The 57,671-nt window shown below is 37.0% G+C and carries 38 protein-coding genes (2 of these 38 cut by a window edge); 8 read left to right on the top strand and 30 right to left on the bottom strand.

Going from position 1 to position 57,671, the window contains the following annotated elements; genetic code table 11:
* The 4 genes from ACRD62_RS08540 to lacZ form a co-directional block, all read left to right on the top strand.
* On the top strand, positions 1-470 hold the 3' portion of the coding sequence (locus ACRD62_RS08540) for a glycoside hydrolase family 43 protein (protein ID WP_430819720.1). 1,687 nt of this gene lie to the left of the window's left edge; only the last 470 of its 2,157 coding nucleotides appear in the window; its start codon lies off the left edge, out of view; it ends in the stop codon at positions 468-470.
* Positions 471-505: 35 nt separating this feature from the next.
* Positions 506-2,539 carry a DUF2264 domain-containing protein gene (locus ACRD62_RS08535; RefSeq protein ID WP_430819719.1) on the top strand — a complete coding sequence of 678 codons (2,034 nt, stop codon included), beginning with the start codon at positions 506-508 and terminating at the stop codon, positions 2,537-2,539.
* A 23-nt stretch (positions 2,540-2,562) separates the two neighbouring features.
* Complete coding sequence (locus tag ACRD62_RS08530) at positions 2,563-4,497, top strand: alpha-L-arabinofuranosidase C-terminal domain-containing protein (protein ID WP_430819718.1); 1,935 nt, start codon at positions 2,563-2,565, stop codon at positions 4,495-4,497.
* A 167-nt stretch (positions 4,498-4,664) separates the two neighbouring features.
* Entirely contained in the window at positions 4,665-7,784 is a 3,120-nt protein-coding gene (gene lacZ / locus ACRD62_RS08525) for a beta-galactosidase, LacZ type (protein WP_430819717.1), read from the top strand.
* A 58-nt stretch (positions 7,785-7,842) separates the two neighbouring features.
* On the opposite strand, the gene ACRD62_RS08520 is transcribed toward lacZ, so the two are convergent.
* The 19 genes from ACRD62_RS08520 to ACRD62_RS08430 form a co-directional block, all read right to left on the bottom strand.
* Positions 7,843-11,955, bottom strand: a complete 4,113-nt coding sequence (locus ACRD62_RS08520; RefSeq protein WP_430819716.1) for a hybrid sensor histidine kinase/response regulator transcription factor — start codon at positions 11,953-11,955, stop codon at positions 7,843-7,845.
* A gap of 58 nt (positions 11,956-12,013) precedes the next feature.
* A complete protein-coding gene (locus ACRD62_RS08515) occupies positions 12,014-14,191 on the bottom strand; it encodes a glycoside hydrolase family 3 C-terminal domain-containing protein (RefSeq protein WP_430819715.1) in 2,178 nt (725 codons plus the stop codon).
* A 209-nt stretch (positions 14,192-14,400) separates the two neighbouring features.
* On the bottom strand, positions 14,401-17,238 hold the full coding sequence (locus tag ACRD62_RS08510) for a glycoside hydrolase family 31 protein (protein ID WP_430819714.1): 2,838 nt from the start codon (positions 17,236-17,238) through the stop codon (positions 14,401-14,403).
* 35 nt (positions 17,239-17,273) lie between these two features.
* Positions 17,274-18,950 (bottom strand): cellulase family glycosylhydrolase, encoded by a 1,677-nt coding sequence (locus tag ACRD62_RS08505; protein WP_430819713.1) that lies wholly within the window; start codon positions 18,948-18,950, stop codon positions 17,274-17,276.
* Positions 18,951-19,348: 398 nt separating this feature from the next.
* On the bottom strand, positions 19,349-20,977 hold the full coding sequence (locus tag ACRD62_RS08500; RefSeq protein WP_430819712.1) for a glycoside hydrolase family 9 protein: 1,629 nt from the start codon (positions 20,975-20,977) through the stop codon (positions 19,349-19,351).
* Between the two features lie 59 nt (positions 20,978-21,036).
* Positions 21,037-22,251: a glycoside hydrolase family 27 protein gene (locus ACRD62_RS08495; RefSeq protein WP_430819711.1), complete on the bottom strand. Its 1,215-nt coding sequence runs from the start codon at positions 22,249-22,251 to the stop codon at positions 21,037-21,039.
* Positions 22,252-22,308: 57 nt separating this feature from the next.
* On the bottom strand, positions 22,309-23,475 hold the full coding sequence (locus ACRD62_RS08490; RefSeq protein WP_430819710.1) for a sialate O-acetylesterase: 1,167 nt from the start codon (positions 23,473-23,475) through the stop codon (positions 22,309-22,311).
* A gap of 37 nt (positions 23,476-23,512) precedes the next feature.
* Positions 23,513-24,715, bottom strand: a complete 1,203-nt coding sequence (locus ACRD62_RS08485) for an AGE family epimerase/isomerase (RefSeq protein ID WP_430819709.1) — start codon at positions 24,713-24,715, stop codon at positions 23,513-23,515.
* Between the two features lie 39 nt (positions 24,716-24,754).
* On the bottom strand, positions 24,755-26,134 hold the full coding sequence (locus ACRD62_RS08480) for a sialate O-acetylesterase (RefSeq protein WP_430819708.1): 1,380 nt from the start codon (positions 26,132-26,134) through the stop codon (positions 24,755-24,757).
* A 69-nt stretch (positions 26,135-26,203) separates the two neighbouring features.
* On the bottom strand, positions 26,204-27,586 hold the full coding sequence (locus ACRD62_RS08475; protein WP_430819707.1) for a glycosyl hydrolase: 1,383 nt from the start codon (positions 27,584-27,586) through the stop codon (positions 26,204-26,206).
* Between the two features lie 227 nt (positions 27,587-27,813).
* On the bottom strand, positions 27,814-29,922 hold the full coding sequence (locus ACRD62_RS08470) for a glycan-binding surface protein (RefSeq protein WP_430819706.1): 2,109 nt from the start codon (positions 29,920-29,922) through the stop codon (positions 27,814-27,816).
* Positions 29,923-29,935: 13 nt separating this feature from the next.
* Positions 29,936-31,081 carry a glycan-binding surface protein gene (locus ACRD62_RS08465; RefSeq protein ID WP_430819704.1) on the bottom strand — a complete coding sequence of 382 codons (1,146 nt, stop codon included), beginning with the start codon at positions 31,079-31,081 and terminating at the stop codon, positions 29,936-29,938.
* A 25-nt stretch (positions 31,082-31,106) separates the two neighbouring features.
* A complete protein-coding gene (locus tag ACRD62_RS08460; protein WP_430819703.1) occupies positions 31,107-32,816 on the bottom strand; it encodes a RagB/SusD family nutrient uptake outer membrane protein in 1,710 nt (569 codons plus the stop codon).
* A gap of 12 nt (positions 32,817-32,828) precedes the next feature.
* The gene (locus ACRD62_RS08455; protein ID WP_430819702.1) at positions 32,829-35,987 is read right to left on the bottom strand and encodes a SusC/RagA family TonB-linked outer membrane protein; all 3,159 of its coding nucleotides are present in this window, start codon (positions 35,985-35,987) and stop codon (positions 32,829-32,831) included.
* Between the two features lie 568 nt (positions 35,988-36,555).
* The gene (locus ACRD62_RS08450) at positions 36,556-37,533 is read right to left on the bottom strand and encodes a cellulase family glycosylhydrolase (protein WP_430819701.1); all 978 of its coding nucleotides are present in this window, start codon (positions 37,531-37,533) and stop codon (positions 36,556-36,558) included.
* Positions 37,534-37,594: 61 nt separating this feature from the next.
* On the bottom strand, positions 37,595-40,186 hold the full coding sequence (locus tag ACRD62_RS08445) for a beta-mannosidase (protein WP_430819700.1): 2,592 nt from the start codon (positions 40,184-40,186) through the stop codon (positions 37,595-37,597).
* A gap of 30 nt (positions 40,187-40,216) precedes the next feature.
* A complete protein-coding gene (locus ACRD62_RS08440; RefSeq protein WP_430819699.1) occupies positions 40,217-41,593 on the bottom strand; it encodes an MFS transporter in 1,377 nt (458 codons plus the stop codon).
* A gap of 73 nt (positions 41,594-41,666) precedes the next feature.
* Positions 41,667-42,860, bottom strand: coding sequence for a glycoside hydrolase family 130 protein (locus ACRD62_RS08435; RefSeq protein WP_430819698.1), 1,194 nt, complete (start codon positions 42,858-42,860; stop codon positions 41,667-41,669).
* Between the two features lie 39 nt (positions 42,861-42,899).
* The gene (locus ACRD62_RS08430) at positions 42,900-44,003 is read right to left on the bottom strand and encodes a glycoside hydrolase family 26 protein (RefSeq protein ID WP_430819697.1); all 1,104 of its coding nucleotides are present in this window, start codon (positions 44,001-44,003) and stop codon (positions 42,900-42,902) included.
* A gap of 278 nt (positions 44,004-44,281) precedes the next feature.
* Between ACRD62_RS08430 and ACRD62_RS08425 the strand changes: the two genes are divergently transcribed.
* A complete protein-coding gene (locus ACRD62_RS08425) occupies positions 44,282-45,160 on the top strand; it encodes a helix-turn-helix domain-containing protein (RefSeq protein WP_321408551.1) in 879 nt (292 codons plus the stop codon).
* Between the two features lie 89 nt (positions 45,161-45,249).
* Here the strand turns inward: ACRD62_RS08425 and ACRD62_RS08420 are convergent, their stop codons facing one another.
* The 11 genes from ACRD62_RS08420 to ACRD62_RS08370 all read right to left on the bottom strand — a co-directional run bounded on the left by ACRD62_RS08420 (position 45,250) and on the right by ACRD62_RS08370 (position 56,489).
* Positions 45,250-45,900 (bottom strand): hypothetical protein, encoded by a 651-nt coding sequence (locus ACRD62_RS08420; protein WP_430819696.1) that lies wholly within the window; start codon positions 45,898-45,900, stop codon positions 45,250-45,252.
* 15 nt (positions 45,901-45,915) lie between these two features.
* Complete coding sequence (locus tag ACRD62_RS08415) at positions 45,916-47,376, bottom strand: T9SS type A sorting domain-containing protein (RefSeq protein WP_430819695.1); 1,461 nt, start codon at positions 47,374-47,376, stop codon at positions 45,916-45,918.
* 72 nt (positions 47,377-47,448) lie between these two features.
* Positions 47,449-47,955, bottom strand: a complete 507-nt coding sequence (locus ACRD62_RS08410) for a hypothetical protein (RefSeq protein WP_430819694.1) — start codon at positions 47,953-47,955, stop codon at positions 47,449-47,451.
* Between the two features lie 4 nt (positions 47,956-47,959).
* Positions 47,960-48,916 carry a DUF3137 domain-containing protein gene (locus ACRD62_RS08405; protein ID WP_430819693.1) on the bottom strand — a complete coding sequence of 319 codons (957 nt, stop codon included), beginning with the start codon at positions 48,914-48,916 and terminating at the stop codon, positions 47,960-47,962.
* Positions 48,917-48,926: 10 nt separating this feature from the next.
* Entirely contained in the window at positions 48,927-49,487 is a 561-nt protein-coding gene (locus ACRD62_RS08400; RefSeq protein WP_430819691.1) for a LemA family protein, read from the bottom strand.
* 17 nt (positions 49,488-49,504) lie between these two features.
* The gene (locus ACRD62_RS08395; RefSeq protein WP_430819690.1) at positions 49,505-49,744 is read right to left on the bottom strand and encodes a hypothetical protein; all 240 of its coding nucleotides are present in this window, start codon (positions 49,742-49,744) and stop codon (positions 49,505-49,507) included.
* Between the two features lie 16 nt (positions 49,745-49,760).
* Positions 49,761-51,011: an OmpA family protein gene (locus ACRD62_RS08390; RefSeq protein WP_430819689.1), complete on the bottom strand. Its 1,251-nt coding sequence runs from the start codon at positions 51,009-51,011 to the stop codon at positions 49,761-49,763.
* A 98-nt stretch (positions 51,012-51,109) separates the two neighbouring features.
* On the bottom strand, positions 51,110-51,667 hold the full coding sequence (locus ACRD62_RS08385) for a hypothetical protein (protein WP_430819688.1): 558 nt from the start codon (positions 51,665-51,667) through the stop codon (positions 51,110-51,112).
* Positions 51,668-51,812: 145 nt separating this feature from the next.
* Entirely contained in the window at positions 51,813-52,565 is a 753-nt protein-coding gene (locus ACRD62_RS08380) for a LytR/AlgR family response regulator transcription factor (RefSeq protein ID WP_430819687.1), read from the bottom strand.
* A 4-nt stretch (positions 52,566-52,569) separates the two neighbouring features.
* Positions 52,570-54,537 (bottom strand): tetratricopeptide repeat-containing sensor histidine kinase, encoded by a 1,968-nt coding sequence (locus ACRD62_RS08375; protein WP_430819686.1) that lies wholly within the window; start codon positions 54,535-54,537, stop codon positions 52,570-52,572.
* Positions 54,538-54,842: 305 nt separating this feature from the next.
* The gene (locus ACRD62_RS08370; RefSeq protein ID WP_430819685.1) at positions 54,843-56,489 is read right to left on the bottom strand and encodes an arylsulfatase; all 1,647 of its coding nucleotides are present in this window, start codon (positions 56,487-56,489) and stop codon (positions 54,843-54,845) included.
* Positions 56,490-56,839: 350 nt separating this feature from the next.
* Between ACRD62_RS08370 and ACRD62_RS08365 the strand changes: the two genes are divergently transcribed.
* The 3 genes in view from ACRD62_RS08365 to ACRD62_RS08355 are tightly spaced (at most 3 nt apart) and all read left to right on the top strand, a layout consistent with a single transcriptional unit that may run on beyond the window.
* Positions 56,840-57,247: a DUF134 domain-containing protein gene (locus ACRD62_RS08365; protein ID WP_430819684.1), complete on the top strand. Its 408-nt coding sequence runs from the start codon at positions 56,840-56,842 to the stop codon at positions 57,245-57,247.
* Positions 57,248-57,250: 3 nt separating this feature from the next.
* On the top strand, positions 57,251-57,568 hold the full coding sequence (locus tag ACRD62_RS08360; protein ID WP_430819683.1) for a NifB/NifX family molybdenum-iron cluster-binding protein: 318 nt from the start codon (positions 57,251-57,253) through the stop codon (positions 57,566-57,568).
* A gap of 1 nt (position 57,569) precedes the next feature.
* Positions 57,570-57,671: the 5' portion of a DUF5320 domain-containing protein gene (locus ACRD62_RS08355; RefSeq protein WP_430819682.1), read on the top strand. Its footprint extends 87 nt past the window's final position; the window shows 102 of its 189 coding nt (coding positions 1-102); it begins with the start codon at positions 57,570-57,572; its stop codon lies off the right edge, out of view.

Below are 57,671 nucleotides of genomic sequence, written 5' to 3'. Positions count from 1 at the left end.
ATGGATATCTGGCAGGAGCCGAACTGAATGATGATATGTTATCAATCAAAGAAAATACGCTAACAATTATGACTCCAGACCGGACCTTCCGCGAAGGTGCTTATGTAAGTTACCGTAATGGAACGTATTATTTTATGTGGAGCGAAGATGATACAAGAAGTCCAAATTACAGGGTGCGCTATGCAACTTCTAAATCACCTTTGGGCAAGCTTACTATACCAGAAGATAATATTGTGATTGAGAAAAATCCTGAACTTGGAATTTATGGAACAGGTCATAACTCCGTATTACAGATTCCGGATACAGACAATTGGTTTCTTGTGTATCACCGCTTTACCCGTCCAAAAGGAATTAACATGGGTCGTTCTGCTGGTTTTCATCGCGAAACATGTATCGATCAACTTTCTTTTGATGAGGATGGAAAAATAATACCCGTTAAACCTACTGTTGAAGGAATTCAACCAATATAATCGCAACCTTATTATTGGTAAAACAATTTTAAAATATGATTACAAAAAAAAAAGCTTTAACCACTTTATTAATTGTTCTAAGCATCACAATTACAGGTAATGCTCAAAACATTCAATCAAAAGCAGATAAAAAAAACACCTTTGAGTTAGAAAACGCAAATTTTAATATAAGCCCATATACGGGCATGACAAGGCAGCATTGGTTCGATGCTGCTTTGTATTTGTTGGAAGGAGCATTTAGTTACATTGAAGAGTTCGAAGATCCCATGAAATTCCCGAAACAACCCGGGAAAAGTTATCCTCATGATGAAGGTCGGGTACCAACCGAAAAACTGGAAGGACTTTGTCGAACACTTTTTATAGCTGCTCCACTGCTAAGGGAAAATCCTGACCTTACCATAAATAACATCAATGTTGGTGAATACTACCGTTATCAGATCAAACAACTGATCAACCCTGATAGTCCATCATACATTGTTCACCGCTCAAAGAATGGTGGTCCGAGTCAAAACCTGGTTGAATATGGAGCTTTGGCAATTTCTCTATTCATAGTTCCTGAAGTTATTTGGGAGCCATTCAGTCAGGAAGATAAAGATGCCCTAGCAGCTTCAATGTTGAGTTACGGCGATGGACCAACAGTTGATTCAAACTGGAAATTCTTCAACATTTTTGTTTTGAGCTTTTTTAAAGATCAAGGGTATGATGTAAACGAAGAATTATTGGAAAAATACCTTGCCCGCTCATTAACTCATTACCGCAGCGACGGCTGGTATAACGACAGTCCTGCATACGACTACTACAGCATGTGGGCATTTCAGTTGTATGGTGTTCTGTGGTCCGAGGTATTTGGTAACAAATATTATCCCGAATATGCTGAGAAGTTTCTTACTAATTTCAAGGATTTATATAATACTTACCCCTACATGTTTGCCAAAGATGGTTCAATGATGATGTATGGGCGATCTATCTCTTATCGTATGGGATCGATTGCACCTTTCCCATTTATGGGCAAATATGGCAACGACAACGTTAATCTGGGATGGCTGAGAATGATTTCGTCACGTACTATTTTGCAGTTCATTCAGCATCCAGAATTTATGAAAGACAATGTGCCAACACTTGGTTTCTATGGTGCCTTTGAACCGGCTGTGCAGGTTTACAGTTGCAGAGGAAGTGTTTATTGGATGGGTAAAGCCTTTCTTTCATTGCTTTTACCTGCTGATGATCCATTTTGGACAGCCAAAGAAAATCAGGGACCTTGGGAGACCTACAGTAATGACAAAGTCTATAATTACTATGCATCTTCTCCTGAGCTTCTCATAACTGATTATCCTGAATCAGGAGCATCTGAAATAAGAGCATGGTGTCATGAAAAAGTAAAAGATGATTGGCAAAAATTTCGTTCCACCGAAAATTATAACCGATTATCGTATAACAGCATATTCCCCTGGCAAGCCGATGGAGAGAATGGTGAAGTGGCAATGAACTATGCTTTTTTAAATCAAAAAAACGAATGGGAAGTATTCCGCCTTTATACATTCAAAAAATTTGAAGATGACATCTACTATCGTGATGCTGTTTTGGAAACAGATGAACAAATAAAAATGAATCTGGCTGAAATAACCCTGCCAAACGGCATTTTAAGGGTTGATAGAAATATAACAGCCAAAGATGTTGAGATGCGACTAGGACATTATGCACTTCCTCAGTTTGACAAAGAAATTACAACAACTGTTAAGAAAGCCGGAAAATACAAAGCCACCATTATTGATAACGGTAAATATCAATTGGCAATGATACCTGTTTTAGGATGGAATAATGTTGAAGTACTTAAAACAGAAGGTTTACATCCTGAAAGCTCCAGAAGTGTTGTTATGAATGCAACCTACAAACATAAGGCTGATGATAATGAGGAATTACAAATCACCTTGATGTTGTGGAAAGAATCCGGTAAAAAATGGAAGACGAAAGAACTGAACCCGATCAAATCAATGGAATTTAATGACAATAACAAAAGTATTATCTTAAAACTCCATAATGGAAATGTAAAAACTATTCAGTTTGACTAACAAATAAAACATCCAACTTAAAAATGAAACAATCCATAAGTTTAATCTTAGCATTTGTATTTACCCTTTCTTTATCTGCACAGATTAAGATGACGGTTAATGCAAAACAGGTGGGAGCCGAAATTCAACCTGACATGTACGGTGTTTTCTTCGAGGACATCAATTTTGGAGCCGATGGCGGAATCTATGCCGAATTAATAAAAAACCGATCATTCGAGTTCGAACATCCTTTTGTTGGATGGACACCCTTTGGTGATGTGGTTATAAAATCGACTGATCCTTGTTTCGACAAAAACCCTAATTATGTGCGTATATCAGGGAAAGGTTTGAGAACTTTCTCTGGTCTTGAAAACACAGGTTTCAAAGGGATCGGAATAAAAAAAGATGCTGAATACAGGCTTTCATTCTATGCCCGGGCTGAAGAAGGTAAGACGATTAAGTTAAAACTGGAGATTGTTAATTCAAACAATGATCCGATCGCTGTAAAAAACATAGATATCTCAGGAGCTGAGTGGTCAAATCATACAACGACTTTGACAGCTAATTCAACAGATGCACATTGTAAATTTCGATTAATGGTCGAGAATTGGGGCTACATCGAAATGGATCACATTTCCCTATTCCCGGTTGATACCTGGAAAGGCCGGGAGAATGGTTTACGGAAAGATCTTGTTCAGGCTTTATATGATTTAACTCCGGGTGTTTTCCGCTTTCCGGGTGGATGTATCGTTGAAGGTAACACTGTTGAAAGTCGCTATCAGTGGAAAAACAGTGTTGGTCCGGTTGAAAACCGTCCGTTGAATATTAACCGTTGGAATTATACTTTCAAACACAAATTCTTTCCAGATTATTACCAAACATACGGTTTGGGTTTTTACGAATATTTCCTTCTTAGTGAAGATTTAGGTGCAGAACCTCTACCTGTGCTCAATTGTGGTTTGGCGTGCCAGTACGAAAGCAAGGAGTTGGTGGCTTTGGAAGATCTGGAACCATATATTCAGGATGCATTGGATTTAATTGAATTTGCCAATGGCAATACTTCTACCAAATGGGGTAAACTAAGAGCTGAAATGGGCCATCCGGCACCTTTTAATTTAAAATATTTAGCCATTGGAAATGAGCAGTGGGGTGAAATATATGTAGAGCGTTTACAACGTTTTATTGATGTCCTTGGTAAAAAACACCCTGAAATTGAACTCATAGGATCATCCGGACCTCAGCCTGATGGCAAGGACTTTGAATACCTGTGGCCCAAAATGAAAAAGCTTAATGTTGCATTGGTAGATGAGCATTATTATCGCAGTCCTGAATGGTTTTTGAAGAATGCCGGACGTTACGATTCATATGACAGAAACGGACCAAAGGTTTTTGCAGGTGAATATGCAGCACATCCGCAAAACAGGGCAAATAACTTTGAAGGAGCTATTGCCGAAGCTGCTTTTATGACCGGTTTGGAAAGAAATGCTGATGTTGTAAAACTGGCAACCTATGCCCCATTATTTGCACATATTGAAGCATGGCAATGGCGCCCCGATATGATTTGGTTTGATAATCTTGAATGTGTTCGCACTCCCAACTACTTTGTGCAGCAAATGTATGGAACTCATTCAGGAACAAATATTCTATCAATTAGTGCTGACAACCTTGATTTAAAAGGACAGGATGGTATTTATGCCAGTTCTGCGATTGATAAAAACAAAACGGAAGTAATAGTAAAGGTTGTTAACACAAACGCAGAATCAAAAGAACTAACTCTTTCTGTTGAAGGTTTAAAAAAAGGATTAAAATCAAATCTTGCACAAATAACAATGTTACAATCCAACGATCTGCAAGTAGAGAATACACTGGATAATCCTTTAAATATTATTCCTCAAAATTTCACAGAAACAGTTACTGGAAACACCATGAAATTAAAACTGGCAAAAAATTCATTCTATGTAATCCGGTTTAAATATTAATTAGCACAATATGGTCAAATAAAGGTGTGAATTAACCAACCTTGAAAAATTGACATCTTTATTTGAATAACTAACATTATGCCGCTATGAGCTTTTATAATTTTATTGTATTAGTTATAAAGTAATGAATCAACTAATTCTTTAATCATATTAATATCAATATTTTAATGAAGAAAATAGTATTATTATCACTCCTGAGCCTGGCGCTTTGTAACCCGACATCTGCTCAGGACATTGATTGGGAAAATCCGGCTGTCTTTGGTATTAACAAAGAGGCCCCAAGAGCAACCGCTTTTCCATATCCTGATCTGAATCAGGCTCTCAAAGGAAACCCTCAAGAATCTCCATTCTATTTATCACTTAATGGTCAATGGAAATTCAACTGGGTTTATAAACCTGACGAGAGACCTGTTGATTTCTACAAAACGGATTATGATGTAAGCAAATGGGATGATATTAAGGTTCCGGGCAACTGGGAATTACAAGGTTATGGTACACCTATTTACACCAACATTAAATACCCATTCCCCAAAAACCCACCTTTTATCGATCATAAACACAATCCGGTAGGTTCGTACAGAAGAACATTTGACTTGCCTGCTGACTGGAATGGACGTGAAGTTTATTTGCACTTTGCTGCAGGTACTTCTGCTATGTACATTTGGGTAAATGGTCAAAAAGTTGGTTATAGTCAGGTAACAAAAAGTCCGGCTGAATTTAATATTACGCCTTACCTTCAAAAGGGCAATAATATGATTGCCATTGAAGTGTATCGCTGGTCAGATGGATCATACATCGAAGATCAGGACTTCTGGCGATTATCGGGCTTTGACCGGGGCATTTGTTTATACACCACTCAGCAAACCCGTATTCAGGATATTTTTGCGAAAGGCGGATTAGATAAAAACTACACCAATGGTTTATTGGATGTAACGATTGATATTAAGAATCTGGCTAAGAAAGGATCAAAAAATAAAGTATGCGTTACCTTATTTGATGCTAATAAGAACTCCGTTTACACAGAAACAAAAGACCTTACAGTTACAGTTGATAAATTAACAACTAACACTGTTGAGTTTAGCAAAACTATTGCCAAACCATTACAATGGAGTGCCGAAAGTCCTAACCTTTATAAACTGGTGGTTGAGTTAAAAAACTCTAAAGGTCAGACTATCGAAGCGACTTCGTCTAATATTGGTTTCCGTACTGTTGAAATTAAAGACAGTCAGTTGATGGTTAATGGCAAATATGTATTGGTTAAAGGAGTTAACCTGCATGAACACCATCAAACGAAGGGACATCATATCGACAGAGCAACCATGTTGAAGGATATTGAAGTGATGAAACAACATAACATCAATGCAGTCCGCACCAGTCATTATCCTCACAGCACCGAGTGGATTGAACTTTGTGATGAGTATGGCTTGTATCTGGTTGATGAATGTAACATCGAAACACATGACATGGGTGCTACATTCCAAAACTGGTTTGATAAATCAAAACACCCGGCCTATTTACCCGAGTGGCATGCTGCACATATGGATCGCATTCACCGTTTGGTTGAACGCGATAAAAACCATCCATCTGTAATTATCTGGAGCATGGGTAATGAGTGTGGTAACGGACAGGTATTTTTTGATGCTTATGAATGGATGAAAAAACGTGATAACACCCGTCCTGTGCAGTTTGAACAAGCTGGTCAGGAAAAGAACACTGATATCGTTTGTCCGATGTACCCTGGAATGGGTTCGATGCATGAATATGCCAATAAAGAAAATCCGGGACGTCCTTTTATCATGTGCGAATATTCGCATGCCATGGGTAACAGTAATGGTAACTTCAAAGAATATTGGGATCTGATTCGCTCAAAACCACACATGCAAGGTGGATTCATCTGGGACTGGGTTGATCAGGGCATACTTACCAAGGATGACAAAGGTGAAGAATTCTGGGCTTATGGTGGCGATCTTGGCGGTGAAAAATACACCCATGATGAAAACTTCTGTTTGAATGGAGTAGTAAATCCCGACAGAACACCTCACCCTGGATTATTTGAGGTAAAAAAAGTATATCAGAATATCTTGTTTGAGAATGTTGATGTTAATCATGGAAGAATTAAAATCACTAACGAATTCTCATTTACATCATTAAAAGATTATTTGTTTACCTGGGAGTTGATTCGTAATGGTAAAGTAATAGAATCCGGAAATTTCAAAGCTGATGTACCTGCATTGGATTTTAATATAATTGACTTTGAATTACCCGAAATCAATTACGAAGATGGTGCAGAGTACTATCTTAACATTTATGCTATTACTACAAAAGATGCTCCTTTTATTCCGGCAGGTCATGAAGCTGCTGCCGAACAGTTTAAGTTATCCAAAAACGAATATGTACCACAGGCAAAAGCATGTGAAGGAAAAGTTCAGGTGACTGAAAACTCTTCCAACTTCGTAATTAACACAGGTAAAGTTCAAACTATTATCAGTAAATCAACAGGATTATTAAGCAGTTACACCATTGATGGTAAAGAATTGATTAATAATGCGCTTACTCCAAACTTCTGGAGAGCACCAGTTGATAATGACTTTGGAAATCAAATGCAAAATCATTCTGAAGTTTGGAAAGATGCTGGCTCAAAAGCCAAACTGGTATCCATTAAAAAGCAGAAAGGAAATGATGCTGTAATAACTGCTCAATTGGCATTAAATGGAATCGAAGCAATGTATACACTAACATATAAGCTTGATGCTTCAGGTTCGGTTAAAGTTGATGTAGCTTACAAAACAGATGCTGAAAAAATTGCTGAAATGCCACGTTTTGGTATGATGATGAATTTACCTAAAGAGTTTGATAATTTCTGTTATTACGGTCGCGGACCATGGGAGAATTATTCTGATAGAAACACATCCTCATTTGTTGGATTGTATCATTCAAAAGTTGAAGATCAGTATTTTGCCTATATACGTCCACAGGAAAATGGAAATAAAACAGACGTTCGCTGGTTAAAACTAACCAATAATGATGGTATTGGAATAAAAGTAACAGGCATGGTTCCATTAAGTGCCAGTGCCTTACCATTCAGTCCATCTGATATTGATCCGGGAAAATCTAAAATGCAACGTCATACAGTTGATGTACCGGCATTCTCAAGTGTTTATCTTTCTCTTGATCTGGTTCAGCGTGGTGTTGGTGGTGATAACAGTTGGGGGGCCCTACCTCATAACCAATATAGATTGCTTGATAAAGAATACAACTATTCTTATATAATATCTCCGGTATGGTAGATAACTAAGTAAAGAAAAGATGAGGCGATTGAGAATTAAAAATCAATCGCCTTTATTTTTACTTATTGTTCTTCTCTTTAATATATGCAGTTGGTAACATACCATATTCTTCTTTGAAGTATTTACTAAAGTATCTGGGACTGTTAAATCCAACTTCATAGGCAATTTCAGCAACTGTTAACTGACTTTTCTCTAATAATTGCGCCCCTCTTTTCAGCCTGATGATACGAATAAATTCAACCGGACTTTTACCCGTTATTGCCATCAGTTTTTTATAAAGATATACACGGCTCATACCTAATTCTCTACTGAGATCTTCCACTGAAAATCTAGCTTCCGAAATATTCTTTTCTACACAAGAAATTGCTTTTTTAATCAGCTTTTCATCCAGGGAAGTAATTTCAACTACTGATGGTGAAATATCTATATTCTTTTGAAAATGGTCTTGTACTTTTAGTTGCTTCTCAACCAGATTTTGAATGCGTAACAATAAAAGATCCATATTAAAAGGCTTCGTGATATAATCATCAGCTCCAATTTCAAGACCTTTTATTTTATCTTCATCAGCTGTTCGGGCTGTTAATAAAATTAAAGGAATGTGGGATGTACGTGCATCATTCTTCAATTTCTTGCACATTTCCAAACCATCCATTCGAGGCATCATCACATCACTAATGATCAAATCAGGCACCAATTTAAATACCAACTCGTATCCTTCAACACCATCAGCTGCTTCATGTACCTCATAGGTATCCATAAGCGTATCACGCATAAATGATCTGAAATCGAAATTATCTTCAATCAATAACACAACAGGTTTACCCTTAACCCTTTTATCTTTTGATGGTTTTTCAATCGTTTCTTTCGATTGAGTTTCAACTTTAACTTCTTTCTCTTCGGTAATCTGTTCTTCTGGAACTGGAATATTTACAATGAATTCGGCTCCTTTATTGGGTATCGATTCTACCTTTATTGAACCATTATGCAATTCAATCATCTCCTTCACAAGATTCAATCCGATACCACTGCCCGAATAACCTAAAGCACTACTATTGCTGGATTGATAGAAACGTTCAAAGATCTTTTCATGATCAGATTTTTCAATTCCAACACCTGTATCTTTTACCCTAATCTGAATTTCTCCCTGTTTGTTTTCGTTAGCATTTATGCGGTCAATCGTTACCAATACTTCCCCACCTTTAGGAGTGAATTTTAAGGCATTGGAAATTAAATTCATCATCACCTTATTCAGTTTTTCATGATCAAAACGAAAGAAAAACTGGTTAATATTGGAATTAAATGAGAATTGAACACCAGCCTTTTGGAATGAATCAGTGAAGTTATTACACACACCACTTAAGAAATTAACGATGTCACCATAAGAAGGATTGAATCTCAACCCGTGCAGATCCAGCTTTCTAAAGTCAAGTAACTGATTCACCAAATTCAAAAGCTCGTTCGTGTTTCTCTGAATGGTTTCCAACAGGTTACGTTCAGATGGAGCCTTATCCATTTTCAGCAGCTTCTCCAATGGTGTTAAAATCAGAGTAAGAGGAGTTCGGAATTCGTGACTCACATTGGTAAGAAATCTTAGCTTCATTTCATCCATTTCATGATGCTTCTGAGCAAGAATCCGATCATTCTCCATCTGCAGCTTCATACGTTCTTTCTTAAGCATCGAGTACCTGATGTAAATCAAAATACCAGAAATGAAAATGAAATAGATTACGAAGGCCAGATTAGAAGCATAAAATGGTGGTAATACTGTCAATTTTATGGTTGAAGGAGTTTCATTCCAGAAACCATCGTTATTACAGGCCATTACTTTAAACTCATAATCTCCTCCGTTTAAATTGGTATAAGTCACTTTTGAATTAGCGCTGGAAGTTTCATTCCAATCCTGATCAAAACCTTCGAGCATGTATTTAAACTTAACCTTTTTAGGATTAAAATAACTCAAACCAGCAAATTCGATGGAGAACACATTCATCGAATGCTTCAATGTTATGTGCTCAGTCTCTGTTATCGATTTAGTAAGCAAAACCTTACCATTGATTTTCTCCCCCACCTTAACAGGCTTATTAAACACCTGCAATTCAGTAAAAACAACATTAGGAAGTATTTTATTATACTTCATATTTTTGGGTTTAAATAGATTAAACCCATTAGGACCTCCAAAAATCAATTCATCGTCTGATGTTCTTAAACTTGCATTTACATTGAATTCCTGCCCTTGTAAACCATCATCTTCGGTGTAATTGGTAATCATGAATTCATACTCACTGGCAGAAGCAATTGCTTTAGGTATAATCTGAGAAACACCTGATGATTTACTAACCCAGATAGCCTGAAATTCATCTTCAAGAATACAATTAATAATTCCAGTCGGTAATCCATCTTCCCGGTCAAACGTTTTTATATAGTCGTTATAGGGATCAAACATGGTAAGCCCTTCACGAGTAGCAATCCATATCCAACCACGACTATCTTCAAATACATCGTTTACATTGTTATTACTAATTGATATTGGTGAATCCTTTATTGCGTTGGGATGGTAACGATATCTTTTTTCTTTCATATCGTAAAACACTACACCCAAGGCAGTACCAAAAACCAGATTACCAGTATTCATTTTGCATATCTGACTAACAAATGTTGAAGGTAGCTGCACATTTCCAAGGTTAGTTACCTCTTCTAAACGATTTGTTTTTTTATCAAAAATATTAACACCACCACCCAAAGTTGCAATCCACAATCGTTGCTGATCATCTTCAACGATATCCCAAATATTATTGCTGGTTAAAGAGTTATGAGACCCTTTTTTAACTTTATAAGTCTTAAAATTTTTGCCATCAAAAGAGTTTAAACCACCCGTGTAAGTTCCAATCCACAATATCCCATCAGTGTCGATAAACAATCCAACAACAACATTATTACTTATTGAGTTTGAATTGCCCGGATCATGGATATAACTCTTGTATGTATTATTCTTACGGTCGAAATAAACTAAACCACCACCATTGGTTCCAATCCACAAATTGCCCTGGGCATCTTCAGCAAAACAGTTCACATCGTTGTATGGCAACCCATTATCCTGATGACTCGAGCTATGATAATGAGTAAACTTAAATATACTTTCGTGATAATAACAGATTCCGTTTTTAAAAGTACCGACCCAAATAAGGTTATTGCTATCTATAAAAATATCTGTTATCGTATTTTGAGATATACTTGTTGGATTGTCTTTTTGATATGACAATGTTTGTATATCATGCGAATATTTATTGAGAATATCGATTCCTCCATGATCAGTTCCAACCCAGATCAAACCTTTATCATCCTGAACAATTCTTCTTATAATATTACTGGATAATTTCATGGTTGGATGATCCATGGTAAAATGATCCCAATTCTGATTTTTAGAATTAAAATAGTTGATTCCTAGATTATTGCCATACACATAAAAATCTCCGTCCTTATCAACGAATAAATTTGGCGCATTTTCTTCTTCGGCATATTGCTCCAATAAAGCATCATGCGAACGGATTAACCGGTGACTCTTATCATCATACGTTTCAATCAATCCATTTACGTATAACAGATAATATTTTCCATCTTTGTGTATCAATTGCTGTTGAAAGCCATTTTTATTATCCGTTTGAAAAGGATCGACTAGCTGATGAGCAACCGTGTCAAGCAAAAAATATTTTCCTCTTGAAGCAGAACGATACCAAATCTCTTTATTCTGATCGATATAAACACGTTCAATTTGTTCAAGTATTCCTTTGGGTTGCAGATATTCTCTTACATCATTCCGGAAATGGTTGGTAAGTGGATTGTAAACTGACATTTCCCAGCGTGTCTCAATCCAAAGCATCCCTTCTTTATCTTCCTGAATGCTTGTAATATAATTATCCCGAATCGTAGTCGAATCGTTTCGGTCGTGAGAAAAATTAACAAAATGGTTTCCATCAAAACGACTCAGACCGGAAGTTGTCCCAATCCAGATGAAACCTTTAGAATCTTCAAATAAACACGTAACCTGATTATTTACCAGCCCATCACGGGCGCTTAGTCTAAGAAAGGAATATTGAGTTGATGCAACCGCCGATGAAAAATTAAAGACAAGCAGTAGAAGAGATAAAATCAGAATACGTGAGATCAATTTCATTCAATATATTTTTAAAAAGGACTATACCAATCAGTTTGATTAGCATAGTCCTGCACTCTTATTCAACAGAAATCTTAATTTTCTTTTTAATTTGATCAGATGCCGTTCCAACATAGACAATATACTGACCTTTTTCAAGCTCCCAACCTCCTTTTTCAGTGCAATAATAAGCTAAATCATCAATATCTATTGAGATATTAACGGTTTGTTTGTCATTAGCCACAACCTGAACTTTATCAAAACCTTTCAATTCTTTAATTGCTCTGTCTACTTTGGATTTTACCTTACCAACATAAACCTGTACAACTTCAGCTCCGTCAAGGCTACCTACATTTGCTACATCACAGCTAACTTTCATTGTCTGCCCTGCAGAGTAAGTACTTTTATCTGTTTTGATATTATTCAATTCAAAATTACTATATGATAAACCATGCCCGAAAGCAAATAATGGTTTAATCTTTTTTGTATCGTGCCAACGGTATCCAACCAAAATACCTTCTTTGTAATATTGATCAATACTATCACCCGGATACGATAATTCGCCATAGTAATGAGCCGGATTATCATTTAGCTTAGCAGGGAAAGAAAATGGCAATTTACCTGAAGGATTTACATCTCCACTTAACACATCTGCAATGGCATAACCGGCATCACTACCCAGATACCATGTCTGAATCATAGCCTTCACATCCTTTAGCCAGGGCATTGCAACCGCGTTACCACTTACCATCACCATTCCAACATTTGGATTAACAGCAATAATATCCTTTAACAATGCATTCTGATTAAAAGGCAATTCGAAAGTTAAACGATCACCACCTTCGCAATCCTGATGATGATTTTTATTCAAGCCTCCTACAAACAAGACAATATCAGCTTTTTTGGCTGTTTCAATGGCTGCTGCATATAAACTATCCTGATTAATGTGAGGAGGAATAACACGTCCGTAAGCCGAAGGACCAGATGAATATCCCATTGAATGAAGAATGGTTGCCTTAGTAAAACGCAGCTTGATTCCTTCTAATGGCGAAATTTCGTATTGCGCTTTCAACTCAGATGAGCCACCACCGATTGTCATCATTTTGGTGGCATTCTCTCCGATAACAGCAATCGTCATTTCTTTTTCAGGATTAATCGGGAAGAAGTTATTCTCATTCTTCATTAAAACAATCCCCTCAGTTGCCACCTTGCGTGCAACCTCATGGTGTTCTTTGTTATTGATTCGTCCTAATCCCCGTTCCATATTCATATTCGTTCGGAACATTAAACGAAGAATTCGACGTACTTTATCATCCACAACAGATTCTTCAATCTCACCACTCTTCAACATTTCGTAAAATGGATTGGCCAAAAAGTAATTATCATAGGCAAAATTGGCCGAAAAAGTCAAACCATTGGTCCATGTTCCCATTTCAATGTCCAACCCATTGTAGGCCGCTTCTTTTGTGTCATGAGCACTTCCCCAGTCAGTTACTAAAACACCATCAAATCCCCAATCGCCTTTAAGTATCTTATTCACCAAAATTTCATGATGACTGGCATGTTGACCATTGTATTTGTTATAAGCACCCATAACCGACCAAACATGACCTTTGGTTACTGCTGCTTTAAAAGCTGGTAAATAAATTTCGTGCAATGTTCTGTCATCCACATTTACGTTTATGTGCCCTCTCCATTCTTCCTGATTATTGAGAGCATAATGCTTAACACATGCAGCCACACCGTTCTCCTGCACCCCTTGAACATATGGTACAACCATTATGGAAGCCAGATAAGGATCTTCACCCATGTACTCGAAGTTACGGCCATTTAATGGTGTACGATAGATATTTACACCGGGACCTAACAATATGTCTTTTCTACGGTAACGTGCTTCCTCTCCTACAGCTACACCATATTGATGAGCCAGATCAGGATTAAAAGTTGAAGCCAGACATGTTAATGCCGGGAAAGCTGTAATCGAATCATTTGTCCAGCCAGCATATCCCCAATTATCCCAATTGATCTCACCACGAACTCCATGTGGTCCATCAGACATCCAGATTTCAGGAATTCCCAATCGAGGTACACCTGGAGAACTAAACTTTGATTGTGCATGACACATATCGACTTTCTCTTTTAAAGTCAACTGTTTAATAATATCATCAATCTTCTTCTCAACATCCTGTTGGCTCTGCTGCGCTGAGATAATCTGAGTTACCAGCACCAACATCACCATTAAAAAAGTCTTTTTCATTTAGTTGTAATTAGCAATATTCTTAAGGTTTATTTCTTTGGAATTGATCATTAGGTTTCAATTCGTATTGTATCTCCAAAATTCTTTGATCTGCAATTTAGCAATTCTGTTTTGCGAATAATAATCTGAAGCTGTCAAGATTTACTTTTAAAAAATTAAAAATCCCGACAACCATCCGATTGCCGGGACTTATATTTTCCCGGGTTCAATTATTGTATCTGAACCTTGACTTCTTCTCCATTATAGTCGACTACCTGTCCTTTAGTAATTTGAGCAGCATCAATGCCCATTGCATTCTCTTTGGATACAAATACAACATTGAACTGACGATCTTTTAACATACCCTCAAATTCTCCTTTTTGAGATCCGATAGTAAGTGTATTATCTGCCTCACTATATGTAAAAGGAGTCTGTGTATATTTTCCTTTTTCGTAATCATAAGTTGTTCCTTCATCTTCGTATAAGGTAAAAGATCCATCAGCACCCGTATAAACAACCAAAGTAATTAGATCTGCAACTTTTTGTGTTGTATACTCAATCTCCGGTCCCAATGGAAGTATAGAACCAGCTTTTACATACATTGGCATTTTCTCATATGGAGCATCAGCAGTGAATTTAACACCTGCTTCCAACCATTTACCGGTATACAAATCGTACCAACCAGCTGTTTTTGGCAAATAAACTTCGCGTGTACGAGCTTTGTATTCATAAACCGGACAAACCATTAGGGATGGACCGAACATATACTGATCTCCAATATTGTAAACATTTTTATCAGCAGTGAAATCCATTGCTAAACCACGCATCATGGTATAATCATCAAAATGAGTCATACCGGCCAAAGTATAGATATATGGCATTAAGCGATAGCGTAATTTATTGTAATAAACCATTGATTTGTAAGCCGGATGTTTCTCCGGAGCAATATTCCATACCTCGCGGAACGGATACTGTCCATGAACACGAAAAAGAGGTACAAAAGCACCAAACTGATACCAGCGGGCATTTAATTCTCTCCACTCTTCCCTGTCTTCACTGCCTTCTTTGGCAACTTCGTAACGTTTTTCAACACAGAAACCACCGATATCCATTGTCCAATAAGGAAGACCAGACAGAGCAAAGTTGATACCTGCAGAAATCTGAGCTTTCATATCTTCCCATACAGTTCCGATGTCTCCACTCCAGGTTACAGCACCATATCGTTGTAATCCGGCAAACCCGGACCGTGTAAGAATAAACACACGTTTATCATTATCAACTTCGCGTTGACCTTCGTAAATACCTTTTGCATTCATCAAAGCATACGCATTGAAATATTCAGTTGAAGGCCCCAATGCTGTAGGATTCATTAAATCTTTGCGATACTCGATACTTGCATTAGATAAAATATCCGGTTCTGAAGCATCCATCCACCATGCATCAAAACCTTTGGTATATAATTTTTCGTGTATCTGATCCCAGAACAACTTACGTGCGCCTTCAGCATATGCATCGTAGAATGAACCGATATAACCCTGTCCAATCCAGTCGCGCACACTATCCTCAACAGCACGGGTATACATCCATCCTTTTTCATCGAATTGTTTGTAATGATCTGTGATATGATAGAATTTAGGCCATACAGAAATCATTACATGAGCATTTTGTTCATGAATCTGATCATTCATAGCCTGAGCATCAGGGAAACGGGCCAAATCAAAATCATGACTTCCCCATTCTTTCTCAGGCCAGTACGACCAGTCAACTACAATATTATCTAAAGGAATCTTACGTTCTCTGAACTCAGCCAATACATCCAGCAACTCATCCTGTGTTTTATAGCGCTCGCGACTCTGCCAGAATCCCATAGACCATTTTGGCATCACCTGTGCCTTACCTGTTATGGTTCTATACTGACTGATTACCTCATCCATTGAAGAACCAGTCATCATAAAGTAGCGGATTTCCTGCCCCATTTCCGAGAAGAAAGAAAGATCATTCTTAGCTTCTTCACTACGAGGAGATAACGTTTTCAGGCCAATGTAAGATACACCTCCATCGGGTAACCACTCTAACTTGATGTGTTTTTTCACCCCTTTTTCCATGGCTACGTGAAACTTTGCAACTGATGGATTCCAGGCTGTACGCCATTTATCGAATTGTAACTCACCATCAACCCAAAGTTTGGTATAACCGGCATAGTAGCACAGAAAATCATAAACCCCGTTTTCATCACCTTCGAAATAACCTTCCCACGTAATTTTTGCATGGGCAAAATTAAAACCTTCCGGAAACTTGTTGATGGTTGTCAGATTCTCGTAATCAATTGTTTCTTCTGTTCTTACCAGGAATTCGTGACTTTTGTTTAGATCATCAATATAGGTTGCCGTTAAACCACCTTCTTTACCATCTTTATTATATAATTTCAGGCTATTAATATTACTATATGGTCTCGAATCTCCAAAGCGTGTAAGTGAGTAATTATCCCACAGAACCCCATAATTTTTCGTAGAAACAACAAAAGGAATAGACACTTTGGTGTTATACTGAAACAGTTCTTCATTTTTCCCTTTATAGTTCATCTCATCAGCCTGATGCTGACCTAAACCATACAAAGCCTCGTCTTCAGGAGAGTCGAAGACCTGAGAAAGTTCAAAGCCATCTGTTCCATCAACATTAATATTATTAAATACACGTTGGTCAGCTTTCTCTTTTATGATTAACTCTTCATTAGCATCATAAAAAGAAACTTCGCCAGTTGATAAGGATACCTTAGCTGTAGCTTCACTTGTTTTGATTACTACTATTTGATTTTCCTCGGAAACAGTAAACTTTGGAGATTCCTTCATTGGAACCTTAACCAGACTTTTTTCTTCTGATAATTCAGAAGCAGCAGTAGTTCTCACTTCAAAAGTCTGATCGCTTACTGGTTGTACACGAACCACTTTGGCTCCATTTGCGGTTGGGTTTGACGGATAAACCGTGACACCACCCGAATCTTCTTTCCAATTCTGACCACAAGCCATCATAACGACAGCAAGTAGGATCATAACAAATTGTTTATTCATTTTATATGTTATTTTATTCAACTAATAATTTACAACTAATTATTTGCACCATCAATAATTGCCTGAATAGCATCTGATTTAATCTGTGCACCTGTGCTTCGGTTAAAGAGGCCAAAATCGCCGGCTCCATTGTCCCAGATAAAAGGAATGAATCCATTTGCCTTGGCTTCACTTGTAACTGTTTTAAGGAAATAATTACGTGACTCATTATGCAATTGCAATGCGGTACCACTTAATGATGAACGATATATTGCCCCGTACTCCCCAAGTATAATTGGGTAACCCAAATCATAATATGCAGCTTTCATCTTGCCAAATTGCTCCTGTAAATAATCTTCCTGCCCCCAACTGGTTACATCCGTATATCCCTGTCCCCATTGGGTGTTATAACCGGCGTCAGTTTTCAGAGTGAATTCATAAGGATCGTAGTAATGCACCTCAACAAATAAGCGATTGTTGACCACATCCGTAGGTAACTCAAAATACTTTAAGCCCCAACCAATGTTTGTATTATATGTTTGAACAATCAGGTTTCGATAGTAATTCTTACCACCCGTTGATCGAACAGCATTAACAAAAGTCTGGTTAAAAGATTGTTGTACTTCTATATTTTCGGATGATGGTTCACTGTAATCCTCGTGTACCTCATTAGTACCTGCAAACAACAAGTGTTCATCATAATCTCTGAAATAAACTCCTATTTGTTGCCACAAAGCATATAACTGCTTATTGATTTCTTCCTGTTTTGAATATACAGGATGTTCTTCCAGCCATCCACCATCCCAGTGAGTATTAATGATGGCATACATCTCGTTATCAACACAGTAATCCACTACTTCTTTAACACGGGCTAACCAGGCATTATCTATTTCATAAGTTTCATCATCAATAATGTATCCGTTCCATGCACATGGGATACGAACCGCATTAAAACCGGCAGCTTTTACTCCGTCTATTAAATCTTTATTTACCATTGGATTACCCCAGTTCGTCTCTCCACCTGGCACTTCTAATGAATTACCAACATTCCAGCCTGCAATAATTTTGGCAGCTAAGTCAATAGCTGTACTTTCAACACCAGTTTCATCTGCTTCAATAGCAGGATCAATCCCTTCTTGTGTAACAGTTGCCGTTTCACTTATATCTTCTAAAGTAAAAGTGATGGTACCTTTACGAATTAATATTTCAGAATTCTCTTCAATAATAAAGGTCCTTGAATCTTCTATTTCACTTTTCAATTCCTTAAGTGAAATCCAATCACTATCAATATTAATTGCTACATCACCAGAACGTTTAAAAGAGATCGTTAATTCCTGAGCCTCCGGATTAAGAGTATATTCATCAGTTTCAAGAACCAAAACGATATTCTTATCCTGTTGAACTAAAATTGTTTCTGTCAGATCCCTGGCTGTAATTGTTATAGTGGCTGTTCGATCTTCTGTTTCTGTGTTTTCTGCTGCTGTTACCTTGATCGTTTTAATTCCAGCTTCAGCCGATTCAGGTGTAACGACACACCAGGAAGCTGAACTTTCTATAGTAAATTCAACATTTGAAGAAACAGTTAAAGATTTCGTCTGCTCTTCATTTGTGAAATTTAATTCTGTTGCTGAAACTACTAACTCTGGTGTTAATTCTGATGAGTTATCGGAACATGCCACCAAGGTTAACAAAACATAAAACAAGACCAGCATATTACTTTTTAGTTCTTTCATCTTCGTGTTGAATCATGCCACCCGTTAAAGGATTGGGTAATTATTATTAATATATCTTTCAATTCAGTTTACAAATAAAGCCTTCACCCATTAGCAGGATTTTATATTCCAGATTTCTGAGCCATACATTGCTTAACATGCAGTAAGCTTGAAACCTAACCAAAGCAAAAGTAGATCAAGACTTTATTTGGTTTCTAAATTTTTGTTAATGATAGATGTTTAAATGATAACACATGTGGCTATTTTGTTTCTGTTGTATACATCATTAGTTAACAAGATCGGACAGCAATCAATTTCAACTAATTGATTATATAACACTTAGCCTGAATAACACTAAGAATATTCTGATTGCTGTTTTTCTGGTTAGAGACAGGATATTCAGCTAGAAAGGATTGATTTTAATAAACCGAAGACAACAGATAAACTAAACCGGCCTGCCAGTTAATAGCAATTTCATTATGGCTATAACTTTCTTCTTTATCAACCCAGTCAATAGCTGTATGTCCTCCACCAACAATATATCCCGGCCACGGAGCATCAACAGAATCGGCTGCACTCCTGCGCGAATGCGGATACATAGGCGGATTTATTCCCAAACCGGTAATGTAAGATCTGCCATAATAATTACACCCAAACAAGTGACTGACAATGCTAACCGATGCCTCTGCATACTTTTTATCTGGCTGAAGTAAATTAGCAACTCCCAGATTAATTGAATGACGGGCTACAGTCCCGTTGCAACCCCAGAAATACTTATCAAACGATCTGCCATACACATCTTGTTGTGTGTTCTTCACTATTGTATCAGCAACCGACAAAACAGATGCTTTAGCTTTTAAATATAAATCCTGATTTTGAGTTTCAGTTGGATGCAATACATAACCAAAAACACCAAGATTACCTACATTTCCCCAATCCCAATTTAATTCAACTAAATTATCCAGCACACTTAAACGTTGTTCAAGATCATTGAGGTAAAGTTGATCACCTGTTGCCAGCCACATTTCAGCAGCAGCCCATAAACGATCGTCCTCATCATTGGTCTGGTACCCACCGGTTGAAAAATCGCCTTGCTCAAACTTAACATGCTCAGGGTTTTTCAATAAACATTGGTAACTTACTTTAGCCGCTGCCAAACAGCTATCGGCATACAATTCATCAAAAGGACGTAAATTTCGGGAGGCCATCGCCATCATTGCTACAAAATCAGCTGTAGCAGCAGAACTCCAGGTTGTAAAATATCTTTTTTCATTATCCGTTTCCGGCATAATAAAACCGGAAAAGAATTTGCGGGTTAGCTTATGAGACACACGACCTGAGCCATCATTGTATTGCATTTTAAACAACCAATCAATCTCATATTTAATTTCCTTCAGAAAATCAGGGAATTTTGCATTGACACTATTTTCAGGCAAGTGCAGATTCAGAGCAGATAACTTATCGTTGAAATGCTCCCATGCCAGAAACAGAGAACCAACCGTTACACCTGCATTCACGGTATACTTTCCATAGTCTCCTGCATCGTGCCATCCGCCAACACCATCCTTCTTTTGCTCATTATCTTCTTCATAAGCAGTATAACCATCATCGGTGTGACATTCTGCATGTGTATAAGTTTGTCCGTCATACTCTCCTTCAACTGCCTCACCACAACGCCACAAATAAAAAGCACGCATCGAAGTATACAGCGGTTTCTTAAAAACATCGTTGCTAATTGTAAATACAGGAGAAGCTACATCACCTACTTTAATATAATAGTTACCAGGCTGATTAAGGTCTGAAAAATTAATCCTGGCGACTTTCTCATTTATATCATTCTGAAATATCGTTAGACTGATCTCATCTTTAAAAACTGTTTTTTGAGTCTGATGATCAATAATTGAAAAGGTGGTTTCTGATGGTTGTGTTATACTGGCATATTTTGCATCATCAGGCTTATAACCCAGTGAATTAACTTTAATACTTGTTTTTGTAGTACAAGATGAAATGACTAATATAAAAAGGAGATTGAGGAAGGAGATTTTCATAGCTTTGGGATTTAAGAAAGCAGCATAAGCCAGTTGCCTGACCTATACTGCTGTTTATTCTATTTTTTCTTTGGTGTTAGTCTGATCATTAACACATCATGCCCTGGTATTGTGGCTTTCAGATTCTTTTTAGTTGTAACTAAATCTTTATGATTATAAAGATCTCTGATGGTGTATTCGTTTTGTTCTACTGACAGACTTCTTCCGGATAAATCATCTTTAACCGGATGCCATGACCAATCATGATCGATTTCAACAGGTTCCTCGCTCATATTAACAATGGCAAAAGCCCACTCTCCATCGGCCATTGGCTTAGCCCACATTTCAATTTTACCTTCATCAGAATGACAATAGGCCTGAATACCCAACTTATCCTGACTAACTGCAATTACTTCCTCATTTGTTAATATTTCGATGGTTTCTTCTGATGCCGAACGTAAATCATTACCCATAATTAATGGCGAGGATAACATTACCCACATGGCAAAGTGAACACGATCCTGACCAACAGGCATTCCATTACCCACTTCCATCATATCAAAATCGTTCCAGTGACCTGGTCCTGAATATTTACGTATATCCTTGCGTAATTTGATGATTGGCCAAACACCTAATGACGACCATGTACCATGTCCTACCTTACAATCCCAGCAGTTAATGATATCGCCGGTAACACGCCACATGTGCCCCATTTCTTCACCCCATTTCCAAGGATCGTTATCACCCCATTCACAGATACTGAAAAGAATAGGACGACCAGTTGCATGCAAGGCATCACGCATGGTTTGATATGCACCTTTGGCATTCAGATTTTCGGTATTACACCAATCGTACTTTAAAAAATCAACTCCCCACTCGGCATATAATTTTGCATCCTGATACTCAAAACCCCGGCTACCCGGATATCCGGCACAAGTTTTATTTCCGGCACAATTATAAATACCAAATTTCAATCCTTTACTGTGCACATAATCCACAACCGCCTTCATTCCGTTGGGAAATTTTTTAGGATCGGGTACCAGATTATAGTTCTCATCACGTTCCATTGCCATCCAACCATCATCCAACACCAAATACTCATAACCTGCATCCTTCAAACCCGTCTCTACAAAAGCATCAGCAATATCTTTCACTAGTTTTTCATTGATATCGGTTCCGAAAGTATTCCAACTATTCCAACCCATCGGAGGAGTTAAGGCAAGGTTTTCAGCTTTTTGAGCACTTACATGTAAAGCAAGTAAAGCCGCAACCAACAATAAAATTCCCTTTTTCATAAAACACTATTTATATAACTATTTATTCATTTTCCGTTTGACCATAAAACTGAATACTTATTCAGTTACTATATCTTCATATCCTAATAATGATAACATTTTAACAGCATATCTTTTACCTAATTCTCTATAACCTGCTGAATCAAAATGAGCTTCATCCTGCCCAGTACAACCGTCTGAAGAAATTACATGAGCATTGGCAATATGCGATGGTAAGGTGTTTATTATTGGATTCATCGAACTACAACAATTGCTTTCACCAGAAAAAACTTCACCTGCCAACAGAGGTGTTTCATCAGGACAAAGAGTTAAATCCCACATCATGTCTTCATAAATTTTCCTGACGTAATTTGGCCATTCTGCATCACCTGTATTGGTTTCTCCCTGATGCAACAGTATTCCTTTAATTACACCATCTTGTTGAGCCACTTTAGCAAGATCAATCAGATACTGATATGGATTTCCATCATAGGCTGCTACCTTATCTGTAAACCAACTCTCGTTATAGGTAGCTGTATAATCCTGATAAATATCCTTATCAAATAATCTGATATCACACCCACCAATTGCCACATTGATAACTCCAACTTTTATTGAATCAGGAAGATTCGCGATCAGCGTTCGCCCAAAATAATCAGCTGGAGTTAAACCCGATGCACATTGACATAATGGTGGCACTGCATCACGCCATTTACCCTTTGAACCTAAATCAGAGCAATCCAAAGCCTGTAATACCTGAAATCGCTCAATAACAGTCTTATCCTGAGATTCGATGGCACCTTGTCCTTCCATATTTGACTGACCAAAGCACAGGTAAATATGAAAATTAGGGTCTTTATGACGAACCGTTTCTTCTTTTGTTGTAAACATCAGTTCTATTTCTTCATCTAATTTTACCCCATCCATATTAACAAGAGCACCTTTGGGAATCAAAATTTTATATTGAGTGCCCGGTGTCATATTAATGGACAAATTCAACTTTGTATATAAAGCTTCAACTGTTGCTGAAACATCATTGACAGTAATGCCATGATTTTCTGTCAAATAAACGACCTCATTGAAAGTTAACTCTATATTTGAGGATATATCCACATCCGTTTCATTATTCGCTGGGATGCTTGATCGAAATTCAGGTGCTGGTTTTTCCTCCGTTTCAGCTTTAGTACATGAATTACTGAAAGTAAAATGAGAAATAATCATTAGTGATAACAGGAATCTTTTCATTGTATTCAAATCATTTAGGTTAACTATAAAAAGACAATTAGTTATTTATGGTTTTTAGTCTGTTAATCACTTCCAGCAAAGCTCTTGAATTATGGTATGGACATTTCCAGAATCCAATTTTACAATCTTCCAGTACCGGTTGCCCATTTGCTTTTACTTTACCAAACCACTCACCATTTTCTTTGTCTTTTACATACGATTTGATAAAATCCCACACTTTCTGAATAGCTTCCAGATAAGCCATATCGCCTGTATTTTGATATACATCCATTAAACCAACCATGGCTTCGGCTTGCGGCCACCAATGTTTATCAGTATCCAGATGACCATCTTCTTTTTCATAGAAAACACTTCCATCGCTATCCATACCCTCCTTAATGGTAACATCCACCATGCGTTTTCCAATTTCCTTCATTTGGCTTAACAGTTCTTCATCATGTATTTCATGAGCCGCCTCAGTCAATAACCATGCACCTTCAATATCATGACCATAAGACACAATCTCAGATTTTACTGTCCAGTCCATATCGAAGAATAACTGAAAATGTGCAGTCTCCTGATTAATGATATGATCTCTGAAAACTTCAAGTAAATGCTGAATACGTTTTTTAAGATCAGCATCCGGCCACATTCGATATAAATTGGTATAAGGTTCAATTATGTGGAGATGCGTATTCATCGACTTTGGTTCGTTGGCATCTTTTAAACTTAAACGCATATCCTCCAATGGTGTCCAATCATCATCCAAAGCTTCAATGTAACCTCCCAACTCATCATCCTTGAAATATTTCTCAATAAGTTGATATAATTCAATGGAACTTTCCAGAGCTTCTTTCTTGCCCGATGCTTTATAGTATTCTGATAATCCATAAATACCAAATCCCTGAGCATATGCCTGCTTACGTTTATTGGATACCTCACCTTTTGAATCAACGGCCCAGTATAAACCACCATTTTTCTTATCCCAGAAATAAGTCATAAGATAGTCATAAGCCCTGTCAGCTAATTCCAGATACTTCTTATCTCCATAAAAATTACAGGCTGCAGAAAAGGTCCATAACAATCGGGCATTTAATACTGCACCTTTATCTGCATCTTCTTTTTTATCTCCGGCACGGTCTGTTTCCCCGATAAATCCTCCTCTTACAGTGTCCAATGAGTGATCCGCCCAAAACTTTAATATCTCTTTCAACTCCTGATCCATCTCCTGGATCATATTTTTCATTTCTTCTGTTTTCATTCTTAAAAGTGTTCTATGCTTTTGACCTTCTACAAATACTTATGGCATATCGGTATTAAAACAGGATGCAGGTAAATTATCACTGTTAAACAAGCCAGGTGTAGCTGCATTAGTCCATGCAAATCGCACAGCAACCGGTTCTTTCACCTTACTACCTAAAACCACAGTATTTTTTCTGATTTTTGCCTTTGTCTTATGCCATTCTCCATTTTGGTCCTTCACTTCAAATAACGATAGTGCATCACCCTTAACATTTAATCCATCGGCATGATCAAACAAAACAGTTACTTTGGTTCCTTTAACCTGATAAGATGAATATTGCGGCCCATAAATTGGCAAATCAGTTTTACCATAGGTTTGATTTAAAGCCAGATTAGCAAAACGCAGCCCCACATCTTTCTTATTCCGTGGATGAATATCAATGGTATCTCCAATATCACTGGTCATTACCATACCGGTTTTTGCAAGACTCAAAGCCTTTCTTTGAGCTTCTCTGATTTCAACTCCTGAAGTACCTCCATAACCATTCCATGGAGCAATCTGAGCAAAATAGAAAGGTAAATCTTTTTCAAAGCCGGCTCTCCACGATTTAATCATGGTCTGCAACATTGCGGTATAAGTTGATGGATTGGCAGTATTTGCTTCTCCCTGATACCAAAGCACTCCGGCAAACTGAAATGGCATCATAGGTGCAATCATTGCATTAAAGGCTCTTCCGGGTTCAACCGGTCCCCATGGTACTGGCTTTAAAGATTTTGCAGATGTTATTAATTGAGAATCTGCTTCTAATACTTCCTCCGGCATCCATACTTCCACTGGTGTACCACCCCAGCTTGAACAAATCATTCCAATTGGAACATCCAGATTTTTTTGCAGTTTCTTACCAAAAAAATAACCGACCGAACTAAAATCCAACATGGTTTCAGGAGTACAAACATTCCATTCACCACTAACATCATGGGTAGGATTTAAAGCCGTGCGTGGCGTTACAGTAAATAACCGAATATTAGGAAGATCTGCTTCTTTCACAGCTTCTTCTTTACCTATTATTCCTCCCCTTGTTGTCCATTCCATATTAGACTGACCAGACAATAACCAAACTTCTCCAATCAGAATATCTTTCAATGTAAGTAAGTTATAGCCCTGAATAGTAATTTCATAAGGACCTCCTGCTTTGGGAGTCTGAATTTGAACTGACCACTTACCCTGATTATTAACCACTGTTTTCAAGGTATCAGCACTCCAACCTGCTTTTAGTTTTACTTCTTCCAGTGGTTTTCCCCACCCCCATATCTTAACATCACTTTGCTGCTGAAGCACCATATGATCAGCAAAAACAGCAGGTAAAGAAACATTGGCTTTAGTTGTAATAGAAGTTATTACCAGCAAACCAACAAGCAAAAATCGAGTCTGTTTCATTTTGTAATATTTAAATCATAAAAGGGCAACCTGCATTTTTACAGGCTGCCTGAATACTATAAGGTTTTCTCACTTTAAATCCGGCATCTCATCCCTTGTAATTACAAAGCTTTGGGCAACAGCGTCTGTCCACCATGTTATATTAGCATGATAGTGATCTGTCTGGTAAAAAGCATCACTATTAATTACATTGGTTCTATCATAATCATACCAAGGCATAAAATACGACCAGGTTGCACCTGCACTCCATTGCTCTGATATTGGTGAAACTCCACCCATTTCACTCAACGTTATAATCTTATTAGGATAAGTTTCCTGTATGGATATATATTGAGAGGCTATATCAGAAGCATCTGTATTGGTATAAATATCTCTTCCTACAATATCAACATACTCATCTCCCGGATAGAATGCATTATCTTTTGTTTGAGTAGTCCATACCCATATCAAATTATTTAACCCCTGATCCTCAAAATAATTAAACATAAATTGCCAAAGCGCTTTGTAGGTATCTGGCCCTTCGTATCCCCACCAAAACCAGGCTGTTCCATTTGTATATTCATAAGTATTTCCTGCAGCTTCATGAAAGGGTCGCCAGATGAGCGGAATATTTTTCTCCTGCAAAAGTTTCAAATAGCCAGCCAACTTTTCTAAATCGGCCATCGCTATTGTATTTTCCCAGGTTCCGTCAATCAATACATTCGATGCTTTAAAAGTGGTTTCTTCAGGTTTATAGGTGAACTCATTGCTATTTGCATGCCCCTCGTAACGTGGTACAATCCAGTGCCAGTTAGCACAAATCAATCCATTATTATTCCACCATTCTTCAAGGAAGGTTGTTTGAGAATAATCAATCCAGTTGGCTGGAGACGCCGGAAGATGAATATAATCAACCGTTGTCATGGCCGGATATTTTCCTGTATGATAATTTACCCATTCTGCTTCGTTTGTATTCCACGATACATTAGCATGAACGGATGATAAGCATTTACTCCCATAGTTTTCTCTCAGGAAGTTATAAACATTAACAGCCTGAGTTGAAGCATTGGCAGATACTAAATTCTCATCAATTGAAGTTGCCGGGCCTTCGACCGTGCTAAACGAAAACTCAATATCATCAGCCAACAAAACATTATCCATATTTATCAATGATCCCTTGGGAATACTGATCGTATATTCTTTTCCTTTGAGAAGCGATGTGTTTATTATTATTTTGGTATATGCCTCCGTAACATCGGCCGCCACTCCATTAACCGTAATATTATAATTATCTACCAAATACACTACTTCATTAAATGTAACCTGTATTTGAGTTGATATTTCAACATTTTCTTCCTGATCTGCAGGGATACTGCTTTTAAAAACAGGGGGAGTTTTTGGTTCTTCATTATTATCATTTGAACATGATAATATCAACATCATGAATAACAAAAACGACAGTGATTTTTTCATAAAGACTCTACATTAACTAATTTTATCAACTATCTGATCTAAATAATAGATAGTTATATTAATTTCAACTATCTGTAAAATGATAAAATATTTACACAAAACTAACTACTGATTTATCCTACGACAAGTATGATTTCCTCATTCTTGAATAGTTTTTTATCAAGTATTATTTAAAAAGAAAGGCTGCATATAAAATACAACCTTTCTTCTCAATGATATCTAATTAATTATTTTGGATCGAGTCGCAAGTTGTCGAAGCTAATTCCACCCGGAATAGGACCTCCATATAAACCATTAGTTCCAGATGACATATCCAAGGTTCCGCTTAAACCTAAGGCAGATGCATCCAACGATACTGTTACCCAATCGCCACCTGTTGTAGCCGGCATTAATCCCGTTCCGTACCAGTACCATCCATCACCTAATACATACATCAATGATGCATTTTCGGCTCCAGTTACGCCTTCTTCTATTTTAACATCGAATTTAATAACGTAGTTTTCCACATTCTCAACCACCGGAGCAGGAGCCCCATTAGCCTGGTGATTACAATTTATTATCCATCCATCAGAAATTACATCATCAACATGCAAATACATATTATCTCCTTCATCAATTATAGATGTATTACCACTCCATCCTGCATCCCACCATCCATTATGATCACCATGCTGTTCATAGTCAACCAGAATAACAGTTTCAGATGTGATAGGATCTGTTCCTCCAAAGAATAATTCGGGCAAATAACCTTCTTCTCCTTCGTAAGTTACCAAACGTATCTGACCAGTTCCTCGTGTAACATCTTCGGGTACGTAAACTTCAACTTTAGTTGGGGTTTTTTCTCCGTATGCTGTTGCAACAATCTCGCCCGGAAATACTAATTCCTTAATCAGATCCATATTGGTTCCGTTAAGTGTTAATATTTCACCGGGTGTTCCTTTTCCCTCAGTGTAATACTCAAAGTTTGGAAGATTTTGAAGCACTTCTAATTCTGATACAGATACCACTTCTACACCATTAATAGCTACTAAAGTAACTACTCCCGTTACAGCACCAACCGGAACAGTAACAGTAATCTCAGTCTCGCTTTGAGCAACTACTGTTCCCTGTACACCTCCACTAAACACAATTGAAGCAACCAAATCAAGGTCGGTTCCTGAAATAACAATGTCGGAATTAGGCTTGGTAGATAAAGGTGTAAAGCTGCTCAAAACAGGATTTACAATTGTAATTGTTCCACCTGATATTTCACTACCAAAAGTAGTATAGAAAGTCACCTCTCCCGACACTGCAGCATCAGGTACTGTAACCATAATTTCAGTTTCAGTTCCTCCGGATTGAATAGTACCTGAAACACCACTTGAAAAGGTAACACTACTGATTAAATCCAGATTTTCGCCTGATACGGTTAAAGATTCTCCGTTTTTAATGGTTGTTGGCGCAACACTTAATTCAGGCATTACCATTACTAACTCATCATCCGATACTACAGAAACATCCGACGCCAATTTAAGAGTGACCACACCATCCTGAGCAGTCAAAGGAACTGTAACAGTTATGGTGGATTCATCAACGACTGTAAAGTCTGTAACTGTAACATCACCTCCGAAAATAATTTGGGTAACCAGATCCATATCAGAACCTGTAATGGTAAGTTCTGTACCCGATTTAACAGGATTTGGAGATATACCATCAATAGCAGGAATTACTACTTCAAGTTCCGATTCAGAATAAACAACGATTGGATCATCAGCAGCATTCGACACCGCAATTTTTCCGGTTTGAGCTTCCGCTGGAACAATTAACGAAATTTGCTTTCTTTCCTGAGTAATAAACAGAGTGCTATCTACAACCACTCTGTTTGTAAAAATAACCTCGCCAACCAGATTCAGATAATCACCTGTAATTACCAATTCGCTGCCTGGTTTTAGTGATGCAGGAGAGAATTCGTCAATTGATATAGGCTCATCGAATCCAATTTGTGTTAACGTTTTAATTGTGTCATTAGCTGTTGCCATATATACATATCCTTCAACTGCATCTTGTGGTACAATTAATTTAATACTGGTTGCAGTATGATCAGTAAAATCAACCTTAGAAATTACAATTTCATCAGGTAATATAATACTGTTTACATCCAAAAAGTTTTCACCAATAAAACGTAATTCTGCACCACGTGCAATTGGCATCGGACCATAGCTTAAAAGCTCAACACTGGTAGATCCAGTATCTTCATCTTTATCACACGATGTAAATAAGATCCCTATCGAACTAACAAACAGAATTGCCAGCAACAATGTTATGAATCTTATTTTTCTATAATTATTTGTTCTCATAATAATTCAATTCTTAATATTTGTTAGGCACAATTCTGAAGTTATCAAAGGCGATATCACAGTCAAGCTCACCACTTCCGTGTATCAACACACGACACCAGTATCCTTCCTCACTTACTTCAATTACCGAACCGGCATCTTCATAAGAAGTGATCATTTCATCAAATGGAATCGTTACTGTTTTCCATTCCCCTTCAGTATCATAAGGAGGTGCCCACTGATATGCATCATTGTTTTCAGATGTCAATCCGAAATTAAATTTGATCATATTATTATCGTATGGCAACAAAGTATTAACCTCAAACTTAAGACTATACAAGCCAGGTTGTAGAATAGCCTCATCAGGAATGTTTTTACTGATATCACCCATTGCACTTGCCGGTCCACCAGCAACCTCAACCCAACTCCAGCTACCAATGGTTTTATTCACTCTGATGTAATTTCCATTGATCAATTCCGGATCATCTTCACCCGGATTACTAACCACATAATCAGCATTCCACCATCCGGTAAACGGATCGCTACTTATTACGATATTACGATTGTCGCGGAACATAAATGTAGAGCTTCCTGTTCCATAGGTTGATTTTACAGAAATCTGCCCCTCTGTAGCTCCTTCAGGAACAATCACTTCAATTGTTTCGTCTTCAACTGATACAATTTCACCTTCTAAATCTCCAGGGAAAATAACCGAAATAGGTTCATAGAAATAATTACCATGAATAACAGCCACTCCACCATCATTCACATATTCACAATCCATTGAAGTAACACTTGGTTTATTAATTGCAACTGTAAAATCATGCGTCAGGGTATAACCATCATTAAAGAAAATTACAAACTGATTAGTTACTTCCTCTGGAATATCGGTTGGTACACGAACCAAAATCGATGAATTGGTTACGTAAGGTATGCTTAACGAAGCTTCAATATTATTGAACTCAATACTAATGGCTCCTCCAAGATTTTCACCCATAATGGCAATTAACTGCCCTTGACCAGCACTTACAATCAACGAATCGGCAGAATCGGGATCTGTGATACGAACGTAATCAATGCTTGGTGTTCCAGGTGTATCATCGTCGCTACAAGCATTGTATAGCATTACCAATGCAAGCGTCATCAACGTTAGATATATATATCGAAATTTATTTTTCATCATTTTCAATTTAAATTTCAGGGTTTTAATTACCAGTATAATAATCCACAGGATCTAATGTAAGACTTGGCATACTACCTAAATCAGCTGTTGGAATCGGTAGATAAAAATTACCTTCAGTAGCTGTGATGGTACGCTCAGTATGCCATGACGTTTTTACAAAAGTCCAGTAATTTGGATTTGGGAACTGATCGGCATATATGGCAAACAATCCTCGATCCTGACTATTTAAAATGCTCAATGCTTTTTCTTTGTTGTAATAGAAAATATTACTCAAATCGTACATGAACATACTTTCCATTCCAAACTCCAGAGTTCTTTCTTTGAACAAGTCATCGGCAGTGAAATATGTTTTATCGCCATCACTCAATGCCAGATTATTCAAGCCAGCTCTTCTACGAATCATATTTACATACTCTAATGCAGTTACATCAGAAGACTGTTCGTTATCACCCAGCACAGCTTCCGCATAAATCAGATACATTTCAGCTAAACGCAACATGTATGTATTGTTTGGGTAGTGTTGCGAAGAAGCTCCTTCGGCTATATCAACATTTTTACCGCAGATGTACTTTTTAGTACAGGCAAATGCATAATCAGATGTACTGTTTGGATAAATACACTCCTGTGTAGTAACGGTCCCATCTTCGAGAGTAACATCTTGTGTAATCTCTGGATATTGGGCACCTGGCAACATAAATGTATTATACAAACGAGTATCAAGTGTTGCTCCTCTTATGGTATCACCAGTTGTTCCAATTTGATTTATTCCTTCAAACTGGGAAACAAAATACCATGAAGCACTGTAAGCTCCACCCCATCCATCACCATTTGCGATATCTGAACTATAAGCAAGATAAGCAGGCACAGAATTACTTGGTCCCCATGATGTTGAATAGACCCATTGCAGTTCAAACAATGACTCATTGTTATTATCATATGGATAAAGGAATAGTGAACGATAATCTTCCAACAATGCTTTACCACTGTTATCAATTACATGCTGAGCGAAATATTTAGCACTATCCAGATATGTTTGGTTACGAACTCCCCCACTTGATTCAACACCCGCTCTTGATAAATAAAAACGAGCCAACATACCTTCAGCCGAATACTTAGTAATTCTACCAGTTACATAAGGTTCTTCCGGCAAATCATCAATAATATCGCGCATTTCTGAAGTTAGGAATTTCCATATACTTGAAATTGTATTTCTTCGAATATCAGTAGAATTCATAATTTCAATATTATCCTCAATAATTGGAACAGCTCCCCAGGCTAAAACCAAATTACGATAAGCACATGCACGCATAAAGCGGGCTTCTGCAATTGCCATTGTTTTTACTTTATCCGAAACATCTTCAGTGGCATATGTATTTATATTTCTGATAGCAAGGTTTGATTGTTGAATCACTGTAAAAAAGGCATTCCATCCGGCAATAACTTCCGAGTTATCACCATTTGCATTAAATGCACCAAATTCACGGCTATTCCAGGGAGCCATCATAATACCACTTCTAAGATCACCAATACTATATGATGCCTTATCGTTATAATCGAACCACATACGACTATACAAAGGTGCTGTTGCAGCCATTACCTCTTCATCCGTTTTATAAAAATCAGCATCGGTAAGTGCATCTTCCGGAGGTCTTACCAAATAATCTTCAGAGCAATTGGCAAGAGCAAACATTACAATTAGGCCTATCAGCCAGTTATATTTTAAAATCTTCATAATACCTGATCATCAAAAGTTTAACACTAAATTAAACGTATAGGTCGGAGTTAACGGATAACGTCCGGTATCAATACCAATTGCCTGGTTAGCGCTTGAAGCGTTACTTCCAACGTATGATCCAACCTCAGGATCATAGCCTGTATATTTGGTTAAAGTGTATAAGTTCTGTGCACTTACGGCTACACGCAGATTTTTAATATACCGGGTTCTTTCCAGCAATGATTTAGGAACTGTGTATCCTAAGGTTATATTCTTCAGTTTCACAAATGAACCATCCTCAACCCATCTACTTGAAAAGCGTGTCCAGTTACCATTAGGTCCATAAGATATACGAGGTAAATCAGTGTCAGCATTCACAATGTAGGTATCACCCTGTTCATCCATTGCAATTTTTGCATAATCAATTGCATCTTTCATCAGGTTTCGACCCAAATTTATTTGCGATGGATTTGAGTTGATCATTCTCACATAATTATAGATATCATTTCCATAATTAAAGGTTATCAATACACTTAAGTCAAAGTCTTTATAGGTAAAGTTATTCGTAAAACCACCAAAGAATTTAGGCCAAGGATTTCCTATAAATGTGCGATCATTAACATCTATAACTCCTTCTGCCCCTGCTTCTCCTTCAATGTTTTTGTATTTTACATCACCAACCCAAACATTATCTTCGCTTATTTCCAATCTATTTCCGTCGGAATCAGTTGGAATAGCACTGTTATAAATCTCATCAACTGACTGAAACAATCCATCATATTCATAACCCATAAACATCCATGGCGAGTAACCAACTGCAGTTCGTTGCGTCCAGTTATTCATCCACCATGAAGTACGATCAAAAAAGCCCAATTCACTATTCAGGCTTTCAACCTTGGTATCAACCCCGGAAATATTAAAATTCATATCCCAGCGAAAATTACTAGTCTGAATATTGGTTGACAACAGGCTAACTGCCCAACCTTTGTTACTGATTTTACCTGAATTCACGGTTGGAGCGCCTGCTCCACCATTACCCGATCCTCCCATAAATCCAGGAAGACTGGCATCAAAAATCAGATTATTGGTTGCTTTCTCATAAATATCACCTTCAATCTGAATTCTGTTCTCAAATAAGTGAATATTGATACCAAGGTTATTCGTCATCGTCTCTTCCCATTGCAAATCAGGATTCGCAATTTTACTAGGTGAGAATCCGGTACCCCATTCTGTAGCTGTTGTGCTCAATGGAGAATAGATTCCAGACCCCCAACCAGAGTTACCCGTTAAACCAGTTTCGAAACGTACCTTTAACTCATTCATAAATGGAACATTAAACCAGTTTTCCTTACTAATTCTCCAGGCAACAGATCCTGCAGGAAAGAATCCCCATCGGTTATTGGCTCCAAAATTAGAAGAACCATCACCCCGAACTGAACCCTGAAGAATATACTTTTCGTTGTAGTTATAGTTCAATCGGAAAAGGTAAGACTCCATAGCCCACGAATTACTTCCTCCACTTGCAACAGATGTGCTTTCATCACCTGCATTTAAGTCCATAATATCATTAGTCAGAAATCCATCACGATAACCTGTGTTTTGTTTCCAGGTTCCTTCTTTATATTCATGCAGTGCTGTAGCGTCAATAAAGTGACGATTAAAAGTTTTATTAAAGGTCAACTGCTGTTCCCAGCTATAGAAAGTACTAACTCCTGTAAAATCAGTAAATGAAGCTCTATCGTTTACAAACCACCCTATTTTCATCTTTGGATTAAAATAGATGGCATTTTGAGTGTTGTAGCTACCATTTAAACCGGTTCTAAAAACCAAACCATCAATAATATCAGCTTCAATATTTACTCCTCCGTTTAATTCTCTTCTAACATTTTCATTAGTTCTTAAACTGGCAATTGCAACTGGATTGACTGGAGAATATTGATTTGATCCTTCTTTTGTTTCAAACCCTCCCCATGAACCATCAATATTTCTTACAGGAACCTGAGGGGTATTTTGCAAAGCATTACTAATAACACCTTCTGAAGTAGTTGTTAGAGTCTCCCTAATCTGCCTAAAGTTAGCAGTTTCTCTCATCCGCAGCCATTTTCGTGGCTCCTGAGAAGTATTGACTCTAAAGTTATAACGCTTAAACTCCGATCCTGTAGCAACCCCTTCCTGATCCAACAACTCACCGGAAATATAATAAGTTGAAACTTCGCCCGCACCACTAACACTTATTTGATGCTTCTGCATTGGAGCGTTCTTAAACAACTCGCTTTGCCAATCTGTACCTTCACCAAGGATAGATGGATCCAGAAACTCCTCAGGTGTTGTGCCTCCGGCTATATCATGAAACTCTTTTACCATCTGAGCATATTCTCTCAGATTCATTACATCCAGATGTTGTGGAGTCGTTTGCAAAGAGTAAGAGAAATTATAAGAAATATCTGCATCTCCTTTTCTACCCCTTTTAGTTGTAATTATAACAACACCATTTGTTGCTCTGGAACCATAAACTGCTGTAGCTGATGGCCCTTGTAAAATTTGAATATCCTCAATATCTGATGGATTAATACCTGCCAGAGGATTGGTCGAACTGGTACTACCTGAGCTAACTGAAGATCCACCAATCTGTAAACCATCAATAACATACAAGGGTTCCGTCGAGCCATTTATCGTACTAACCCCTCTGATAATCATTGACATTCCACCACCAGGCTGACCAGAATTTTGAGTCACATAAACACCCGCAGCCCTACCCTGAATGGCTTGCTCCATTGTGGTATTGACAGTTTTTTCCATTTGCTCATTGGTAACTCCAACTTGTGCTGTAGTCAGGTTGGTCTTTTTGGCAGAACCATAACCCACCACCACAACTTCATCGAGACCTTCGGATTCAACCTTCATTTTTACATCCAAAGTTGAAAGATTGGTAACATCCAGCGTTTGACGTTCGAAACCAATAAAAGTAAATACCAACTTAATATTTCCTTCTGGCACTTTTAAGGTAAAATTACCATCCATATCAGAGATAGTACCCTGTGTTGTGCCTTCAATAACGATAGATACACCAGGCAGTGGCTGACCTGTGTCATCTTTAACCTTTCCTGTAATCGTCCGGTTTTGGCCAAAAAATGTATGAACCATAAACAACATGACAATAACAGTCAGAAATCGCAGATTTACATTCATAAGATTTGATTTAGATTAACTGATTTAATTTTGTTATTGTATTTTACACACTATCAACAGTTAACAAATTTATACATTTTTTGCTTTACATTTTCAACATTATATATTCGACTTGAAAAATTTAATGCATTTTTATACATTCCTTACTAAAAAACACAAAACCGATAAGGGAACAAATCTCACAGAGCAAAACTCACTCACAACACACTAATATAAAATATTTAGAATAACTACCTTTGTATATCGGGAATTCAAAGAAGTAGAATATTGCTAATACACATTTATCGTTATTGCAATTTCATACTATTTATATGCAATATTAATTTTATAACAATTGATAATTTATATTTTATATTTTTAACGTTTCAGAAAAGAACGAAAAGTTTAAACAGAATTACAATCAACATTGTAATTATCATAGTAACAATATTAATTATCTCAAATAATTAATAGTAAACTTTAATTTTTTAGATAAGGCCCTTCTATGGCAGGAATAAACATGTAGAAGCACATCAAATCGGGATAGAAAACTTTTATACCCACATAAAAATAGCATTCAATGGAAAATTTATTTAAAAACAGTGGCCTTTTTTGCAGTTTCTTTAATCCCTTTAGATGCCAACAAAATTTCTTCTCCCCATTCGGTTAATGATTTCCAATCTTCTATCGAAACAATATCCAACCATTGATTCTCTTTGTTATTTCCTGTCCACGACCAGGGCAAATAACCAATCTCTAAATCATCACAAACCTCTAATACTCTTCGGTGATTTACCTTACAACCAAGATTATTGTCACCATTATTATAGTTATAGCCAAATTCTCCTACTATAATTGGCAGATGCAAATACTGAGCTTTAGTAAGTTCTGATTCAATTTGAGTATCATCATTCCAGGAGCCATACATATGAACAGAAAACAATAAATTATGCTGAGGATCGAAATCTAGTAATTCCTGTCCATATCTGATAACTGGCGACATATTCTGCCCCCAGCCAGGAGCATCAATTACAATAGTAGTTTTATAACCTGCCTGACGCATTTGAGCAATTGTTTTTTTATAAGCATCCCTCCAATATTCATCCGTGGTATTGTGATTACCCCATTCGTTTGCAATATTTAATAGTAGATATCTCTCATATCGATGCACAAGGCTTTGCATTTCATCAGAAACAAAATACTGCACCATATCCAAAAGTTTTGCATCGGTTGAATCTCCCGTTGCATCATGCAATTCAATCATTGGAATCATTTGCAAGTCAATACATCGTTCAACTATTTTATGCAGATCATCAACCGCAATATCTGCCTCCCAAACTATTCTTACACAATTGACATTGTATTTTACTAATTCATCAAGGGCATGGTAAGATTTTTCAGGAAACCACGCATGAGGCATATTCATGCCTCTTATGACAAATACCTGCCCATGAGCATCGGTCAACCTACCATCTTTTATGCGAAAAACCTCTGTATCAGTCGATAGATTACAACCAGAAAAAATTATAATAATGAGTAAAACAGAATAATTTATTACCACTCTCATAGACCTTGCAAAAAGAAATTATTGATCTGCCTGCAAAAAAGTTTACAGGCAGATCCAGATATTATTTTACCATTTGTAGATGCATCAATTCAATATCATTTTCCGAAACAATATCCACTCCCTTAATTTCAATAGTATACGTTACTCCAGGCAACATATTAAAGTAATTATCAGAGAATTCCGCCTGCTTATTTTTGACCTTAACATATAGGCTAAAGACCATTTTGTCTGCAGACAAATCAAGATATAATTTATCACCTTCTTTTCTCAAAGTATGACTCAATTCTACTTCGGGGAGTTCCATAAACTTTGGCTTAACTAGAAAAGCCATATTTTCCGCTAAAACCTCATCCCCTCTTTTTGCCTCCATATGCAAAATAACTTCTTCTTTTTTAACACCCTTCAATAATTCCTCATAACCCAAAGACCTAACCATCGAAGAAGTATTTGCCTCCATCACTACTTCTTCTTCAAAATCAGCCACAACTTCACCATTCAACTTCACAACACTAACCTTTAAGTGCACATCTTCTTTTTGGTGATTATCCGAAACCAGATAAACATCCACTCCATCAGCTTTCACATCAGCCGAAACAATTACAGGTTCATACCCTCTCTTGACAGCATAATGCATTGCTTTCCACTTATGATAATAATCAGTACTACTCCAGCTCGCAACCGGCCAGCAATCGTTAATCTGCCAATATAATGTTCCCATGCAATAAGGCATTTCACGTCGATGAGCTTCTACAGCCATTTTAGCAGCACGAGCCTGTAAAACATGACTCATATATAAAAACTGCTCAAAATCACCAGGCACATTTTTATACTCCCAACTCATGTATTCTTTAATTCTTAGATTTCCGATACCGCTTCGCTGATGAGCTGCCATTACCTCCGACTCAATATCATAATCTTCCGGGATAGCATACGTCTGAACAGTTTCAAAATCAGGGAATGACTGAAAACCATATTCACTAATAAACCTTGCTTTATACTTTTTAAAATCTTCAAAAGGATGTAAACCATGCCACACACCCCAGTAATGCATATCACCCGAAGTGGTTTCGTAGCCAGCATGTTGGTCGGGCTCATAACCAGCCTGTGGTGATGAAGGCCAGTAAGCAATATCAGAATCATTCTCAGCAATTACCTGTGGCAAAATTTTATGAAACACATCCAAATAGGCTTTTTGAATCTCGTCCTGTTGTTCTTTGGTATATCTCTGTTTCCAGCCCCAGCCTCCTTCGCTGTAATAATTCCATGCAGTGTTTATCTCGTTATTTCCACACCATAAAGCAATAGATGGATGATTTCGTAAACGTTTTACATTATCAATGGCCTCTTGTCTTACATTGTTCAAAAATACTTCATCACCCGGATACATTGAACAGGCAAACATAAAATCCTGCCAGATTAAAATACCGTTACGGTCGCACAGATCGTAGAAATAATCATTCTCATAAATACCACCTCCCCAAACACGCAACATGTTCATATTGGCATTTACAGCATCGGCAATCACCTTCTGATAATCCTTTTCAGACACTCTTGGAAGAAAATTATCATTCGGTATGTAATTAGCTCCTTTGGCAAATACTCTTAATCCGTTTAATTCAAATAAAAAGGACTCTCCTTTATCGTCTTTCTCGCGAACCAGCTTAATTGACCGAATACCTGTTGATACTTTTTTATCAGCAATTAACTTATTTCCTTTTTTAATGCGAACCTCAAAATCATACATCTTAGCTTCACCCAATCCATTACTCCACCATAATTTTGGCTTTTCAATCTCAAAAGGAAGTTCAATTACATTATTACCTGAAGTTAATTCAGCTGTCTGACTAAGAATCACCTTTTGATCCGTACTATTAAATAGCTCCACTTCAACTGATGTTGATGATTCTGAATTAACCTCAACCACCGCCTCTAACTCAGCTTTCTCAGCATTTACCATAGGCTGTTTGATCTGCAAAGAGGTTACTTTTGCATCATTCCAGGCCATCAATTCAACAGGACGCCATATACCAGAGGTAACAAAACGAGGTCCCCAATCCCAGCCGTAATGATAACCAGCTTTACGGGTAAAAACAGAGACTTTTTTATCTCCCAGTCCTCCATTTTCTGACTGATCATTTGATGCCGGGTAAGAATAAGCAGCTGCATCATACAATTCAAGTCCTTTCTTTATAGGAGAATGCAAATATACTTTCAGCTTATTTTCACCTGCTTTGGCTAATTTCTTAATATCTGCTTCCCACTGACGGTGCATATTAAAAGCACTCAACACCAAAGAATCATTCAAATAAACATCAGCATAAGTATCCAAACCATAAAAATGAAGCACCAATCTGTCGTGTTGTATGGTTTGGTCATCAATACTGAAAACAGTTTGATATACCCAATCTTCTTTATCAATCCATTGAAGATCTTTTTCATTGGTTCGATAAAATGGATCTTCAATCTGACCATTGTTCAACAAATCGGTATGTATTGTACCTGGAACTGTGGCATTACCTGAATAATCACCATTTACCTGCTGATAAGTCCAGCCATCATTTAATTGCTTCACTATCATGGTTTCTGATTGGGGTTGCTGACATGCATTTAGTAAACCTAATACACACATCGAGGCAACAATTAGCTTTTTCATAACATGGGATTTTTTTGAAAATTTCTTATTTTATTCTTCAGAGCGGCGCTTATCCAGATCTGAAATGATTACCTCCATCTTATCATCACTCAACTGATAGAAGATCATAACCAAACCGGAAATTAAGGCTGCTATACCGGGAAAATAACTCATCATATATTTTATACCGTCCAGCGTTTCAGCAGATTGCTCAACATTCGCCTCAAAACCATAATAAGAAAGCAACCAAAGGGTTACAGAACCTCCTATTGTCCAGCCCAGCTTTTGAGTCATACTGGATGCCGAAAACACCAAACCGGTAGCTCTTCTGCCTGTTTTCCATTGCGAATAATCAGCTGAATCGGCATACATCGACCATAACAATGGAAAGATAATACCAGCACAAAAACTGATTAGGGCCTGCAACACATACATCATCACAAGTCCATCCTTATCGATATAATAAAATACTCCACTCAAAGCAGCTGCAATAAACATGGCATACATAAATGTTTTTCGCTTACCTATAATTGCCGATACGGGCTTTGCCATCATAACTCCAATCATATTGGTGGTCTGCCCTAAAAACAAATATGCAGTGCTGTAACTTATGGTTGTAGCCGTCCACTCAACAACCGATTCATCACCTACAAAATATTTGAAATAATATAAAGCAACACCATCCCTTACCGAGTTAAATATCAGTGTTGCCACGCCAGCTCCTAATAAAACAAACCAGGGAATATTTTTTCCGAGATTTTTTAAATCTTCTTTTAAATTATTTTGCTGATCCTTGGGAGGAGAAATACGCTCACGAGTCCATGAAAAGGTTAATACGAAAAATAAAACTGCTACCAAACCTACAACAAACATGGTAAGCTGATAAGAAGTTTGTTCAGTCACAATTCCTTTAAAGTAATCTACCATGGGTTGGTAAGTTGCAACTACCAGAATACTTCCGGCAAAAGCAAATACCATACGATACGATGCAAACGAAGTTCGATCATTTGACTTAGGAGACATTACACCTAACATACTGGCATATGGCACATTAATAGCCGTATAAGCCATCATCATTATGGTATAAGTTATATAGGCATAGATCAATTTACCGGTCACACCCAAGTCCGGAGTAGTAAACATTAACACTCCGGCCAATCCAAACGGTACGGAAATCCAAAGAAGATAAGGACGAAATTTACCCCATTTTGAATTAGTTCTGTCACCAATAATACCCATAATCGGATCGTTGGCTGTATCCCAGATTCGGGTAACCAACAACATAGTACCTACCGCTGCTGCAGATATTCCAAAGACATCGGTATAAAAAATAGGTAGAAATATTGAGAATACTTTCCAGAACATCGATGAGGCAGCATCGCCAAAACCATATCCGATCTTCTCTCTCAGGGTAACTTTATCATTCATAAATTTAGTTTGTTAGCAAAGGGAAAAGCTCCTCAAATCTTAAGGAGCCCTTTATGTCAATTAAAGATAATGTTTAAAAATTAAGCAAATCCATAAAATCCTTATTCTTATCAATCAACTCATGGATTGTTTGTACACTCAGATGCGAATGCAACTTATCCGCAGGCGTATTCAAACAATAGTCTACCAATTGATCAACAGTTGTAGTTGCTACATGCATACGGGTATCAGATGAAGCATAGTAAATAAAAACTTTTCCATCTTCATCGGCAATCCATCCATTGGCAAATACCACATTAGAAACATCTCCCACACGCTCATCCTTTAATGGTGAAATAAAGTGTCCGTTTGGCTTATGAGTAACCATCCATGGTTTTTCTAAATCCGTCATAAATACATACAAGGTATATCGTAAACCGGCAGCAGTATTACGTACTCCGTGAGCCAGTTGCAACCAACCACGTTCGGTTTTTATAGGAGCTGGACCCAAACCATTTTTTACTTCATAAATGGTATGATAGGTTTTAGCATCCACAATTACTTCCTCTTTCACCTCAGCTTTTTCGATGGTATCAGACAGTCCAAAACCAATTCCTCCTCCTTTACCTGTATTGATAAAACCATCCTGAGGACGAGTATAAAAAGCATATTTTCCATCAATCAAATGAGGGAATAGTACCACATTACGCTGCTGACCTGTTGTGGAGATCAAATCAGGAAGTCGCTCCCACTCTATTAAATCACGGGTTCGTGCAATACCTGCTGCAGCTACAGCACTACTGGTATCACCGTCGGGTGCTTCAGGGTCTTTACGCTCTGTACAAAACACGCCATAGATCCATCCATCATCATGCTGTGTTAAGCGCATATCATATACATTCGTATCCCAATTATCAGTCTGAGGCATTGCAATTGGTTTATCCCAAAAGGTAAATCCATCTATCCCATTGTCACTTTCAGCTACTGCAAAAAACGACTTTCTATCATTGCCCTCAACCCGAACGACCATCAAATACTTTCCATTTAATTTAATGGCTCCTGCATTAAAAGCAGCATTGAAGCCAATGCGTTCCATAAAATAAGGATTGGTCTCTTTATTCAAATCAAAACGCCAGTGCAATGGCACATGATTTCGTGTAATTACAGGATATTTATAACGGGTATAAATTCCGTTTTCGCTAAACAATGCCTTGTTATGCTTATTAATAACCTTTCGGTGTTTCTTTTTAACCTTTTTGAGGCGTGACTCAAAAACATCTTCTCTCATAACATTATTATAATTCTTTCAATACTATGATTACTCACTCTATTTTTCTGATTCAACCAGATCATTTAATAACCAGATATGATCCTGATCTAAAAATTCTTTTGCATAAACTGCTCCCGGATGTCCCGGATATGGGAAAAAGAAATGAACATCCGGATCGTTGCGCCAAACCATAGTATAACTAAGATTTGCAGCTACCAGACTATCCTTTAACACAACTCCTAATTTTTGGGTATACCAGGTTGTATCTGCAACATTTTCTATCCCCGATTCGGTTAAGGCTGAGATTTTCCCCTTTTGATTTGTGTATCCAACCACTATCTGAAGCTTTTTAATGGCTGCATCAACATCCCCTCCTACACGTAAATCGTAATAATTATCCATCCCCACAATATCGACATACTCATCACCCGGATACCAGGTAAGGTATTCATTAAGCGAATTAAAACTACAATCAGGCGAATAAGCTATTGCCATCTGATCCATACCCTTTTCATTTTTCAGATAATCAATCGTAAAACGGAAAAGCGCTTTAAACTCATCGGAAGTACAATGTTTACTACCCCACCAAAACCAGCTTCCGTCCATCTCATGCCAAGGGCGAAAGATAAACGGCATCTTCTTTCCATCCTCCATCTGAAAAGAATTCAGAAATACAGCCAACTTATCTAACTGTCTGATAAATTCATTGTGATATTCTCCTCCTGGAATGATATATTTAACAACAGTTGTATCTGTGTTCCATGAGTTTTCGCCATTAATAAGTGAATATGGATGCCAGCTAAAAGTATTAATACCTCCATTTTGAGAAGCCTTTATAGCCAAACTCCGCATCACATCAAAAGGCACACTATCCAGATTACAAGCATCTCCCCGCTCTAATCCTCCCAATTCCCATCCAAACAAAGCAGGATAATCCCCGGCAACACGTTTAACATCCGATTGACCATCAACATATTTCCAATTGATGCCATATGCTAAATCATCCTGATGACCAAATAATATACCTTTCCCTTTTATACTCTGCAATCTTTCGATCAACTCTTGGCGACCCGTTTTTTCCTCAGATTGATCATCACAGGCAACAGTTGTAATAACCACCATAAGAAAAAGACAGTAGATCTTATTAAAACACATCTTCATACAACCTGGATAGCAATTAAAATTTTAAACAAAAGTAGCTCCACATATAAGCTTCAACAAGTATTTTTACATCACTAATAAATACTATTTTATCATTCATATAAACTTTTACTATTCTTCCAAAATCACTATTGTGTTTATTTAATTGATATACAAATACATTCTATTACACACACAAATTCAACAAGCTACTATTCACTGCAATTTTCCATCATTTATATAATAATAGAATTGTACTATTTTATCACAACAACTATATTTGCATCAAAATCACAGCTATGTCAAATCAAATTCATCGTGAAATAACTCCTCTGAAAGAGAATGATTGTTTCTTAATTTTCGATAGAGAAAGAGAGTTTTTCAACTTTCCCATTCATTTTCACCCTGAATTTGAGATTAATTATATACGCCATGCCAAAGGAGGGAAAAGAGTGGTTGGTGACCATATTGGAGAAATTGAAGAAAAAGAACTGGTAATGGTTGGCCCCAATTTATACCATGGCTGGGAAAATTACAAGAACACAGGAAAAGAGACTTTACACGAGATAACCATTCAATTCCCCAGAGAATTATTCAATGACGATTTACTAAGTCGCAATCTCCTACAACCGGTTAAAGAATTAATGAACAATGCATATAGGGGAATACTGTTTTCACAGGAAACAATTAATATGATTGAGCCACGACTTCAAAGATTAAGTCAAAAAAGAGGCTTTGACAGTTATCTTGAATTTCAATCTTTATTATATGACCTTGCTATTTCAAGAGACCAACAGTTATTAACTAACATGTCCTTCCTTCGCCAGAATGATTTTCACAACAGCGAACGTATAGAGTCGATCTACACCTTTGTAAAAGAAAATTTTGGCAAAAAAATAAAATTGGAAGATGCCGCCAGTCGGGTAAATATGACCGTCGTTTCATTCAGCCGATTGATAAAACAGCGTACAGGCAAGTCGTTTGTTGATTTTGTTAATGAGATTCGCCTGGGTTATGCCACCCGTTTATTAATCGAGAGTAATAAGAGTATTGGTGAGATTTGTTTTGAATGTGGATTCAACAACATCTCCAATTTCAACCGCATTTTCAAAAAACGACAAGGTTGTACCCCTTCAGAATTCAGAACTAATTTTACGGGTACACGAAGTGTTTTTTAAAAAAAGGAGGCTACCACATCTTATGGCAACCTCCTGACTCAACAACTATTAACCCATTCGCTGAGAATTAAATTGTTAGTATCACATTTTTATTCAAACATACTTTGCTGCAAAGTAGATATATCCTGATATTCGACATCTGAAGGTGGAGTAAAGCGATCATCTGAAATACTAATATTCTCATCAAACAAAGTAGCTACTTCATTATTCTCCATACCCATCAACTTAGCTGTTGACTTTAACACAACACCTTTATATATCCACGATTTGGCTCCCATTACAGACAACACCTCACAAGGATAACCAAGGAATTTTTCTGTTCCCAGCTTTTCGCCACCAAATGCATCCAATAGCTGTTGTTCCATTTGTTTGGCTTCTTCCTCTGTCATATCCTCGGCTATGGCATGAGCCAGTTCTTTCACATCCAGCACCCCTTTTTGACCTGATCCATCCAAAAGATTGGCCGACCAGAACTTATCACCAACAGTTACAGTTATTGTATGTGTTTCTTCACGGCTTTTGATTCCAAACATTTTAACTTCGGTAACCGATTTTATTTCTTCGTAGGTCTTATCGCCATAATTATCCCACCATATAGTTTTTGTTCCGGTTGTATTGCCCGATAAGGTATATTCAACATGACCAGACTTTACGGCATATTTTTCGGAATCAATCTGGGCATTCATTACCAGTGAAAATGCCAATAAAAGAACCACTGCAATATTTCTTAAAATACACATTGTCATCGTTTTTTTTTATTCAACAATCAATTTTTTAATCAATGAACCTTCATCTGTTATTATTTTTACCAGATACGATCCTGAAGGTAAGTTCTCAATGTTAAAAGGAGAATATGCTCTATTATTCAAAAAGGTAACAACCTTATTACCGGCCATATTGTATATTTCACAATTAAAAGTTGATGCTCCTTCAATGCAAAAACTACCACTGCATGGATTCGGATATATATTAAATGCCGATTCAACCAATTGATTATCTATTATTGTACTTGTTGCATCCGGAATAAACTCAACGGTAAGGCTTCCATAGATAGAAGCAACACCCGACCCAGCTGTTTCAACATAATTGTGAGCCACTGCATAAAAGGTATGATAGCCCGCATTTATATCATAAACTCGGGTGTGTGAGAATGAATTATGGTTTAAATCAGCATCAACTGCCTGAACAGAAATATTGCCATCATTAACGGCCCAGTCAGGTGTATCACTGGCAGCCAACACAATCATATCTCCTTCATCAGAATTGCACATACCATCGAAATGAACAATGGCTTTTCCTGATGTTGCAGCATTTATACTTACTTGTCCAACCGTTTTTACGTTAGTCAAATCTGTATTCACTTCAACGATGCGGGAATAAGCAAAAGGCAATAAACCATCTGGTATAAAAACTGCTGTGAGCGTTCCATAAACAGAAGCTACTCCACTTCCATCTGTTTCAACATAATTTTGTGCAACAGCATAAAAAGCATGACTACCAGCTGTAACATCATAAACGCGTGTATGCGAAAATGAATTTCTGTTTAGATCTGTATCAATGGCTTCTACTGCAACATTCCCATCATTACTAGTCCAGGAAGTTGTATTGCTAGCACACAATACTATTCGATCACCAACATCAGAGATGCATCTACCATCAAAATGAACAATAACTTTACCTGATGTATTGGCATCAACAGCTACCTGACCTACAACCGTCTTGGTAGTCAGATCGATCTGAACCTGAGAAATATTATCACTTGTAACAGTATAAACCCCATTGGGTACAAATTCAACCGTTAAACTTCCATAGATAGATGCAATACCCGAACCATCCGTTTCAACATAATTCTGAGCAATCGCATAAAAAGTATTACTTCCGGGTGAAACATCATAAACCCTTGTATGCGAAAAAGGTCTGTTTGGGATATCATTACTTACCGCTTCAACAGAAACACTTCCGTCGTTCGTTCCCCAGTTTGGTGTATTACTGGCAGCCAAAACTATACGATCACCCACATCGGTTGAACAGTCTCCATCAAAACGAACAATGACTTTACCTGCCACTTGAGGATTAATGGTTACTTCACCAACAACCGTTGAACTTGATAAATTAATTCTTGTTTTTGAGATTCCCTGAAAAGCAACTATCTGAGCAAGCATGGCAATAGTACTTGTTAAGGAAAATAAGATTGAAAGTAAAATTTTCTTTTTCATTTTTAATTCTGCATTAAGTTTAAGTTTGGTTAAAATATCTACTAGTTGAGATTCCATATATCTCTATCTCTGTCAGAAACCAAAATCCATTACAAGATGAGTTGAATCGGAAGACTGAGTAGAATTGCTATTCAAAAGTCCTTTTAAATGGGGATATTTTTGCTGAATTTCGATTATTCGAAGTGCCATAACATTCATTAAAAAGTCAACAGCATTTAAAGTATCCCCAACAGCCAAATTTGCCGATGGTGAATCTTGATATTCTTCCATTCCTTCACCAAAATCCTTCATGATAAACATCACCTGAGCAAAATCTTTCATAAACCGAACTTTGTCCAATCCTTTCATCTCATCCATATCCAAACTTCCTGTACCTTCCATCAAATGCGCAACATCTTCAGCTTTTCGACTTAATTGATTTATTTGCTCCAGCTTATTATTTATCAATGCATTTGATAAACTATCTTGTTGAAATATGTCTGGTATTTTCGGATCTACCGGCGACAAGTAATTATTACTATTGCATGCGCCTAGCATAAAAAGCATCCATAACAATCCTAAAACAAATGTATTTTTCATGGTTTTATTCTTTAGTCCAGATCCGTGTATTCAAATTCATTTCCTGAATAATCAGTTCGATAAGAGAGAAAAGCTGATGCATAAATTCCACATCTCGAAAGTTGACACCCGATTTACGTATACGAGGTTCAAACAATCCTTTTTTGAAACCTACTGCACAGTATACACGGTTGCCAATAAATGAAAAACGGAAGTCTTCTTTTAACGTTTGACGTATACGAACGATAGCCTGCATCATAGTTGGAGTTAATACATAACGAGCTTCCTGCTGACTAGATGAGAACACTTTAAACTCGCTTTCAAACGTTGGGTCCTCCAATTTCACTAAAGTTCCAAAGTCACTATTTTTCTGAAATTTTCGTATCCATTGGCCTAAACGTTTTTCTGTTTTATCAGGTAAAACATACGTTTCGGCATTTAAATGTTTGTTAAAGTCAGCCATAAAAAATAATCCGTTAAAAATGGTTATCCACTCTGTTTTACGCTGACCATCCTCTGTTGTAACACGCTTGTATTGAGGATGTATTTCAGAGAATTGAAAATCCGTTTTATCAATTATCCCAGATACAAAATCATCACCCTGGCAACGATCTATTTTTTCACCAAACAGGTTGCTTTTTATAACATCACTGGCATTAATATGGCGCTTGTGATCATATACATAATAAGGATTGATGAAATGAACTATTTTAGTTACAACTTCTTTCTTAAAAATAGACCTATACTTAAAATATTTAAGCATAGCTTTGGCTCCCATCACCAAACCAATCAAAGCCAAACCAATAGCTACAGGCCAGGCTACATAATCATTTCGAATACTTTCATATGTAATCTTAGCTAATACCAAACCTGCTATCAATACACCAATCAATCGCTTGATTGTTTTTCGCTGAGTCTCGATACTTTCTAATTCAGGCTTAAGCTCCTGATTAAAAAGCATTAATAAATCTTGATTTTCCATTGGTTAAGATCTATTGATTAAACATGGCTGATACGTTTACATTAGCCCTTTCCACCTCAGGAATAACAAACACAGCTTTTCGGGAATAATGCAGAAAACCCGCCATTAAATTTCCAGGAAAAGTTTGAATATTGTTATTGTAATCAGTTACTATTGCATTATATGTGCGACGAGCAGCCGATATCTGTGACTCAACTTCTGTAAGATTTCGTTGAAGGTTCATAAAGCTATCGTTCGCTTTTAAATCAGGATAACTCTCAACAGCCACCATTATACTTTTCATCGCTGATGAAATCTGGTTGTCAATTGCAACCTTTTCGTCGTTACTTAGATTCTTATCAATTGCCATACTGCGCAATGATGTAATATTGATAAGTAAATCTTTTTCGTGAGCAGCATATTGCTTAACAGCTGCAATTAAATTAGGTATTAAATCATAACGTTTCTTCAACTGTACGTCAACACCACCAAAAGCATTTTCTACTTCGTTGTTGCGTTGGATCAAACGATTATACAAACTAATTGTAATCATCACAACCAATACAACCACTATTCCGATTATATAATTCATACTCATCTTTTCAGGTTTTAGTTAAGTTTATCCAGAAGTTGCTCAATCATCTCAAGACCCTTCTCTTGCTCGGCATTTAGTTTCTTAACCTCATTGGATTCGTTTTTCGATGCCATTCTTATTTCGTGCACTTTATCTTGAGCTGCATTTATTCCATAACTAAAGTTTTCTTTTGCTCTTTTAATTCCTTTCATGATGCCCCAAACAGTTAAGAAAATGACAGCAAATAATACCAAAACAGATATTAAAGTTCCCATAATGAAAATTTAAAAGTTAGATTTTCACAAACTCCACCCGTCTGTTATTGGCTTTTTCTTCAGGGGTAGCATTATTATTTAACGGTACAGTTTCACCAAAACCTTTCGATTGTAAGCGAGACGCATCAATCCCCATTTGGATAAGAGTATTCATGACTTCCTTAGCCCGTTGTTCAGATAATGTCTGATTTTGTTGATCATTACCATCACTATCTGTATGTCCTTCAACAGAAAACTTCAGATCGGTGTTTTTATTCATCAACTGGTAAATCTCGTTGATTTGCCCCATCGATTCAGGTTTAAGAGAAGCTTTATTTACATCAAATCGGATACCATTACAAACAATCTTTCCGTCACTTAAAATACGATCGTAATATTTAACACCACCTTTAGCAATTCTTACATTTTTCAGATACCAGATTTGCTTTTCATTCACATTGGCAAAATAACATTGGATGGATAGTCCGGATGGATTAAACTCATAATGAGGAATATTTATTAAACGTGTATCATCAAGATATACTTTAAGCTTTCCTTTGGTATAAGCTATTGAAATATGCATCCATCGTCCTTGTTCGTTATCTCGCTCTGGTGCATATTCGGCAGAAATCTCGCCTACACTCACTCGATTAAGGTTGATTTCTATTTCAGCATTACCACCGCTTTTTTGTCGTTTCCGATCCCATAGATAAACAAAGAAACGATTACCGTGTGAAGGACGATAAACATCAAATTCAACGGTAAAAGTTTCAGGAAGGTAATCGGTTTCGGCATTCTTAAGATACGGAGTTATTTCAGGCATTCCGTCGAAAAAAGCAATCACTTTCTCACCATTTACTTCCACAACTTCAACCTGCCCAGCTTTCAAATCCCAACGGGTTGGAAACTCTCCGTTTTCTTCATCCATATCGGGAGCATCTGAAAAAATAACTTCGTCACCAGGTACAAAATCAAATTTACTCCAACTCATGGTTACCTTATCAGCTTTAATATTCTCATCAACAGTTGACTCATTAGTTGAAACTTCTTGAGTATTATTATTCTGTTCAGATGTGATACTTTTTGATGTATTTTTCTTTTTCTTGCCAAATAGCGAACCAACCCCTTCTTCAAGTTTATCGAAGGTTTTATTAATAGCCTGATCCGTCTTCTGATTGGCTTTTCTATTAGCTGTTTTTTCTACTTTTTTACCTACGTCGACTTTTATCTGAGCCTGCATTAAAAAAGCAGGAACAAAAAGATATATTAGTATGATCAGTTTTTTCATAGCGATTACATTGGGTTAACTGAAGGAAATTCAGAAAATTGTTTCGAGACACCTTTTGAGAGTATCCCGAAACTCATTTCCCGATAGTTTATTTTTTATTAAAAGGCATACAAAATACCAGCACCAATATTCAAATAATTGGCTCCACCCAATGTGTATTTTACTTCACCTGTAAGGAATAGATTATCAGTCAAACCCATTCTTCCACCCAGACCTATATTTAACCCAACATCAGAGCCCTTGGCCTCCATGTCAGTAGCAAGACTCAACATACTATCATAATAATCAGTATATTCGTCGCTGTAATCAACCTCATAATCACTAACGACATTATCGAACTTGACTTTATAAAAAGTTACATTTAATCCGGCAAGTGCATAGAAACATCCTTTGTCGTTGCAGCTAAAAACATAGTGACCATTAAAATCAAGTGATGACCAATTGGTATAGTTTTTCTTGAAATAATAAGTATAACCTGCATCTGCTTCCCATACATCATTAATCTGATACAGACCTTTTAAATGAATACCCAGATTTTGAATTTCGGTAGCATAATCCACTCCAGCTCCCAACATAAATTTTGAGTCCTGTGCATTTGCAGTTAATCCAAAAACGAAAAGTGCGCTTAGCACCAAAGACATTTTTATTGTTCTCATGTTTTTTAGGTTTTTAATTGTTTACTCTCCAAAAGTAGAGTCCAAAAACATGAGACAACGGGGTAAATTTGAATTGGTACTATCCTTACTTGAAAGCGTATTGTTTTTAGCGGAATTTGTTTTGGCCTATACCCGACCAATTAGTCTATAATGTTTCAACCATTTGCAAAACATAGGCTTTACGACGCATCGAAACAGGTATTTCTTTGCCGTTATTAAGAATGATAAATCCTCCATCACTCTTATCAATTTTATTTACGTAATTGAGGTTAACCAGGTATGACTGGTGAGGTCGAAAGAAACGATATTCTTCCAATAAATCAGCAAATTCTTTAATTGATTTTGAAACCAGAATCTCTTTTTTATCCTTCAAATAGAACGAAGTATAACTATTATCGCTTTTACAATAAATAATATCACTAACCTCAACCAGGTGAATTGCATCAGATGTGCGAAGAACTATTTTTTTGCGTTGTTCCTCTTTTTCCAGATGTTGAATAAAATTATCCATCTGTGTTATACTTAACGTTTGTCTGACACCTTCAATGGCTGTATTGACTGCTTGAACAAACTCGGTTTCGTTCACAGGCTTTAATATATAATCAATGGCACTAAATTTTATAGCCTTGATAGCAAATTGATTAAAAGCTGTTATGAAGATAAGTTTAAATGAATAAGGCTTAACTTTTTGCAAAATATGAAAACCGGTACCGCCTTTAATTTCAATATCTAAAAACACAATATGAGGTTTATGCAACTCAATGATCGAAACTCCTTCTTCAACAGATGCTCCTTCAGCAACAATTCTAATATCCGAAAAATTATCTGCAACCATTTCGCGCAACAACATGCGCATATTAGGTTCATCATCAATAATTACAGCTTTATATTCACTCATTTTTTCAGGCATTTGAGGTTGAAGTTAATTCCAGTATCGGTAAATACAAATCAATACGTGTTCCTTTACGGTTAACATCTGATAAATCGGCAATTACAGGTTCCGGAACATTGGGAAACTTATCTCTGATAATTTTCATCCGTTGCTTAAAAATAGAGGTAGCCATTGATTTATGACTACTTACCATTTTCCCTCTGGTAGTATCTATCCCTTCTCCATTATCTTCAATAATTACATGAATAAGATCACTTGTTTCTTCAAACGTTAGTTCCACCTTTCCACCTGACGTATAATTTTTAATACCATGCTTAATGGCATTTTCAACAAATGGCTGAATCAACATAGGTGGAACAGTAATAAATTCAATATCCATTTCTTCCGGCACCTTGATTGAATATTGAAAATTGGATTGTAACCTCATTTTTTCGAGCTCCAGGTAATTTGTTAAAGTACTAATTTCCTCTTCGAGCGAAACTTGTTCAACTGCTGAATTATTTAATATCGATCGTGTTAAGGAAGCAAAATTACCCATATATCGGGCAGCTGTCTTTACATCATTCTGATACATATAACTTTGAATACTTCCTAAAGCATTAAACAGGAAATGTGGATTCATCTGCGATCGTAACAGTTGCTGTTTAACTTTATCGCGCTCAAGTACAAAACGTTTTTGTTTCTCTTTTTGAATAAAAATACCAAACGCAATTGTTAAAACAAGCAAAGTAATAATTGCAATACCAATTTTTAAACGTTGCTCCTTAATTTCATTCTCAGCCGATAGTAATTTTATCTGTTGCTCTTGTTTTTCAGTTTCATACTCAATTTCCAGAGCCTGCATCTCACGAGTCTTTTTTAAACTAAACAAACTATCGTTTATTTGTTGATTCTGCTGAATGGCCAACATGGCCATTGGCCATTTGTCCATCTCTTGATAGTATTCTTTTAGTGAATTATTGATAGAGATCAGGTTTTCGTAAGAATGAATATTTGATGCAATTTCTTTTGCTTTTAATAGATAAGCTCCAGCCTCAGAAAATTGATTCTGTTTCAATTTAACTTTACCCAGATAGTCGAAACAAAGTGCTATGTATCGTTCGTTATTATATTTCTGATGAATAACCAATGCCTCATTCAGGAACTTTTGAGCCTCAACATAATTACCTTTTTTAAAATATGCCTGCCCTACAAGGTGCTTTGAAACGGCGAGGCCCTTTTTATCGCCCATTTGCTGTTTAATATCTTTGGCTGTATTAAAATATACAATAGCTGAATCGGGCTGATCTCTCAACAGAAAAACTTCGCCTATCGCCCCCAAATTATATGATTGAGTTCTTTGGTCTTTTCTGCGTACAGCAATCTTCTGCGATTCCCTGAAATAATGCATGGCCTGATCGTATTCTTTCTGAACTACATAAACAGCTCCAAGAGTGTTTTGTGTAAAAGATGCTCCTTTATCGTTACCATTTGCTTCCTGCAACTCCAGTGCTTTATGAAAATTCTTAATGGCCAGGTTATTTATATCCTGCAGTCGATAAGCCTGTCCAATATTATTATAGTTATAAGCCATTTGAAAACTATCCTTAAGCTCTAAGGCCAGTTCCAGAGATTTAAGGTGATAATACACGGCTGAGTCATAGCGTTCATCATAGCGTTCATTTAAGCCTAAACGATCGTACATGCGCATAGCTCCCCTAGAATATTGAATCTTTGTTGTATAATCAATATATTCCAACAATGTATTTTTGTACTCCTCACCTAGTCTGCGTCGGTTAATTCGTATATGTGCGTACACACTATCAATCATTAAAGTATCGTTGCCAGACTTTTTTAATAAGCTTATTAAACTATCTTTTAAATCAGAAGATTGAATACGATTTCCCTTCGAATAACAATTTGAAAAAATTGAAAGAGAGTAAAGAAATGCAAGGCAAATGGTTTTGCTCCATTTTTTTGTCAACGATTGGGTGTTCATCAGGTTTGGTTTAGGCTAGTTTGGTTTTAAGCACATTAAACAACACAAAATTAATCAACAAAGTACTGAAAATAAATCCATTTACGTAAATATAAACTACGTTCGTAAATTATTGCTATTAACGAACCAATGTTGGTCACCTATTTTCTAACTAATTATAAGATTGATACATTTAACTGACTGAAGAATTAAAGAAAAAAAAGAGGTTATCTGAACTACAACAGATAACCTCTTTAACCACAACTATAATAACCTATCAGTTACTAAAGCTCACCAAAACAAACTATGAAAAAATCTATGTTTACTTAATACCTAATACCTGTTTTATCAGCCCAATCTTTCCATATTTTATCCAGATCCTTTACTTTTTGAGGATATTGTGATGATAAATTATCTGACTCGGTATGATCGTGCGATATATTAAACAATTCCCATGGTTGACCCGGCAATGCTGACATTTTCCAGTCGCCTACTCTTACAGCTTTACCACCTTCGTGCTCCCAAACAAATACATCATGTGTTGTAGAAACATTACCTTCAACAAGAGGTAAGAAACTGCTTCCAACAGGTTTAATTGCCTTCATACCATTGATCGAATCAGGATAAGAACAGTCAGCTACATCCAAACAAGTTGGTAACACATCTGCAACATGTGCAAAACCACGATTGATTGTATTGGCTTTATCTTTAAGTTTTTCAGGCCAGCTAACAATAAACGGCGTTGCACTTCCACCTTCGTATGATTCTTTTTTCCAATATCTGAATGGTGTATTTACAGCACTTGCCCATGCTGATCCAATATAGTTCCAGGTAGTGCCTGAACCAGGATTTTGTGCATTGTATTCTATAATGACAGAATCACGGGTAAAACCTGGTCGATCAAATCCCGGTGGATATCCTCTCTCAGGTGATGCTCCATTATCACTCAATACCATTATGATTGTATTGTCGTAAATACCCAACTCTTTAAGTTTAGTTACGATCTTGCCAACCCCTTGATCTACCCTATCAACCATAGCAGCATGAACTTCCATACAGTTGGCTTCGTATTCCTTTTTCTCGCATTCTTCCCACGATCTTCCTGAGCTGTTTGGAGTTAACGGATAGGTTTCTTCATCAATGAGACCCAACTCTAACATTCTCTCATATCGTTTTGTCCGCAAACTATCCCATCCACCATCGTAAACACCTTGATATTTAGCCATATCCTCAGGCAAGGCATGCAATGGCCAGTGTGGGGCTGTGTGCGCTACATACATAAAAAAAGGTTCCTCTTTTTCAGAAAACTGCTCTAACAAATCGATTGATTTATCGGTAACAAAATTAGTCATGTAAAAATCTTCAGGCACTTCCTTAATAGCTTCTTCATTATGAACAAGACTAAACGGATCGAAGAAGTTAACCACACCCCATATTACACCCCAATGCTCCTGAAAACCTCTGTTACAAGGATAATTTTCCAATGGTGAGAACGGACCATGATCCACTCGATTGGCCAGCCATTGCAATTGCTCATTATGATCAGGTAAAGCTTTTGTCGTTGACAAATGCCACTTACCAGTCATACCGGTTTGATATCCATTTTGAACCAACACTTCAGGAATGGTAGCTGTATTCATACTTAAATTAACACCCATACCATTTATCCCTGCAACCTGAGGATGCTGCCCTGTCAGCAGTGATGCTCTGGTTGGACAACAACGGGCACTATTATGCATTTGTGTAAAACGGATTCCTTCAGATGCTAATTGATCAATATTAGGTGTGTTAATTTCACCACCATAACAACCCAGGTCAGAATAACCTAAATCATCAAGCATAATCAGCACAATGTTTGGTTTCGTTTCCTGGGGTAACTTTTTAGGTGCACACCCCACCATCACAATCACCAGGGATGCAATAAGTAGTTTATAAATTTTAAATAATATCAGCTTACTTGCTTTTTTTTCCATGCTATTCGGGTAATTATAATTATCAATCATATTCCAGTACAATCTCAACCTTAAAAACTCACATCAACTAATCAAATTAATTTAACCCCACAGCTGATATGGTCCCTTCTTCTCCCATTAATTTCAACCTGTCAATGTTAATTCTTTACACTGAACACCACTACATACGTAATGATTAAAAAATATAAGCATCTGGGCATTTACTAAAACATATCGTTCAAACCTTCTATTTAAAGGCTTTCTAATACTTTATTAATCATCTTAAATAAAAATAACTCACGATTTATTTTGTGCATATTCTCATTATTTATAATTTTGAGCATATTCTCATTATAAATTTACTGTATAATATGCCACGAAGAAGAAGACTACGTAAGATTGTAGCTCCACCAGGATTTAAAGGTTATAAGCCATATGGTCACCGTCCTAATTCAAAAATGGTTGAACTATTATATGAAGAATACGAAGCAATCAAATTGGCAGATTACGATTTATTAAATCAGTTGGAAGCGTCCAAATTGATGGGAATATCACGAGCTACTTTTGCGCGTATTTACGAAAGCGCACGACGAAAAATTGCCGAAGCACTGGTTGAAACGAAAGAAATAAAGACCGTTTATGGAAATGCCCATATGGATGAAAACTGGTATGTATGCAACCAATGTCATGCTCGTTTTAATCTTCCTGACCCAACAACCGCAAGTTGCTGTCCTATGTGTAAATCAGATGAGATCAATAACATAATAACAAATGATTAGATTATGAAAATAGCAATTACCTCAACTCAAAATATCCCTGAATCAACCTTTGATTTACGTTTTGGTCGTGCCAGTTATTTCTGCATTTACAATACCGAGAATAATTCAGTTGAATTCATTGATAATGAAAACATAAATGCCAATAGCGGCGCAGGAATTAAGGCTGCAGAGAAGGTGATTGAACTCGGTGTTTCAAGAGTTATATCGGGTGACTTTGGTCCAAAGGCGAAAGACTTGCTGGATAAATTTAAAATACAAATGGTGATGCTGGATGATGATAGTCAAACCATTTCATCCATCATTAAACAATTAAATAAATAGTATGCCCAGATTTGATGGTACTGGTCCTTCAGGACAAGGTTCTGGAACCGGAAGAAAACAAGGAAGATGCTCCTCATCAGAAAGAAAAGGAAGCAATCATTCC

The organism is Carboxylicivirga caseinilyticus (assembly GCF_050589785.1).
Classification (GTDB): domain Bacteria; phylum Bacteroidota; class Bacteroidia; order Bacteroidales; family Marinilabiliaceae; genus Carboxylicivirga; species Carboxylicivirga caseinilyticus.
This window is presented reverse-complemented; position numbering and strand designations above follow the sequence as displayed.

What these genes read in the sequence shown, in the direction of transcription:
- ACRD62_RS08535 (WP_430819719.1), top strand. Translation starts at nt 506, where the DNA reads ATGATTACAAAAAAAAAAGCTTTAACCACTTTATTAATTGTTCTAAGC.
- ACRD62_RS08530 (WP_430819718.1), top strand. Translation starts at nt 2,563, where the DNA reads ATGAAACAATCCATAAGTTTAATCTTAGCATTTGTATTTACCCTTTCT.
- lacZ (WP_430819717.1), top strand. Translation starts at nt 4,665, where the DNA reads ATGAAGAAAATAGTATTATTATCACTCCTGAGCCTGGCGCTTTGTAAC.
- ACRD62_RS08520 (WP_430819716.1), bottom strand. Translation starts at nt 11,955, where the DNA reads ATGAAATTGATCTCACGTATTCTGATTTTATCTCTTCTACTGCTTGTC.
- ACRD62_RS08515 (WP_430819715.1), bottom strand. Translation starts at nt 14,191, where the DNA reads ATGAAAAAGACTTTTTTAATGGTGATGTTGGTGCTGGTAACTCAGATT.
- ACRD62_RS08510 (WP_430819714.1), bottom strand. Translation starts at nt 17,238, where the DNA reads ATGAATAAACAATTTGTTATGATCCTACTTGCTGTCGTTATGATGGCT.
- ACRD62_RS08505 (WP_430819713.1), bottom strand. Translation starts at nt 18,950, where the DNA reads ATGAAAGAACTAAAAAGTAATATGCTGGTCTTGTTTTATGTTTTGTTA.
- ACRD62_RS08500 (WP_430819712.1), bottom strand. Translation starts at nt 20,977, where the DNA reads ATGAAAATCTCCTTCCTCAATCTCCTTTTTATATTAGTCATTTCATCT.
- ACRD62_RS08495 (WP_430819711.1), bottom strand. Translation starts at nt 22,251, where the DNA reads ATGAAAAAGGGAATTTTATTGTTGGTTGCGGCTTTACTTGCTTTACAT.
- ACRD62_RS08490 (WP_430819710.1), bottom strand. Translation starts at nt 23,475, where the DNA reads ATGAAAAGATTCCTGTTATCACTAATGATTATTTCTCATTTTACTTTC.
- ACRD62_RS08485 (WP_430819709.1), bottom strand. Translation starts at nt 24,715, where the DNA reads ATGAAAACAGAAGAAATGAAAAATATGATCCAGGAGATGGATCAGGAG.
- ACRD62_RS08480 (WP_430819708.1), bottom strand. Translation starts at nt 26,134, where the DNA reads ATGAAACAGACTCGATTTTTGCTTGTTGGTTTGCTGGTAATAACTTCT.
- ACRD62_RS08475 (WP_430819707.1), bottom strand. Translation starts at nt 27,586, where the DNA reads ATGAAAAAATCACTGTCGTTTTTGTTATTCATGATGTTGATATTATCA.
- ACRD62_RS08470 (WP_430819706.1), bottom strand. Translation starts at nt 29,922, where the DNA reads ATGAGAACAAATAATTATAGAAAAATAAGATTCATAACATTGTTGCTG.
- ACRD62_RS08465 (WP_430819704.1), bottom strand. Translation starts at nt 31,081, where the DNA reads ATGAAAAATAAATTTCGATATATATATCTAACGTTGATGACGCTTGCA.
- ACRD62_RS08460 (WP_430819703.1), bottom strand. Translation starts at nt 32,816, where the DNA reads ATGAAGATTTTAAAATATAACTGGCTGATAGGCCTAATTGTAATGTTT.
- ACRD62_RS08455 (WP_430819702.1), bottom strand. Translation starts at nt 35,987, where the DNA reads ATGAATGTAAATCTGCGATTTCTGACTGTTATTGTCATGTTGTTTATG.
- ACRD62_RS08450 (WP_430819701.1), bottom strand. Translation starts at nt 37,533, where the DNA reads ATGAGAGTGGTAATAAATTATTCTGTTTTACTCATTATTATAATTTTT.
- ACRD62_RS08445 (WP_430819700.1), bottom strand. Translation starts at nt 40,186, where the DNA reads ATGAAAAAGCTAATTGTTGCCTCGATGTGTGTATTAGGTTTACTAAAT.
- ACRD62_RS08440 (WP_430819699.1), bottom strand. Translation starts at nt 41,593, where the DNA reads ATGAATGATAAAGTTACCCTGAGAGAGAAGATCGGATATGGTTTTGGC.
- ACRD62_RS08435 (WP_430819698.1), bottom strand. Translation starts at nt 42,860, where the DNA reads ATGAGAGAAGATGTTTTTGAGTCACGCCTCAAAAAGGTTAAAAAGAAA.
- ACRD62_RS08430 (WP_430819697.1), bottom strand. Translation starts at nt 44,003, where the DNA reads ATGAAGATGTGTTTTAATAAGATCTACTGTCTTTTTCTTATGGTGGTT.
- ACRD62_RS08425 (WP_321408551.1), top strand. Translation starts at nt 44,282, where the DNA reads ATGTCAAATCAAATTCATCGTGAAATAACTCCTCTGAAAGAGAATGAT.
- ACRD62_RS08420 (WP_430819696.1), bottom strand. Translation starts at nt 45,900, where the DNA reads ATGTGTATTTTAAGAAATATTGCAGTGGTTCTTTTATTGGCATTTTCA.
- ACRD62_RS08415 (WP_430819695.1), bottom strand. Translation starts at nt 47,376, where the DNA reads ATGAAAAAGAAAATTTTACTTTCAATCTTATTTTCCTTAACAAGTACT.
- ACRD62_RS08410 (WP_430819694.1), bottom strand. Translation starts at nt 47,955, where the DNA reads ATGAAAAATACATTTGTTTTAGGATTGTTATGGATGCTTTTTATGCTA.
- ACRD62_RS08405 (WP_430819693.1), bottom strand. Translation starts at nt 48,916, where the DNA reads ATGGAAAATCAAGATTTATTAATGCTTTTTAATCAGGAGCTTAAGCCT.
- ACRD62_RS08400 (WP_430819691.1), bottom strand. Translation starts at nt 49,487, where the DNA reads ATGAATTATATAATCGGAATAGTGGTTGTATTGGTTGTGATGATTACA.
- ACRD62_RS08395 (WP_430819690.1), bottom strand. Translation starts at nt 49,744, where the DNA reads ATGGGAACTTTAATATCTGTTTTGGTATTATTTGCTGTCATTTTCTTA.
- ACRD62_RS08390 (WP_430819689.1), bottom strand. Translation starts at nt 51,011, where the DNA reads ATGAAAAAACTGATCATACTAATATATCTTTTTGTTCCTGCTTTTTTA.
- ACRD62_RS08385 (WP_430819688.1), bottom strand. Translation starts at nt 51,667, where the DNA reads ATGAGAACAATAAAAATGTCTTTGGTGCTAAGCGCACTTTTCGTTTTT.
- ACRD62_RS08380 (WP_430819687.1), bottom strand. Translation starts at nt 52,565, where the DNA reads ATGAGTGAATATAAAGCTGTAATTATTGATGATGAACCTAATATGCGC.
- ACRD62_RS08375 (WP_430819686.1), bottom strand. Translation starts at nt 54,537, where the DNA reads ATGAACACCCAATCGTTGACAAAAAAATGGAGCAAAACCATTTGCCTT.
- ACRD62_RS08370 (WP_430819685.1), bottom strand. Translation starts at nt 56,489, where the DNA reads ATGGAAAAAAAAGCAAGTAAGCTGATATTATTTAAAATTTATAAACTA.
- ACRD62_RS08365 (WP_430819684.1), top strand. Translation starts at nt 56,840, where the DNA reads ATGCCACGAAGAAGAAGACTACGTAAGATTGTAGCTCCACCAGGATTT.
- ACRD62_RS08360 (WP_430819683.1), top strand. Translation starts at nt 57,251, where the DNA reads ATGAAAATAGCAATTACCTCAACTCAAAATATCCCTGAATCAACCTTT.